The sequence below is a fragment of the Labilibaculum sp. K2S genome (assembly GCF_030372765.1).
Lineage (GTDB): Bacteria > Bacteroidota > Bacteroidia > Bacteroidales > Marinifilaceae > Labilibaculum.
This window is the reverse complement of record NZ_JAUCMW010000022.1, coordinates 35,310-77,947: the sequence shown is the minus strand read 5'-3', so window position 1 is coordinate 77,947 and position 42,638 is coordinate 35,310. Positions and strand designations below refer to the sequence as shown.

Annotated in this window: 34 protein-coding genes; 21 read left to right on the top strand and 13 right to left on the bottom strand. The window is 36.0% G+C overall.

The window, feature by feature from the left end; all coding sequences use genetic code 11:
* The first annotated feature begins 313 nt into the window (after positions 1–313).
* From rpsO to QUH73_RS17985, 6 genes are all read left to right on the top strand, one after another.
* A complete protein-coding gene (rpsO, locus tag QUH73_RS18010) occupies positions 314–583 on the top strand; it encodes a 30S ribosomal protein S15 (RefSeq protein WP_101263426.1) in 270 nt (89 codons plus the stop codon).
* A gap of 102 nt (positions 584–685) precedes the next feature.
* Positions 686–2,818 (top strand): polyribonucleotide nucleotidyltransferase, encoded by a 2,133-nt coding sequence (pnp, locus tag QUH73_RS18005; RefSeq protein ID WP_289531827.1) that lies wholly within the window; start codon positions 686–688, stop codon positions 2,816–2,818.
* Between the two features lie 101 nt (positions 2,819–2,919).
* The gene (locus QUH73_RS18000; protein ID WP_289531826.1) at positions 2,920–3,408 is read left to right on the top strand and encodes a hypothetical protein; all 489 of its coding nucleotides are present in this window, start codon (positions 2,920–2,922) and stop codon (positions 3,406–3,408) included.
* Positions 3,409–3,591: 183 nt separating this feature from the next.
* Positions 3,592–4,227: a deoxynucleoside kinase gene (locus tag QUH73_RS17995; protein ID WP_289531825.1), complete on the top strand. Its 636-nt coding sequence runs from the start codon at positions 3,592–3,594 to the stop codon at positions 4,225–4,227.
* Positions 4,228–4,341: 114 nt separating this feature from the next.
* On the top strand, positions 4,342–6,066 hold the full coding sequence (locus tag QUH73_RS17990) for a tetratricopeptide repeat protein (RefSeq protein WP_289531824.1): 1,725 nt from the start codon (positions 4,342–4,344) through the stop codon (positions 6,064–6,066).
* Positions 6,067–6,206: 140 nt separating this feature from the next.
* Entirely contained in the window at positions 6,207–7,019 is an 813-nt protein-coding gene (locus tag QUH73_RS17985) for a hypothetical protein (RefSeq protein WP_289531823.1), read from the top strand.
* A 2-nt stretch (positions 7,020–7,021) separates the two neighbouring features.
* Here QUH73_RS17985 and QUH73_RS17980 read toward each other — a convergent pair whose 3' ends face one another.
* Positions 7,022–7,561: an RNA methyltransferase gene (locus QUH73_RS17980; protein WP_289531822.1), complete on the bottom strand. Its 540-nt coding sequence runs from the start codon at positions 7,559–7,561 to the stop codon at positions 7,022–7,024.
* Between the two features lie 102 nt (positions 7,562–7,663).
* Positions 7,664–8,953, bottom strand: a complete 1,290-nt coding sequence (locus tag QUH73_RS17975; RefSeq protein ID WP_289531821.1) for an arginine deiminase — start codon at positions 8,951–8,953, stop codon at positions 7,664–7,666.
* Between the two features lie 444 nt (positions 8,954–9,397).
* Here QUH73_RS17975 and QUH73_RS17970 point away from each other — a divergent pair, with 444 nt between their 5' ends.
* From QUH73_RS17970 to QUH73_RS17960, 3 genes are all read left to right on the top strand, one after another.
* On the top strand, positions 9,398–10,099 hold the full coding sequence (locus tag QUH73_RS17970) for a DUF4294 domain-containing protein (RefSeq protein WP_289531820.1): 702 nt from the start codon (positions 9,398–9,400) through the stop codon (positions 10,097–10,099).
* A 355-nt stretch (positions 10,100–10,454) separates the two neighbouring features.
* Positions 10,455–10,901, top strand: coding sequence for a radical SAM-associated putative lipoprotein (locus tag QUH73_RS17965; RefSeq protein ID WP_289531819.1), 447 nt, complete (start codon positions 10,455–10,457; stop codon positions 10,899–10,901).
* On the top strand, positions 10,901–11,998 hold the full coding sequence (locus QUH73_RS17960; RefSeq protein ID WP_289531818.1) for a TIGR04133 family radical SAM/SPASM protein: 1,098 nt from the start codon (positions 10,901–10,903) through the stop codon (positions 11,996–11,998). The genes QUH73_RS17965 and QUH73_RS17960 overlap by 1 nt, the downstream gene beginning before the upstream one ends.
* A gap of 6 nt (positions 11,999–12,004) precedes the next feature.
* Here QUH73_RS17960 and QUH73_RS17955 read toward each other — a convergent pair whose 3' ends face one another.
* Positions 12,005–12,565: a hypothetical protein gene (locus QUH73_RS17955; RefSeq protein WP_289531817.1), complete on the bottom strand. Its 561-nt coding sequence runs from the start codon at positions 12,563–12,565 to the stop codon at positions 12,005–12,007.
* Between the two features lie 39 nt (positions 12,566–12,604).
* A complete protein-coding gene (gene elbB, locus QUH73_RS17950) occupies positions 12,605–13,258 on the bottom strand; it encodes an isoprenoid biosynthesis glyoxalase ElbB (RefSeq protein WP_289531816.1) in 654 nt (217 codons plus the stop codon).
* Positions 13,259–13,379: 121 nt separating this feature from the next.
* On the opposite strand from elbB, the gene thpR reads away from it, so the two are divergent.
* From thpR to gcvP, 3 genes are all read left to right on the top strand, one after another.
* On the top strand, positions 13,380–13,955 hold the full coding sequence (thpR, locus tag QUH73_RS17945; RefSeq protein ID WP_289531815.1) for an RNA 2',3'-cyclic phosphodiesterase: 576 nt from the start codon (positions 13,380–13,382) through the stop codon (positions 13,953–13,955).
* 123 nt (positions 13,956–14,078) lie between these two features.
* The gene (locus QUH73_RS17940) at positions 14,079–14,729 is read left to right on the top strand and encodes an MBL fold metallo-hydrolase (protein WP_289531814.1); all 651 of its coding nucleotides are present in this window, start codon (positions 14,079–14,081) and stop codon (positions 14,727–14,729) included.
* A gap of 260 nt (positions 14,730–14,989) precedes the next feature.
* Complete coding sequence (gene gcvP, locus QUH73_RS17935; protein WP_289531813.1) at positions 14,990–17,881, top strand: aminomethyl-transferring glycine dehydrogenase; 2,892 nt, start codon at positions 14,990–14,992, stop codon at positions 17,879–17,881.
* Between the two features lie 505 nt (positions 17,882–18,386).
* Here the strand turns inward: gcvP and QUH73_RS17930 are convergent.
* From QUH73_RS17930 to QUH73_RS17900, 7 genes are all read right to left on the bottom strand, one after another.
* Entirely contained in the window at positions 18,387–19,358 is a 972-nt protein-coding gene (locus QUH73_RS17930; RefSeq protein WP_289531812.1) for a D-alanine--D-alanine ligase, read from the bottom strand.
* A gap of 16 nt (positions 19,359–19,374) precedes the next feature.
* A complete protein-coding gene (locus QUH73_RS17925) occupies positions 19,375–20,454 on the bottom strand; it encodes an RluA family pseudouridine synthase (protein ID WP_289531811.1) in 1,080 nt (359 codons plus the stop codon).
* Between the two features lie 14 nt (positions 20,455–20,468).
* Positions 20,469–21,296 carry a PASTA domain-containing protein gene (locus tag QUH73_RS17920; RefSeq protein ID WP_289531810.1) on the bottom strand — a complete coding sequence of 276 codons (828 nt, stop codon included), beginning with the start codon at positions 21,294–21,296 and terminating at the stop codon, positions 20,469–20,471.
* Positions 21,297–21,584: 288 nt separating this feature from the next.
* The gene (rpmH, locus tag QUH73_RS17915) at positions 21,585–21,743 is read right to left on the bottom strand and encodes a 50S ribosomal protein L34 (protein ID WP_096429514.1); all 159 of its coding nucleotides are present in this window, start codon (positions 21,741–21,743) and stop codon (positions 21,585–21,587) included.
* A gap of 103 nt (positions 21,744–21,846) precedes the next feature.
* On the bottom strand, positions 21,847–22,467 hold the full coding sequence (gene rsmG / locus QUH73_RS17910; RefSeq protein WP_289531809.1) for a 16S rRNA (guanine(527)-N(7))-methyltransferase RsmG: 621 nt from the start codon (positions 22,465–22,467) through the stop codon (positions 21,847–21,849).
* 76 nt (positions 22,468–22,543) lie between these two features.
* Entirely contained in the window at positions 22,544–23,158 is a 615-nt protein-coding gene (locus QUH73_RS17905; protein ID WP_289531808.1) for an RNA polymerase sigma factor, read from the bottom strand.
* Positions 23,149–24,282 (bottom strand): glycosyltransferase, encoded by a 1,134-nt coding sequence (locus tag QUH73_RS17900; RefSeq protein ID WP_289531807.1) that lies wholly within the window; start codon positions 24,280–24,282, stop codon positions 23,149–23,151. Before QUH73_RS17900 ends, QUH73_RS17905 begins: the two co-directional genes overlap by 10 nt.
* Positions 24,283–24,528: 246 nt before the next feature.
* On the opposite strand from QUH73_RS17900, the gene tgt reads away from it, so the two are divergent.
* The 4 genes from tgt (at position 24,529) to QUH73_RS17880 (ending at position 28,924) form a co-directional block, all read left to right on the top strand.
* Positions 24,529–25,659 (top strand): tRNA guanosine(34) transglycosylase Tgt, encoded by a 1,131-nt coding sequence (gene tgt / locus QUH73_RS17895; protein ID WP_289531806.1) that lies wholly within the window; start codon positions 24,529–24,531, stop codon positions 25,657–25,659.
* Positions 25,660–25,778: 119 nt separating this feature from the next.
* On the top strand, positions 25,779–26,855 hold the full coding sequence (locus tag QUH73_RS17890; RefSeq protein WP_289531805.1) for an LptF/LptG family permease: 1,077 nt from the start codon (positions 25,779–25,781) through the stop codon (positions 26,853–26,855).
* A 203-nt stretch (positions 26,856–27,058) separates the two neighbouring features.
* Positions 27,059–28,603 (top strand): acyl-CoA carboxylase subunit beta, encoded by a 1,545-nt coding sequence (locus tag QUH73_RS17885; protein WP_289531804.1) that lies wholly within the window; start codon positions 27,059–27,061, stop codon positions 28,601–28,603.
* A gap of 12 nt (positions 28,604–28,615) precedes the next feature.
* Complete coding sequence (locus tag QUH73_RS17880; RefSeq protein ID WP_289531803.1) at positions 28,616–28,924, top strand: biotin/lipoyl-containing protein; 309 nt, start codon at positions 28,616–28,618, stop codon at positions 28,922–28,924.
* Positions 28,925–28,989: 65 nt separating this feature from the next.
* Here the strand turns inward: QUH73_RS17880 and ispE are convergent, their stop codons facing one another.
* Positions 28,990–29,805, bottom strand: coding sequence for a 4-(cytidine 5'-diphospho)-2-C-methyl-D-erythritol kinase (ispE, locus tag QUH73_RS17875; RefSeq protein ID WP_289531802.1), 816 nt, complete (start codon positions 29,803–29,805; stop codon positions 28,990–28,992).
* Positions 29,806–29,996: 191 nt separating this feature from the next.
* On the opposite strand from ispE, the gene dnaB reads away from it, so the two are divergent.
* Positions 29,997–31,529 carry a replicative DNA helicase gene (gene dnaB / locus QUH73_RS17870; protein WP_289531801.1) on the top strand — a complete coding sequence of 511 codons (1,533 nt, stop codon included), beginning with the start codon at positions 29,997–29,999 and terminating at the stop codon, positions 31,527–31,529.
* Between the two features lie 47 nt (positions 31,530–31,576).
* Positions 31,577–32,866: a hypothetical protein gene (locus QUH73_RS17865; protein WP_289531800.1), complete on the top strand. Its 1,290-nt coding sequence runs from the start codon at positions 31,577–31,579 to the stop codon at positions 32,864–32,866.
* Positions 32,867–33,323: 457 nt separating this feature from the next.
* On the opposite strand, the gene QUH73_RS17860 is transcribed toward QUH73_RS17865, so the two are convergent.
* Positions 33,324–34,025, bottom strand: coding sequence for a YjjG family noncanonical pyrimidine nucleotidase (locus tag QUH73_RS17860; protein WP_289531799.1), 702 nt, complete (start codon positions 34,023–34,025; stop codon positions 33,324–33,326).
* Between the two features lie 154 nt (positions 34,026–34,179).
* Between QUH73_RS17860 and QUH73_RS17855 the strand changes: the two genes are divergently transcribed.
* From QUH73_RS17855 to QUH73_RS17845, 3 genes are all read left to right on the top strand, one after another.
* A complete protein-coding gene (locus QUH73_RS17855; RefSeq protein ID WP_289531798.1) occupies positions 34,180–36,324 on the top strand; it encodes a PA14 domain-containing protein in 2,145 nt (714 codons plus the stop codon).
* A 210-nt stretch (positions 36,325–36,534) separates the two neighbouring features.
* Positions 36,535–40,755: a choice-of-anchor L domain-containing protein gene (locus tag QUH73_RS17850; protein ID WP_289531797.1), complete on the top strand. Its 4,221-nt coding sequence runs from the start codon at positions 36,535–36,537 to the stop codon at positions 40,753–40,755.
* A 338-nt stretch (positions 40,756–41,093) separates the two neighbouring features.
* On the top strand, positions 41,094–42,638 hold a 1,545-nt coding region (locus QUH73_RS17845; protein ID WP_289531796.1), incomplete at its 3' end, for an HYR-like domain-containing protein.

Genomic DNA, 42,638 nt, shown 5'->3' with positions numbered 1-42,638 from the left:
GATGGTACTGCCGGTGGTGGGAGAGTAGGTCGATGCCAACTTTTAAAAGAGTCTTGTTCCACAATGGAATGAGACTCTTTTTTTATGCGGTAAATTCTCATTTGCTTACAGATTAGGTGAGGTGAATAATTATGGAAGTACTGTAAGTAATAGCCAATCGGCTCGTAATGGAAGTAATTTGCAATAATTCAGTATTTTGAATAGATGTTTTTATTGCTATATCTTGCTTTGTAGAAAATATTGCTTAATTTTGCGAACTGGTTGTATAAAGCAATCAGTTATAATAAGTTTTAAATTTTCAAATAAAAGAATTATGTATTTATCAGCAGAGAAAAAGCAAGAGCTTTTCGAGAAGTACGGGAAGTCTAACAAAGATACTGGGACTGCAGAATCACAAGTAGCTTTGTTTTCATACCGTATCAGTCACTTGACTGAGCATTTAAAGAAAAACAGAAAAGATTACAGTACCCAACGTGCACTGCAATTGCTAGTAGGTAAAAGAAGAAATTTTCTAGATTACTTAAAAGCAAAAGATATTGAAAGATACAGAGCTATTATCAAAGCTTTAAATATTCGTAAATAATATCATATTAAAGCAATCCCGAGCAATCGGGATTGCTTTTTATAATATATAGCGACATCTTGTTGCTTATCCTAAAAAGAGTTTGAAATAAACTACACAAAGATGAAAGTGATTGAAAAAATAATTGAATTAGGTGATGGAAGGTCCATCACAATTGAAACAGGGAAGTTAGCAAAACAAGCTGATGGAGCTGTTGTAGTTAAAATGGGTAAGACCATGTTGTTGGCTACTGTTGTGTCTGCAAAAGATGCAAAAGCTGATGTCGATTTTATGCCTTTGTCGGTAGAATATAAGGAAAAATTTAGTGCATTGGGTAGATTCCCTGGAGGTTTCATGAAGCGTGAAGGCAGACCTTCAGATTATGAAATTCTTGTTTGTCGTCTTGTGGATCGTGCTCTACGTCCATTATTTCCTGCAGATTACCATGCAGAAACTTTTGTTTCCATTAACCTTATTTCGGTTGATGCAGATGATATGCCTGACGCTCTTGCAGGTTTAGCTGCATCTGCAGCGATTGCGGTATCTGATGTTCCATTTTCAGAACCAATTTCTGAAGTTCGTGTTGCCCGAATCGATGGTAAAATGATGATTAATCCATCTCGTACAGAATTAGCAACTGCTGATCTTGATATGATTATTGCTGCTACCATGGATAACATCATGATGGTTGAAGGTGAAATGTCTGAAATTTCTGAAGCTGAAATGCTGGAAGCTATCAAATTCGGTCATGAAGCTATTAAAGCTCAATGTCAGGTTCAAATTGAATTGGCAGAATTAACAGGTAAAACTGTTAAAAGAGAATATTGTCACGAAACTAATGATGAAGAACTTCGTCAGTTAGTCGTGGATAAAACATATGCTAAGGTATTAGCAGTGGCAAGATTACAAAACCCAAATAAGCACGAACGTTCTGATGCATTTGGTGCAATAAAAGAAGAGTTTATTGCTGAATATTCTGAGGGTAAAGAGGCTTCAGAGATTAATAAGTCTTTGATTGGTCGTTACTATCACGATGTTGAAAAAGATGCTGTTAGAGAAATGGTTTTAGAAGATCGTATACGTTTAGACGGTCGTAAAACTGACGAAATCCGTCCAATTTGGTCTGAAATTGATTATTTGCCAGGTGCTCACGGTTCAGCAGTATTTACCAGAGGTGAAACTCAATCATTGACTTCAGTTACTTTAGGGACTAAGTTGGATGAGAAAATGGTGGATGATGTATTGTACAGAGGAAAAGAGAAATTTGTTCTTCATTATAATTTCCCTTCATTTTCAACTGGAGATGCCCGTCCATCGCGTGGTATTAGCCGTAGAGAAGTAGGTCACGGAAATCTTGCTTTTAGAGCTTTAAAAGGAATGATTCCCAGCGATTCTCCATATGCTATTCGTGTTGTTTCTGATATTTTAGAATCGAATGGTTCTTCTTCAATGGCTACTGTATGTGCAGGAACATTGGCGTTGATGGATGCAGGCATTAAGATTAAAAATCCAGTGTCAGGTATTGCAATGGGATTGATCTCAACTAAGGGGGCTGAGAAATATGCAGTATTATCTGACATTTTAGGAGATGAAGATCATTTAGGTGATATGGACTTTAAAGTAACTGGTACTAAAGATGGTATTACAGCTACTCAAATGGATATTAAAGTGGATGGACTTCCTTACGAAGTTTTAGCTCAAGCATTAGATCAGGCACGTTTGGGTCGTCTTCATATTCTTGGAAAAATTAAGGAAACCATTAGTGAACCAAGAGAAGATTTGAAACCTCATGCTCCGCGTATTGTATCTATTGAAATACCAAAAGATATGATTGGTGCAGTAATCGGACCAGGTGGAAAGATCATTCAGGAAATTCAGGAATCAACAGGTGCTGTTCTTGTTATTGAAGAAATCGACAATAAAGGTGTTGTTGATATTTCTGCTAATAATAAAGAAGCAATTGATGCGGCTTTAGCTCGTATTAAGGGTATTGTAGCCATTCCTGAAGTTGGAGAAATCTACAAAGGAAAAGTAAAATCAATTGTAGCATTTGGTGCTTTTGTTGAAGTTCTTCCAGGAAAAGATGGTTTGCTTCATATTTCTGAAATAGAACACAGAAGACTAAACACAGTTGATGAAGTTTTGAAAGAAGGTCAGATTATTGAGGTGAAACTTATTGAAGTTGACGCTAAGTCGGGTAAACTGAAACTTTCCAGAAAAGCCTTGTTGCCTAAGCCAGAGAAAGAAGACAAATAGTAAATCAAATATATGATTAGAAATCCCGGATTTATTCCGGGATTTTTTTTGTTATTGGTTGAATTCCTAACTTTAAAACTTCTAAAAACAGAATTGGCTTTATGGATGAAAATTGGGTGAGCAAAATTTCAAATGAAATTGATGAACAAATTGATCTTTATATATCAGTACGTGATTATCGATTTTATCAAATTGAAAAGCTGAAAAGAATAGCAAAGCATTTAAATAATGATGAGAGTTGTTTAGAATGTAAATATGCCCGAAAAGAATTGGAAACTATCGTACTGGAGTTGGATCGGTTAATTAATAAGTCAGGTGTAAATAGAAGCGAATATGAGAAAAAAGTTGAAATCTTTTTAATGCACTTAAAAGATAAACATAAAGTATTTCAGGCCTATCATTTCACTTATACCTATTCAGCAATATACACATTACTTGGGGCTGGTTTCGGGCTTCTTTTGTCTTATGGAATATTTTATAGTTTCAACCCGTCGGTATTTTTTCTGATTTCAGGAATTGGAATGTTGGTCGGAAATGTTCTGGGGAGCAGAAAAGATAAGGTTTTATTTCGGGAAGGGAAACAGATTTAGATTGAAAAGAAACTTCTTAAATTAGAAGAATTCTGAATCTATTGATGGACTTTTTCAATTTTATTATAGTTAGGAGATGTTGTTACTATTTTATTTGCAATGGCTCTTAATTTTTTTTAAAAAAGCCTGATATTTGTGCCTCATTTTCTATTTTTATGTCTCCAAATCAGTAACTCAGTATTAATGGATTATAAATTTATCGTAATAGAAGGAAATATTGGTGCAGGTAAAACCTCACTCTCTCATAAAATTGCGGAACAATATAATGCGAAGCTAATTTTGGAGCAGTTCGCAACGAATCCGTTTTTGCCCAAATTTTATAAGGATCCGGATAAGTATTCATTTCCTTTGGAAATGTCTTTTTTAGCAGATCGATACAATCAGTTAAAGAAGGAATTAAGCGAGAGAGATTTATTTAAATCATTTACTATTGCGGATTATTACTTTATGAAATCATTGATATTTTCGAAGCAAACGCTTAAGGATGATGAGTATAGTCTGTATCGGCAATTTTTTCATATTATTTATAACTCCTTGCCAAAACCAGATTTATACGTCTATCTTCATTCAAATGTAGATAAGCTCTTAAGCAACATAAAAAGCAGAGGGAGAGAGTATGAACAAGAAATTTCAGCAGACTATCTACAGAAAATTCAGGATAGTTATTTCGGGTTTTTTAAACAACAACAGGAACTAAGTTTTCTTGTTATAGATACAAACAATATCGATTTCGTTAATAATCCAGCAGATTACAGGAAAGTTTCGGATGCTATATTCGCTTTTAACTGCAAAAAGGGGGTAAATAGAATTATTCTCTGAAAGCCTTGTTGTATCAAATAAAATTATCGAATCGATTTAATTTGCATAAATTTTCTTAAATTTGTTTCTGAACTAGATTATAATGTTTAAAGTTAAAATAATTAAGTAGTTATTATGAAAAGATCAAAGGTTATTTCCCTGGCTTCTTTGCTGTTATCAGTTGCAGTTCTTACGAGTTGTGCAGGATTGAGCAAAATGAAGAAAGAAGCAAGTAACATCAAGTATCAAGTGACTCCTGAAGTTTTGGAAGCTCATGCAGATATGGTTGATGTAAAAATCACTGTTAATATTCCTGCAAAGTATTTCAACAAGAATGTTGTTTTAGTTGCAACTCCGGTTTTAAAATTTGAATCAGGAGAGAAAGCTTTCCCTTCAAAAACTTTGCAAGGTGAAAAAGTTCAAGGAAACAATACAGTTGTTCCTTACGAAACAGGTAAAACAATCACCTATACAGGAAAAATCCCTTACGAACAAGCGATGAGAATTTCTGATCTTGAAGTAAGAATGGTTGGAAGTAAAGGTGATAAGTCTCAGGAATTTGATCCGTATAAAGTTGCTGATGGTGTTATCGCTACTGCTACTTTGGTTCAAAATGCTCCACGTAGTATTGTTGGAAAAGATGCTTTCCAAAGAATTATTCCAGAAAGTAAAGAAGCAGAACTTCATTACTTGATTAACAGCTCTGAAGTTCGTTGGTCAGAAATGAAATCTGAAGATATTGCTGCTCTTAAAGCATATTTAGATGCTGCTAAGATGGATGAGAATAAAGAATACAAAGGTGTGGAAGTTGCGGCTTATGCATCTCCTGACGGAAAGCAGGATTTTAATGAGAAATTAGCTACTAAACGTGAAGGTTCTTCTTCTAAGTACATTAAAAAAGAAATGAAGAAAGCTAAAATGAGTGAATATGCTGCTGAAGAATTCTTTAAAAGCAAAGTAACTCCTGAAGATTGGGCTGGATTCCAGGAATTAATGAAAGCTTCAAACATTCAAGATAAAGAGTTGATTTTACGTGTTCTTTCAATGTATTCAGATCCTGAAGTACGTGAAAAAGAAATTAGAAACATTTCTGCTGCTTTTGATGAAGTGAAGAAAGAAGTACTTCCTAAATTGAGAAGAGCTAAATTCACCGTTAATGTTGACCTGATTGGAAAAACTGATGCTGAATTAAAATCTCTTGCTTTAAATAACCCTTCTGAATTAAATGCTGAAGAATTGTTATTTGCTGCTACTTTAGTAGAATCTGCTGATGATAAATTAGCCGTTTATGAATCTGCTAAAAAACAATTCTCTAACGATTGGAGAGGTTATAACGATGCTGGTATGATCTTATTCGGAATGAATAAAGTATCTGAAGCGAAATCTAACTTTGAAAAAGCTGATCAACTATCTGCAAACAATCCTGTTGTTAAAAACAACTTAGGTGCTGTTGAGTTAGTTAACGGTAATGTAAGCGAAGCTGAAGTTCTTTTCGGAGCTGCAACCGGAGCTGGAAACGAAGTAAATTACAACTTAGGTATTGTTGCAGTTAAAAAAGCACAATACGATACAGCTGTGAAGCAATTTGGTGAGTGTACTGCTGCTAATGCTGCATTGGCTAACATTCTTGTTGGAAAATACAACGTTGCTTTAGACAAGCTAAATGCTAACACCAGTGATGATGCTATTGTTTATTATTTGAAAGCTGTTGTTGGTGCAAGAACTGATAACAACAATCTTGTTTTCACAAACCTTGAAACAGCTGTTGCTAAAGATGCTTCTTTAAAAGCTACTGCAAAAACCGACATGGAATTTGTTAAAGTTTTCGAAGATGCTAAATTCAAAGCTATCGTTGAATAATTCGTTATTCACTAAAATATTTAAAAGCGACCCATTTATGGGTCGCTTTTTTTATTCTTGTAAAGTAATTTGTTCAGTAGATTTTTTATCTTCGTCTTCTCACTATTATCAGTGGAATAATGAATTAATTTGATTGTAGAATGGAAATCCAATTCCCATATAAGGTAGTAAACAATTTTCAAGGCTATGTTTTCTTTTCGGAAATGCATCACCAAACAAAGAATTGTTTTGAGGAGCAAATTGTTCTGAATTTTGCAAACACTAAGGTGATTGAATCCAATTTGTTTGCCATTTTGGGAAGTGTTATTGCCGGTTTGGAGCGCAGGAAGAATAAAGTTCGACTTGTGAACATGCAGGAGCCCATTCAAAACTTATTTAATTCTAAGAAGCTGATTAATGGTTCTGCCCGAAAATATTTATGGAAGTGTTTTGTGAAATGCCAGCAGTTTGCTTCGGTAGATGAAGAGGCTTTAGCTGATTATCTGGAAAAGAGGATCTTTCCTGAGCGACCTGAAGTGAAATTAAATAAGCAGCTGAAAATGGCTGTTCAATTGTGTGTGGCTGAAGTTTATCGGAATGCTTTCGCACATAGCAACTGCAAAGAAGTTTTTATTGCACACTACTATTCTGTTTATAATAAGAAGCTTTTAATAAGCATTGTAAGTCAGGGGCGACCATTTAGTTTACTCGTAAATAAAACTCTTAATAAAAGGCTAAATGGTGTAGGAGCCATCGAGTGGGCTGTTGAGAACGGGCATACCACAGAAAAAGAGAATCACAAAGGAATTGGATTGTACACTATTCGTCAGTTTATAAAGCAAAATCAAGGCAAAATTCAAATTATATCGGGCGATGGAGTTTGGAAACAGGTGAAGCACCGAAGCTTTTCAAAATTACATGAAAAAGAATTCCCGGGATCGGTTATTACCTTAGAATTTAATCTTCAGGAGTAAGCTTACTTTTTCTGATAGTTTAGTTTTGAGAAAAGATCCCAAAGCACGATTCCACAGCTTACCGATACATTAAAAGAGTGCTTGGTACCGAACTGAGGTATTTCTATACAACCTTCAGAAAGACTTACAATATTCTGTTGAACACCTTTTACTTCATTTCCAAAAACCAAGGCATATTTCTTCGCGGAATTCATTGTGAAATTTTCTAAAGAAGTGCTGTTTTCTGCTTGTTCAACAGAGTAAACATCAAATCCATTGGTTTTTAATTTTTCAACGGCATCTTCCGTTTTTTCGAAATATTCCCAATGAACAGAATCTTCTGCTCCTAAAGCAGTTTTGTGCAACTCGCGGTGAGGTGGTGTGGCAGTAATTCCACAAAGATATACAGCTTCAACCAAAAGTGCATCCGATGTTCTGAAAACAGAACCAATGTTATTTAAGCTTCTTACATTATCCAAAACAATGATGATGGGAGTTTTTTCAGATTCTTTAAACTCATCGATACTTTTTCTGTTTAGCTCGCTGTTTTTTAGTTTTCTCATTGCTTTTATTGGAATATATATAAGGTCAATAATAGAATTGGCTACAAAAATATAAAAAAAGGAATCCTTTTGGGATTCCTTTCGTTTATTTTGTTGGTATTATTACCAGTTAACAGGTTTGCGGCGAACAGGCATCGTCATGCAGCGTGCACCGCCGCCACCACGTGGCAATTCCGATCCCTCAAGGGTAATTACATATTTATCGTAATCCGAAAGTTCAACTTTATGACGAATAATGTCTTTAGCACGAAGAATTTCGAATCCGTTTTTATTCATTGCATCCATGGTATGGATATTTCGTCCGTAACCAATCACTTTTCCCGGACCAACGGCAAAAAAGTTAGCTCCGCTGTGCCATTGCTCCCTTTCCTGATTCCAAGGATCTCCGTTTCCGCCACAATAAATAGGTTTCAAATCCATTCCAAGTTTTTTCAGAGCCTGAAGAAGATTGTTCTCACGGGTGATAGAAATCACTTTTCCATTTTCAATGGCAATGTGAACAGTTTGGTATTTGTTTGGACGGATAATTAAGGGTTCGTAAACCATACATTTATCAACATCTAAAAGGGTAAATACCATATCCAAATGAATGAAAGATTCCGGATGACTTGGCAACTCCTGTATTAATAAATGGCGTTGTGTTTTGTCTTTTTGGCAAAGTAACTGAGCCAGAATAAAGTCAATACCCTGAGTTGAAGTACGGGTTCCGTTACCAATAATCATGATATCTTCACGGGCAATTAATACATCGCCTCCTTCAATGGTACAATTCGGATCCATTTCAGGATTATCAATAGGATTTACCGTTTTTGTTTTAAATCCAGGAGTATAATCAAAAATCGCCTGCATAATCAAAGATTCTCTATCGCGAACCGAACTGGCCATTTTACCAATCAGAACCTCATCCAGAACCGACATTGAAGCATCTCTGGTAAAGAAGAAATTGTGCAATGGCCGCATCGCATATCGTTCCTTACTTAGAAATTTAGTCAGGTTGTCCCTTTTTAGAGGAACACCTTCAATTAATAGAGAAGCAAGATCTAAAGGGGTTTGTTCCAGCAGGAAATCTTTTATACAGTAGGTGTTTCCTTTAACACTTATCTGAGGTTCCATTGCAGAAATTTTGTCAATAACATTCTCTTTGGCTTTGTCATCTGCAAGAACATCAGCCAGTAAATCTTTAACCTGATAGGTTTCAGCAATTTCAGAAAGAACACCGCTTAATTGTTTGTATTCATCTTTTGCAACCGATAGGTTTAAAATATCACTGTAAAGAGCTCTCTCGGCATTTTCGGGAGTCATGTTTTCAACTTCCGAACCAGGAGTATGAAGGATTACACCTTCCAATTCTCCAATTTCCGAGCTCACATTTAATTCTACATACTTTGTCATACCTCTCAATTAAAGTACCGTTTGTTTTAGTTGTTTGCGTCTAAAAATTTATGTTTTTAGATTTGCAAATGAAAGAAAAATTTGGGGCATAGAAAAGAATTGCGTTAAGTAAATTTCAATTTTCCATATCCGTGTCTGAAATCGTTAAAATCATGATCAATACGAAGAGTTCGAATCTGTAAGTTACTTATCGTGCTATGTTAAGTAGTGTTAGCGTTGAGACCTAAGTGTCGACTCATTTAAATTATTGGTTTTTTGGCGTTTCCTAATTTCCCCTGCACAATTGTTTCGGGGAAGTCAGGTCAGGCTTTTCGCTATTACTCCTCGCTATTCCTTTCCACTTCGTTTCAAGCAATGCTGTGGGGTAGCCGCTGCAATCCTTAACGCATCGCTTTGGTTCGAATTGGGTTTAATCTTATTTGTGTTTTCTCAAAATTTAATAATTTGTCAAAGTCTGGAAATACACTTAAAGATAGGAAAGATTATCTTTGGTTAGGAATTTTCGTTATGGTCAGATGGTTTACAACAGGCTTGATTATCTTATTTGCTTTTGCTGCTTCGGCATCAGCAAAGGAGTTGTGCAGTATTCGCTCATTTTCACAACAAGACACGATCATCTTTCTCGATTCCAATTTGCATGTTAATCTCGACGAGGTTAAAATTGTACGCTGCAAAAAAAAGAGAAGAAAGCATTATCAAAATACCAGACAATACTGGCGGATGGTTCGAAATATTCGGATTGTTTATCCTTATGCCGAGGCCGCCAATGAAACTATTGGAAGGCTTACCAAAGATTTAGAAGGAATTGAAAGCAAAAAACAACGCCGTAAACTCATCCGAAAAGAATACAATGGTTTGATGAAAGATTACAAAAAACCTCTGATGAAACTGAAGATTTCGCAAGGCAAATTGATGATGAAATTGATTGATCGGGAAACCGGAAATACCAGCTACAATCATTTAAAGGAGTTGAAAGGATCGTTTGCAGCAATATTCTGGCAATCGGTGGCTGCGATGTTTGGCTCATCGCTAAAAGCAGAATACGATCCTTTGGGCGACGATTGGATGATTGAAGAAATACTCGACAGAATGAAACGCGGCGAATTGCCACCTCCGGGGAAATTACCAATGAGGAGAATCAATTAAAATTGAAAACCTTCTGAAAGCCCCGTGAAGAGCGCTTACTTTTGCGAAGGGAGGGTCACAGGTGCGAAGGGCGGGTCACAGAGAAGAAGGGAGGCTTACTTTTGCGAAGGGAGGCTCACAGGTGCGAAGATTTGGATAATTCTTACGAAGGGAGGGTCACAGGCACGAAGGAAGGCCTACTTTATGCGAAGGGAGCCTCACAGAGACGAAGGGCCAATAGAATGGGCGTTTTTGTGTCGATTAATGTGTTTGTTTCTTGTAATTTGGAGTGTCGACATGAGTTGATAATCATGTTTTTGTTTATTAGAAGCAACCTTTAGTATGGTTCTGCATCAGATAATTAAAACTTAATGTTATGAGAAAAAAAGTATTGAAGAAGTACAACAAATTAATTGCGGTCCTTTTATCCATTATGGGCATAGGTGGTACAATTTCTTTTACCGGATGTGATGGTGGAGGAAATGGTGCTGTTGAGTATGGAACACCTCATGCAACCTTCAAAATTTACGGAACAGTAACTTCTGAAAGTGAGGTGGCGATACCGAATATTAAAGTGAAAATGCAATACGATTCAACTTACACCGATGAAAAGGGAGAGTATGCATTACAGGTTGTTGAATTTCCTCAGGATCAAAATTTCACAGTTCGGTACGAAGATATTGATGGCAGTGATAATGGCAGTTACCTTTTAAAAGACAGCATTGTAGAATTTAAAGACCCTCAGTTCGTAAACAGTACGGGGTCGTGGGACAGTGGAGAAACAGCAAAGGAAGTGAATGTTGAACTATCAGAGGACAAATAATGAATTCGAAACTCTCGTTACGCAAAAAAATAGCTCTTGAACTTTTTAGAAAATACCGGGACAATGCAAAAAAGCTGCATCAACTCAATTATATATTTTGGGAATGTACCTTGCGTTGCAATTTGAATTGTTTGCATTGTGGCAGCGATTGCAAAAAAGAAGCTGCAGTAAAGGACATGCCTGTTTCTGATTTTATTGGAGCTATTGATGATGTATCCGGCATTGTTGAGCCAAATAAAACCATGATTGTTTTAACAGGTGGAGAACCATTGTTGCGAAATGATTTGGAAATTTGTGGAAAACAATTGTATGAGAGGGGATTTCCGTGGGGAATGGTTTCCAATGGATTTCATCTTAGCTCTAAAAGACTGCAATCTCTTTTGCAAGCTGGTTTGCGTGCCGTTACCATTAGTTTGGATGGATTGGAGAATTCGCACAATTGGTTGAGAGGGAATCCAAAAAGTTTTGAAAATGCAGTAAATGCCATTGGGCTTTTATCCGAAACAGATGACCTTAAATTTGATGTGGTTACCTGTGTGAATCAAAAGAATTTTAATGAATTAAACCAGCTCAAGGAACTGCTTTTATCCAAAGGCGTTAAAGAATGGCGGCTATTCACCGTTTTTCCGATAGGAAGGGCAAAGGAACATAGCGAATTGCAATTGAATCCGGTACAATTTAAACACCTGTTCGATTTTATTGCAAGGGAAAGAAAAAAAGGGGATATCAAATTGAATTACGGTTGTGAGGGGTTTTTAGGAAACTACGAAGGTGAGGTGCGTGATAACTTGTTTTTCTGCCGGGCGGGTGTTAATGTAGCCTCTGTTCTGATAGACGGTTCCATTTCGGCATGTCCAAATCTTCGGGATAACTTTTCGCAGGGGAATATCTATAAAAATAGTTTTAAGGAGATTTGGGAGAATGAATATTCAATTTATAGAGACAGAACTTGGATGAAGACAGGCGAATGTTCCGATTGCAGTTCGTTTAAATATTGCGAAGGGAATGGAATGCACTTGCGTGATGAAAAAACCGGAAAATTGTTATTCTGTCATCTAAATAGAATAAAAGAAGGCGAAGAAGCCTGTAAAGAGTAACTGTTTTTAACGTTTAGTGCTTAGATATTCCTCCATTCTGCGATCAAACATCTGGTTTTTCTCTAAGTAATCAGCAAACTTAGTTTGGCCGGATTCGTTAATGAACTTCTTTAAATCGTTAAAGGCCTGTTCTTTTTTTTCTTCGATATTCATTCGGTACAGGTTCATGTATTGCTCAGCCTTTTTTTCCCACTTATAGTTTTTAATGATTATTTTTTTGAGTAGGAAAGAAATTAACAGGCTTGAAACAAGTAAAATAAAGCTGGAGATTTCAGGAAAAAGAAGTACAGGTATTATCATTAGAAAAACCGGTAAAAAGGAGGCAATGCAAAATATCCCTATAATCAAGTTGTTGTAGTATTCCGAAAAATGAATCAATTTCTTTTTTTGCGTTGAGTAAAAAACCAGCCAGTTGACAAATAGATTCAGAGCAATACTATACAGAAGTATTGCGGCCTCATGTGCAGAATTGAGGGAGAAGAAAATAGCAACAAAGAGTACTAAATTAGAAAGGATAAAAGGATAGATGTGATTTTCGGCTGGATCTTTGGTGTTTCTGTTTTTCATAGAAGGAAATGTGATGTTGGCTAAAAGCCAACATCCAATTTATAATGCCATAATTGTTTTCACTACATTATCTGCTTCATCGCCAATTTGAGCGATTGTTGAATTAAGCATATAGCAAGGAGTTGTCACAATTTTATTCTCTTTATCAAATACAATTTCACCGTGAGTTGTTGCAACATGAGTGGCTCCCATTTTAGAAATTGCTTCAGTTGCCTCTTCATCTTGTCCAATGGTAACTTCAACATCTCCCAGAACTTTTGCAATAAGGGCAGGAGCGATGCAAAGGGCTCCGATTGGTTTTTTTGCTTTGTGCATCGCCTTTAAGGCGGCTTCTACATCAGGATTTACCTGACAGTCGGCACCTGAAAAAGCAAATGTGCACAGATTTTTTGCAACTCCAAAGCCACCGGGAAAAAGAATGGCATCAAACTCATCGGCCGAGAACTCCTTTAAATCTTTGATATTCCCTCGAGCAATTCGAGCAGCCTCAACCAATACATTTCTTGTTTCGGGCATTTCTTCTCCTGTAATATGGTTAATTACATGGTATTGATCGACGTTGGGAGCAAAAACCTGATAGCTTCCTCCGTTTTTTGAAATGGAATATAAGGCTAAGGTTGCTTCATGAATTTCAGAACCATCATAGACACCTGATCCTGCTAGAACAACTGCAAATTTTTTTTTTGAATTCATTTTGTGATACGTTATTTTACGGTTTATGATGTTTGTTTTAAATAAACGAATATCTGTTCTTTATATTTTATTGGGGAATTAGCCTGAACTAATTCCATTTGTATTAATACAAATTAAAAGAATGAAGACGAAACGTATATTTGTTGCAATAAAGATAGATAATACAGATCAAATTAATGAGCTTTTTCGTCAAGTTGGATTTGATTTAAATGAAGAAAGAATAAAATGGGTCAATAAAAACGGACTTCACATTACACTTCTTTTTCTGGGAGAGACCGGTGTGGAGGAAATAACCATGATTACTAATAAATTGAAGACGATTGGAGCTAATCTTAATGCCTTTCGGTTGAATTTAAAATCGCTGGGTGCTTTTCCTTCAATCGAGCATCCAAGAATCTTATGGACTGGCATTAATTCGACTTCAGGCTTATATAAACTGCAGGAGAACATTCGAATTCACCTTGAAAAAAGTAAAGTGCGTGAGGATTATAAATATACACCTCACCTGACCATTGGCCGAATTAAAGGAGGAGTTGAAAATCCGGAAAGGATAAAAGAATGCTTACTGAAATGGAAAGATTGGCAGGATAGTGAGTTGCTAATTACTGAATTTGTTTTGATGGAAAGTCTTTTAACACAACAAGGACCTGTTTATAAGGTTTTGGAAATTTTTAGCTTGAAAAATCAGAATGTGTGAGTTGTTTTTCATTTGTAAAGTGTTGAAATAAATAATTACAAACGGCTTTTAAATTTTCCTTTCATCAGTATTTTTTAAATTAATGATTAAATGTAAATTTGGGCTACTTAAAAATATTCGAATATGATTACGATAGAAACATTGGTGTTTAATCACTGGCAGGAAAACACATACATATTATATGATGAAACCGGGGAAGCGGTCTTGATTGACTGTGGTGCTTTTTTTAAAGACGAAGGCAGAAAGCTGATTGATTTTGTTGAAAAGAAAGGGCTGAAACTGGTAAAGCAGTTGAATACGCATTTGCATATCGATCATGTTTTGGGCAATCAATTTATGAAAGATCAGTTTGGCTTGCTTACCGAAGCTCATAAAGATGATGAATTTTTGTTGGCTGAAGCTCCTAATTACGGAGTTCGATTAGGATTGGAAAATGTGGTGGAGCCACCTCCTATTGGTAAGCTGATTCAGGAAGGTGACATTATTAAATTTGGAAATTCGGAGTTGAAAGTTATTCATGTTCCCGGACATTCTCCTGGTCATGTAGTGTTTTATAACGAGGAACAAAAATTCTTAATCGCAGGTGATGTTTTATTTCGCGAAAGTATTGGGCGAACAGATTTACCTTACGGAAATTACGAGCAATTAATTGAAGGAATCAAAACCAAGCTTTTGGTTCTTGACGATGAAGTTTGTGTTTATCCAGGGCATGGTCCGGCAACTTCTATAGGACACGAGAGATCTAAGAATTTGTTTTTAAAAGGATTGAGTTAAATCAATTAAAATATTCTAAACCTCATTTTAACATGGGGTTTTTTTGTATCCAAAACAGGCTTAACAGCAAGCTGTAAATGTGATAAAAATCATATTTGTATCAATCTGTAAAACAATCCCTTAAGAGGAATTGTTGTTGAATATGAGAATATTGAATAACAGGGACTAAATTCAGGGTTTTACCTCTTAGTAAATTTAAATCTTTTACTACTTTTACGTACACAAATATTTTATAAACAACACCTAATTTAAACAACAATATGGCAACTGAAAAGTTTGTTTCCCGTCACATTGGACCTCGTAACGGCGATATTAAAACAATGTTGGAAACTGTTGGTGCTTCTTCTTTGGAAGCCCTGATTGATGAAACAATCCCTTCAGATATTCGTTTGGAAAAAGCATTAAACCTTCCAAAAGCATTATCAGAATACGAATATTTTTCGAAGATTAAAGGAATTGCTGCTAAAAACAAAGTATTCCGAACATTCATTGGACAAGGGTATTACGATACCATTACTCCAGCGGCTATCCAGCGAAATGTACTGGAGAATCCAGGATGGTATACTCCTTATACACCTTATCAGGCAGAAGTATCACAAGGTAGATTGGAAGCTTTACTGAACTTTCAGACCATGATTTTGGATTTAACTAAAATGGAATTGGCTAATAGTTCCCTTTTAGATGAAGCAACAGCTGTGGGAGAGTCGATGTATATGATGCAGGCTTTGCGTTCCCGCGCTAAGAAAAAGGCTGATGCAAATCAGTTTTTTGTTGATAAGAATGTTTTTGCTCATACTCTGGACGTATTAACTACCCGTGCAACTCCTTTGGGAATTGAGTTGGTTGTTGGTGATTTCAAAACCTTTGAATTTACTGATCAGGTTTTTGGCGCCATTGTTCCATATCCGGCTTCAAACGGAAGTGTTGAAGATTATTCAGGTTTTGTTGAGCGTGCTCATCAGGCTGAAGCATTGGTTGCTGTAGCTGCTGATTTAATGAGTTTGGTGCTGTTAACACCTCCAGGCGAGTGGGGTGCTGATATTGTTGTTGGTACATCTCAACGTTTTGGTGTTCCAATGGGATATGGCGGACCTCATGCAGCATATATGGCTTGTCGTGAAGCTTACAAAAGAAGCATTCCCGGTCGTATTATTGGGGTAACTAAAGATGCACAGGGAAACAATGCCTTGCGTTTGGCTTTGCAAACCCGGGAACAGCATATTAAGCGCGAAAAAGCAACTTCAAATATCTGTACAGCACAAGCCTTATTAGCTACAATGGCTGGTTTCTATGGTGTATATCATGGTCAGGAAGGTTTGAAGAGAATTGCAATGCACATTCATTCTGCTGCAGGTATTTTATCTGAAGGATTAAAATCCTTGGGTTATCAACAAACTGTTGACAACTTCTTTGATACTTTGCAGGTTGTGATTCCTGCCGGAGTTTCTGTTGAGGAAATCCGTAAAGTGGCTTTAGAAGCTGAATTCAATTTCTTCTATATTAACGATACAACAATTGGTATTTCAATTGATGAGAAAATTAGTGCAGAGGAATTGAGTACGATACTTAGTATTTTTGCGAAAGCAAAGGGTGAAAATGAAGTTGTTGTTGCTGGCATCGAAGAAAAAATTTATTTCGATTCAAAATATGCAAGAACAAGTGAATTTCTAAGTCTGGATGTATTTAAACGTTACCGTTCCGAAACAGCTTTAATGCGTTACATCAAAAGTTTGGAAAAGAAAGATATTGGATTGAATACATCTATGATTTCTTTGGGATCGTGTACAATGAAGCTGAATGCTGCAGTGGAAATGCTTCCAATTAGCTGGCCGGAGATTGGTGGAATTCATCCATTCGTTCCTGTTGATCAGGCTCTTGGTTACAAGGAAATTATTGAAGATCTTGAAAAATGGCTTTCGGTTATTACCGGATTTGCAGGTTGTACCTTACAACCAAATTCAGGTGCCGCTGGTGAGTATACCGGCTTAATGGTGATTCGCGAATATCATATCTCAAGAGGTGAAGGTCACAGAAATGTTGTTTTAATTCCTTCATCGGCTCACGGAACAAATCCTGCTTCGGTAACTATGGCAGGAATGAAAGTTGTGATTGTAAACTGCGATGAAAACGGAAACGTAGAATTTGAGGACTTAAAAGCCAAAGCCGAAAAGCATAAAGATGATTTGTGTGCTTACATGATCACCTATCCATCTACTCATGGTGTGTTCGAAACAGGTATTAAGGCTATGATGAATCTGATTCATGAAAACGGAGGACAGGTTTACATGGATGGAGCGAATATGAATGCTCAGGTAGGTTTAACAAATCCGGGTACAATTGGAGCTGATGTTTGCCACTTGAATCTTCATAAAACATTTGCAATTCCTCACGGTGGTGGAGGACCTGGTGTTGGTCCAATTTGTGTGGCTGAACATTTGGTGCAATTTTTACCTTCTCACAAATTTGTGAAAACCGGTGGTAAAAATGCAATTACTGCAGTAGCGGCAGCTCCATTCGGGTCGGCAAGTGTATTGCCAATTACCTATGGTTACATTGCCATGTTAGGTGCAGAAGGTTTGGAGCAAGTTACAAAAATGGCAATTTTGAATGCGAACTATTTGGCTTCATCTTTTGAAAAGTTGGGCTTCAAAATTTTATATAAAGGAGCAAAAGGCCGCGTTGGTCATGAAATGATTTTTGACTGTCGCGAGTTCCATAAGTCAGTAGGAATCACCGATACCGACATCGCTAAGCGATTAATGGATTATGGATTTCATGCTCCAACACTATCTTTCCCTGTTCATGGTACATTAATGGTTGAACCAACCGAAAGTGAGCCATTGGAAGAGATGGATCGTTTCATTGAAGCATTGGCGAAAATCAATGAGGAAATGAAAGAGATTGAAGATGGTGTTGCCGATGTTTCTGATAATGTATTGAAAAATGCACCTCACACACATATGGTATTAACTGCTGATGAGTGGAATCATACATACAATCGTAAAAAAGCAGCTTATCCGTTAAGTTGGGTTGCTGATAATAAATTTTGGCCTTCAGTAGCTCGTGTTGATGATGCTTTTGGTGATAGAAACCTGATGTGCACATGTGCACCATTAGAAGTTTATATGGAAGAGCATATTGATGTTGACTAGCTAGTCAATCAGATAAATATTTAAAAATCCGGTGAGTTAATTCTCATCGGATTTTTTCATATGATTATAATTTTTTTTTTTAGTTGCCATATGGAACTTACCAAGCAGGAATAATCATTCCCATGTGTGTCAAAATCACTTTGGCATGGACGTTTCATATAAATGAAAACGAAATTTGGCGCACAAAAAAGGAGGCTGCCCCGGCCTCCTTTTTGTTCTATTACTAACCCTAAAATTTAACTATGAAAATAATGAATTGAATAAATTCATTAAATCTATATCTGTTTACGTTAGGGTTTTGAAAAAGTTTTGGATAGTAAGAACTTAGAGTTTAAATTTAGTCTGATTGATTTTCATAAAAACGACTCTTTTCCTTTTGTTACAAGTCTTTCCTTAATGCGAAAAAAAATGAAAAAAAAAGACAATTCCCTCTTCATTTAGTTAGGTATTGTAATTGTCAATAGTTCAGGTGTTTAAATTAACTTAAAATGTGTGGTGATGCAATTTAAAATTCATTTTCAATCACCATACTCAAAATGTCTTTTAATTCTTTATTCATTGCTTTTACCTGCTTAGGAATAAAACTATTTGCAGTCATTCCAGGAACAGTATTGGCTTCCAAAATGAAAATTTCATTTTTTCGAAGCATATAATCAACCCGAACAATTCCTTTGCACTTTAAGGCGTCGTAAATTTCGGAAGATAAATTCTGTATTTGAAGTGTTAGCTCTTCCGAAATTCTCGCTGGTGTAATTTCATCAGCCATAGTAGGATCGTATTTGGCTTCGTAATCGAAGAACTCCTTTTTAGGCAATACCTCTGTTATGGGAAATACAAGGGATTCATTTTTCGTTTTTACTAAACCACAGGTGAATTCCAATCCGTCAATGAATTCTTCGATGATAACTTCTTTTCCTTCGCCAAAAGCTTTGGCGATAGCATCATCCAGTTCATCAACTTTTTTAACTTTTGTGATGCCAAAACTTGAACCATCTGCATTTGGTTTCACAAAACAAGGCATGCCCAGATTTTCATTTATTGCTTGGGTTGAATAGTCTTGGTCTATTTTAAGAAGAATAGACTTGGCAACTTTAAAGCCCAGCGATTTTAGGTAAGAATTACAAGCATGCTTATTAAAACTAAGCGAACTGCTAAAAACATCGCAGGTTGAATGGGGAACAGCAAGTAATTTTAAATATCCTTGCAAAATTCCATTTTCCCCTGGAGTTCCATGAATTCCAATATACGCGAAATCAAACTTTACCTTACCATCATCAGTACTAAAACTAAAATCATTTTTATCGATGGGGTAATATCGATTGTCGATTTTTACATTCCAATCTGTTCCTTTAAGTATAACTAAGTAAGGAGTGTATTTCTCAGTATCCAGGCTTGAGAAAATATGATTTGAAGTTTGCAGGGAGATTTCAAATTCAGCAGAATCTCCACCTGCAATTACAGCGATTGTTCTTTTCATTGGGCATCTTATAGTTTTATTGTTCTTCTTCTTCTTCCTCTATAGGTCTGTTAGAGGTGTAATCTCGCCATTTCTGGATTAAAGTGGCCATATCATCAGGTATCTCCGAATCGAATGAGATATATTCTCCGGTTACCGGATGATTGAAGCCTAATGTTTTAGCATGTAGGGCTTGGCGTGGACAAATTTTAAAGCAGTTCTGAACAAATTGTTTGTACTTGGTAAAGGTGGTTCCTTTTCTGATATCATCTCCTCCATATTCAGCATCGTTGAATAGGGGATGACCAATACTTTTGAAGTGGGCACGGATTTGGTGAGTTCTTCCGGTTTCTAAAATACATTCTACCAAATTTACATAGCCAAGTCTTTCCAAAACTCTGTAATGGGTTACAGCATGCTTTCCATATTCACCATCAGGGAAAACATCCATAACTTTTCTGTTTTTAAGATTTCTTCCAACATGACCGGTTATTGTTCCTTCGTCGTTTTCAAGATTGCCCCAAACCAATGCCCTGTATTTACGGTCACTGGTTTTATTAAAAAACTGTAAGCCCAGTTTGGTTTTAGCATCTTCGGTTTTGGCAATTACCAATATCCCGGATGTGTTTTTATCGATACGGTGAACTAAACCCGGACGAGGATCTTTTGCATTAAATAAGGGGAGGTTTTGCAAATGAAAAGCCAAAGCATTAACCAATGTTCCCGAATAATGCCCGTAGGAAGGATGCACAACCATTCCCGGCTCTTTATTAATGATTAAAAAAGCATCATCTTCATAAACAATATTTAAAGGAATATCCTGAGGAATAATTTCAATTTCTCTTGGCGGATAACTCAATACAACGGTGATTACATCCTTTGGTTTCACCTTGTAGTTACTCTTAACAGGTACATCGTTTACCAAAATGTTTCCATTGTCAGCGGCATCTTGAATTTTATTTCTCGATGAATTTAACATTCTGTCAACTAAGAACTTGTCGATTCTAAGTGGGTTTTGTCCAGGATCGGCTTCAAAACGAAAATGTTCGTATTGTTCCTGGTTTGCATCCAGATCTCCGTCAACATTGAAATTATCTAATGGTTCTTTTTCAGTCATTTTTTTAAGTTGTTTTAGTAAAGCATGTTGCTTAAACTTCGTTGCAACAGAGAATCAGCATGTTGTAGTTTTGCCGAATCCCGTGTTAGCCAGATATCAATTTTAGAACCAGGTTGAATCCTTTGATCGTTATTAAAAGAAGGATATTGTTTCCATACTTTGGATTGAATAGAATCAAAATGGTTGGTAATTGATTGATCGAATTGTATTCTTCCCAAATTCATATTGGATAGAATGATTTTTTCTTTTGCCTGAGAGTTTGTTTTTCCAATTAAGTTTGGAGCAATAGTTCCATTGTTATCTCCTTTTCCCAGAACCAAGTCTATACTTGCGCCTTTATCAACCATACTGCCGGCATGTATTGTATCGCCATTGTATTTCGGAAATAGTACGAGGTTAAAAAATTGATTTTCGGCATATTCTAATTTTCCAATTTGAAACCCATTGGTTATTAATAATTCATAGGCTTGCCGGAATGAATTATCGACCAAATTAGGGAAACGAACCTGTTCAGGCTTGTAGGCATTAATGGTTAAGAATAGACTTCTCTTTCTTTTTACAACTGCACCAGCTAAAGGTCTTTGGTCAAGAACAGTGCCTGGAGCAAATTTTGGGTTGTATATGGAATCGTAGATAGAGAAAACCAATTGCTCAGTTTCCAGTTTATTTCCGGCGTCCTCAATACTCATACCATACAAATCCGGAACTTCAAGTTCTTCTCCGTGATGGGTGTACCATCTTAAACTAATTAGGGTGATCCAAATTAGAACTATTGTAATTAATAAAGCGATTCCAATCTGTATTAGAAATAGCTTACTCTTGAAGAAATTTACTGATCTCATCCTCATTATGGGCTTTAGTATTCTTTATAAACAACTACTTACAAAAGAAAATATTACTTGAATTACTTTTTTTTTGCTTTCTACAAAAATAGCAGAGATTTTTTAGATTATAGAAAAAAATGAAGCAAACCAGAACTAATTATTTGATTTGAGATTAATCCATAAAAAAAGAGCTCCCTCGGAACTCCATCTTCATCAATAATAGAATATTGTCTATTCTATAAAATACAAAAAAGTAAAGAATATAGAATTCCTTACTTTCTGTATATCGTCAACTTAATTTAAAAATTAAGCCTTGTGTTTGTGTTCACTGGAAACAGATAGTTTTTTTCTGCCTTTGGCTCTTCTGCGAGATAATACAGCTCTGCCGTTTGCTGAAGCCATTCTCTCTCTGAATCCGTGCTTGTTTCTTCTCTTTCTATTTGAAGGTTGAAATGTTCTTTTCATCGCGAAAAATTTTTATCGAATAAAGTTATTATATGCGTTGATTTCGGATTGCAAAAATAGGGTTTTTTTTAATGTAACAAAAAGATCAGCCCTTTTATTTTCACTAAATATCAAGATGTACTACTTTTTTTGTCTCAAAGAACTCTTCCGAGAAATAATTTGAGCACTCGTAAACACTGATTCTACTTCCATATTCGGAGATTTGATCCTCAAAATCACCACCCTTTAAATAAATTATTCCATTGGGTAAACTATTTTGATCTTTCACCTTACTATTTTTAAGAACCATGTTTACAAATTTTGGAAATGCTGTAACAGCTCTGCTTACAATAAAGTCAAATTTATCTTTAACCTGTTGTACGCGAATGTGTTCTGCTTTTACATTATCAAGGTTTAGTGCATTCGCAACTTCAGTTACAACTTTTATCTTTTTCCCGATCGAGTCGATTAAATAAAAATTGCATTTAGGAAATAGAATGGCCAGAGGAATTCCAGGAAAACCACCACCTGTTCCAACATCCATTATCTTTGTGCCGGGAGTAAATTGAAGCACCTTGGCTATTGCTAACGAATGCAAAACGTGATGTTCGTATAGTGAATCCATATCTTTTCTGGAGATAACATTAATTTGCTCATTCCAAAAAGTGTATAATTCTTTTAATCTGAGGAATTTTTGTTCTTGCTCTTCAGTTAAATTGGGAAAGTATTTTTTGATGATTTCCATGCCAAATGTAAATTTAAACTTGGCAAATATAGGCTAAATTTTGAAGATGCGAATGAAAAAGAAGTTAGGCTTTTGCTTAGTCTTTTTTCTTATCAATCTTTATCTCAGTATCTTTTAGAGTGTTAAAAAGTAATTCCCGAGCTCTAAATAATTGTGCTTTTACAGTACCAATAGGCAGATTTAATTCTTTTGCAATTTCCTCATAGGAGAATTCTTCAAAATAACGCAACTCAATTAACCTTCGGTAGCGTTCTTTTAAACGACCGACCTCACTGCGCATTATTTTGGCTTTTTGGTCTCTAATAAATTCTTGTTCCGGATTTAGTGTGTTGGATTCCAGCGATATACTTCTCTCGTTTTCAGAATCGTCTTTCCCATCAATAGAAATAGTATTGCCTTTCTTTTTCCGGAGAAAATCAATGCAGTTATTGGACGCAATTTTAAACAGCCAAGTGCTGAATGCATATTTTGGAGAATACTGTTGAATATTTTTGAATGCTTTCCCAAATGCTTCAAATGTTAAATCTTCTGCATCATTTTTGTTGTTCACCATTTTCAACAACATGAAGAAGATAGCATCTTTGTATCTTTTAAAAAGTTCTTCGTATGCCTTTTGAGTACCATTAATAGCAGATAAAACAAGCCTGTAGTCGTATTGAGCTTTTTCCGAGAGGTTAGGATTTATTTCCATTGGTTGCTTTTACTGAAAATGAAATTTGTAAACAAAAAATATATTTTTGAAAATAACACAAAAATCTCATATAAGTACGAAGATAAAAATAAATTTTCTTCCTTCAAATGTCTGGTACTTATTTTAAACAAGCTCCCAATCAGGATTATTCTTGTTAAATATATAATTGCGACGAAAAAGTATAAGTGTGTGAAGAGTAATGCGTAAATACTGATACTATAAAAAATCATTTTGCTTATTGGTTCTAAGTCAATAAGTAAACGAATTTTAAAGGGAAGGTATTTTCGGCATTTGTAATAATGCCTGTTGATTCTGATCCATTGGTCAAAAGCACAAACCGAAGACAGATTAATTTTGGTTTCAGGTTGAAGACACACAGATGCTCCGGAAAGTTTACCAAGTTGAAAAACCATTAGGTGATCATATCCAGCCTCAAAGTGGGAATGCTTCACAAAACCTTTGTTTGCAAAGAAATCGGATTTTTTGTATCCTAGGTTATCACCATTTCCGGAATGAGCATTTCCTGAAGAAGCAAAACTTGCACTTTTAATATTTTTTGAGAGTAAATCGAATTTCAGAAAATTGTAAAAAAAGCCTTTTTTGTTCTCAAAATTAGCATAGCCTATGTGTACTCCTTTATCCCATGAGTTTACGAATTTTTGCAACCATTTGCTGCTTGAAGGCTTGCTTCGGATATTGGTGAAAACTATTTTTTCATTTTTAGCAGCTTTAATTCCAATGCTTAATGCCAGCTTTTTGTTATGATGAAATTTGTCGTCCAAAGGTATTTTTGTAGAGCGAAGATGAGGGTATCTGTTTTGAAACTCTGTAATTATTGTCTCGGTTTCATCTTCACTACCATCATTAACCAAAATTAGCTCAAAGTTGGGATACTCCTGTTCCAGAAAAAGGGAAAGATTTTCTTGTAAATAACACTCTTCATTTTTCACGCATATAACAATGGAAACAGGTTCTGTTTTTATATCGTGCTTGTTTTTTTTCTCTTTTTTGAATAATTGGATATAACGAAGTTGATATAATATCTGTATGAAAAAAGAAATTAAGAGAACAATGAGAATAGCCCATTGATTAAAAGAAGTCGGTAGAGTAATTATTGTTTCCAAATTCAGGCTTGTTTATGTGCCTCAAAAATAAGAGATTCTTATCGATAAAAAAATTTTGATATGCAGATTGATTTATGTTAGTAAGAATGACTAGTCTATGTGTCTGATATTCTTACTTTAGGAATCATCAGTTTGCCTTCGGACAAGGTAAGTGATTCAGAAATAAGATTAATTAGTATCTTTGCTGCCTGATTTTTTTACGAATTGGTTGAGATACCTGATTGTAAGTAAATATAAATAGTTCATATGGATTTTAAATTACTGAATACAGATCCTAAGTCTTCGGCGAGGACAGGGGAGTTAACTACAGATCATGGGAAAATTCAAACGCCCATTTTTATGCCGGTAGGGACACTTGGTTCTGTAAAAGGTGTGCATCAGAGAGAGTTAAGAGATGATATTAATGCCGAAATTATTTTAGGTAATACCTATCATTTGTATTTGCGTCCAGGTTTGGATGTGTTGGAGAAGGCGGGTGGCTTGCATAAGTTTAATGGTTGGGATCGACCTATTTTAACAGATAGTGGTGGATTTCAGGTGTTTTCTTTGGCTGAAAACAGGAAGTTATCCGAGGAAGGTGCAATGTTCCGTTCACATATTGATGGGTCGAAGCATTTCTTTACACCAGAAAATGTAATGGATACTCAAAGAACGATTGGAGCCGATATTATTATGGCATTTGATGAATGTCCCCCGGGAACGTCAACCTACGAGTATGCAAAAACTTCACTTGAGCTTACACAGAGATGGTTAGAGCGTTGTGTGAAACGATTTGATGAGACTGAGCCTAAGTATGGTTACTCACAAACTTTATTTCCTATAATACAAGGTTGTGTTTATAACGATTTACGGATTAAATCAGCAGAACATGCAGCATCTTTAAATCGTGAAGGATATGCCATTGGTGGTTTAGCAGTTGGTGAGCCCGTGGAAGATATGTATTCAATGATTGAGGTTGTAAATAAGGTTTTACCTGAAGACAAACCGAGATATTTAATGGGGGTCGGAACTCCGGTTAATATACTGGAAGCTATTTCGAGAGGTGTTGATATGTTTGATTGTGTAATGCCTACCAGAAATGGACGAAATGGCATGATTTTCACAAGCGAAGGAATTATTAATATCAAGAACAAGAAATGGTATGATGATTTTTCACCAATTGATCCTAACGGAACATCATATGTGGATTTGGCCTATTCAAAAGCTTACGTTCGACATTTGATTCATTCGGGAGAGTTATTGGGTTCTCAGATTTGCAGTATTCACAATCTGGCATTCTATCTGTGGTTGGTGCGCGAAGCAAGAGAACATATTAATGCAGGAACTTTTACCTCATGGAAAGATATCATGGTTAAGAAATTAGCTACTCGCTTATAACTGTTAAAAAAGCTTACAATAGATCCACCTCGATTGGTAATTGAAGAATAAATTATACTTTTATCCCGAAATTTGTTATTCTGCAATTTTCGGGAAATAAGGAATTTAAAATTCAGGTTTTGAAGAAATTAGATTTATACATTATCCGAAAGTTTTTGGGAACTTTCTTTTTCGCTATTGTTCTGATAATAAGTATTTCGGTTATTTTCGATTTTTCGGAACATATCGATGAATACATCGATAAAGAAGCTCCCCTCAGGGCAATCATCTTCGATTATTATCTAAATTTCATTCCATATTTCGCCAATCTTTTTAGTGCGTTGTTTACTTTTATTGCAGTAATTTACTTTACCTCTAAAATGGCTTATGATACTGAAATAATTGCCATTTTAAGTAGTGGGGTAAGCTTTCGCAGATTGATGTATCCTTACTTTATTTCAGCACTAATTATTGGAATATTTTCGTTTCTTCTAAGTAATTATATAATTCCTCCAGCCAATCAAAAAAGGCTGAATTTTACCGCAACTTATATCAATAAGCAATTCCGAAACAACGAACGTAATATTCACAGGCAAATCGAACCGGGTATTTTTATTTACATGATTAATTACGAGGTTGCAAGTAATACCGGCTACAAGTTTGCGCTGGAGAAATTTGAAGGAAAGGAGTTGGTTTCTAAATTAACATCCAGATCGATTCGGTGGAATAAAGAGAAAAATAAATGGACCATAAATGACTATTTTATTCGAAACATAGACGGGGATAAAGAATCATTTGAACAAGGACGGACAATTGATACTACTTTTAATTTTGGACCGGAAGAATTTGGTTCGAAAAGAAATATTGTTGAGGCAATGAATTTGCCGCAATTGAACGCATACATTGAACAACAATCCATGCGGGGCGACAGCAATATTGAAGCTTATAAGATTGAGAAATACAAGCGGATGGCGAATCCATTTTCGACATTTATTCTTACGCTTATTGGTGTATCACTTGCATCACGCAAAATTCGCGGAGGAATGGGTTTGCATTTAGGGATTGGACTACTGTTAAGTTTCTCGTTTATACTTTTTATGCAGATATCTATTGTATTTGCAACAAATGGAAGTATGAATCCCGTACTTGCTGTTTGGTTGCCTAATATCGTTTTTTCATTCATAGCGGTTTATTTGTATCGAATCGCACCCAAATAGAAAAAATCCAAATAGTTTTTTTGTGAACTGATTTGATTATCAAGCGAAAGAGATTATTTTATATGTAGCTAAATATGAGGTGGAGTTGAGTAGAGTTTTTTTCTACCCTAAAATTTAGTAATGTTGTATCTTGGAATTTCACGAACTGATGAAATTCAACATATATATGAAAATATATATTTTCTAAACTAAATGTACAAATTATGTCATTGAAACGAAACATTCTTGATCTTAGAAAGAGAAAAGAAAAAGTGCTTCAAGGTGGCGGTGAAAAAGCCATTCAGAAGCAAGTTGCGATGGGGAAATTGACTGCCAGAGAAAGAGTAACATCTATTTTAGATGAAGATTCTTTTCATGAATACGATATGTTTGTTGAGCACGAAGCTCGCGACTTTGGTATGGAAAAGAAAGAACTTCATGGTGATGGAGTTATCATTGGAACCGGTACTATTTATGGTGAGCCAGTGTGTGTGTTTGCACAGGATTTTACCGTAGCCGGAGGTTCTCTAGGTCTGATGCATGCACGTAAAATTACGAAAATCATGGATCATGCATTAAAAATGCGTGTGCCATTGATCGGTATTAATGATTCGGGGGGAGCCCGTATTCAGGAAGGTGTTAATTCACTGGCAGGATATGGTGAAATCTTTTTCCGAAACACTCTTGCATCTGGAGTAATTCCTCAATTGTCAATAATTCTTGGTCCTTGTGCCGGTGGAGCTGTTTATTCTCCTGCACTTACGGATTTTGTGTTTGTGGTAGAGAACATTTCTAAAATGTTCATTACTGGTCCTGAGGTAATAAAAACAGTTTTGGGTGAGGAAATCACTATGGAAGAACTGGGTGGAGCTAAAGTTCATAGCGAAATTACTGGTAATGCTCATTTTTATGCTCTTAGCGAATACGAATGCTTCGAACAAATTAAGAAGCTGTTAACTTTCATACCATGGAACAATACTAAAAAAGCTAAGGCATTTCCTCCTAAGCCGCCAAGACCAGAATACAAAATTGAAGAAATTGTTCCTTCTGATCCTACTCAACCATACGATATCCGTAACGTTATCAAATCTATTGTTGATGATTCTGATTTCTTCGAGAGTATGGAGAATTTTGCACGAAACATTGTAATTGGTTTCGGTAGAATGAATGGTGAAACTGTTGGTTTTGTAGCTAATCAGCCATTAGTGTTGGCAGGTGTATTGGATTGTGATTCTTCTGATAAAGCGGCACGTTTTATTCGTTACTGTGATTCGTTTAATATTCCTATTGTTACCCTTGAAGATATGCCGGGTTATTTACCAGGTGTTGATCAGGAACATATGGGTGTTATTCGTCACGGAGCTAAGATTCTTTACGCTTATAGTGAAGCTACCGTACCTAAAATTACAGTTATTGTTCGAAAAGCATACGGTGGAGGTTATATTGCTATGAACTCCCGCCATATGAAGGCCGATTTCATGTTTGCATGGCCAAATGCGGAAATTGCAGTAATGGGACCAGATGGAGCAGCTAATATTATCTTTAAAAAGGAGATTATGGCAGCGGCAGATCCTGAAGCTATGAGAAAAGAAAAAGTAGCTGAATACAGAGAGAAGTTTGCTAATCCTTATGTTGCAGCAGCCAAAGGTTATATTGATACAGTTATTGAGCCACAAGAAACACGTAATATGTTGTTACATTCGATTGAGGTTTCCAGTAACAAAGTTGATAGCAGACCTGCGAAAAAACACGGTATTCCTCCATTCTAAAAAGTATTCGACATGGAAAATTTAAAAGAATTCAACGTTGATGGGACTGTTTATACAACAGAACTAACCAAAAAGTTTGAGAATAGAAAGCCTTGGGTTAGACCTAATCCTAAGCATATTAATTCATTCATTCCGGGTACAATTGTTGAGATTTTAGTTAAAGAAGGGCAGGAAGTAAAAGAAGGTGAAAACCTTATGATTCTTGAAGCTATGAAGATGAAGAATCAGATTAAAATGCCTTTTGATGGTAAAATTGCCAAGATTTATGTGGCTGAAGGAGAAAAGGTTCCCAACAGATTATTAATGATGGAAATTGAGTAATCTTTCTGAATTGAAATAACAATGAGCCTGTTCGTTATGAGCAGGCTCATTCTATTTTAAGGTTTTTATAATCTGCTTTTCCAGCAAAAATGTTTATACCATATTTCGGGGCACTCAGGTTCATCTTTAAAAATCCCGAATAATGAAGATCCACTGCCTGACATTGAAGCATAAACTGCGCCCATGCTGTATAAATCTTTTTTAATATTTTCTAATTGGGGATAATTAGGGAATATGCTGTTTTCAAAATCATTAACAATTAAGTCTTTCCAGTTTTGGATGGGTTCTGTAATAAGTTTTTTTAATGATTTAACAGGTTGCGAAGGTTTAACTTTCGAATAAGCTTCGGGTGTGCTTATGTGGACATTTGGTTTTACCAGAAGTATATAATATCCGGAAAGGTCAACAAGTGCTTCTGAGAAAACATCTCCTTTTCCTTCTGCGAAAACAGGTTTGTTAGCAATAAAAAAAGGACAGTCGCTGCCAAGCTGCCCTGCCAGATTTTTCATCTCGTCAAATGAAAGTCCTAGTTTATATTTCTCATTTAGCATTTTAATCATGAAGGCGGCATCTGAAGATCCTCCCCCTAATCCTGCACCAAATGGAATGTTTTTATGCAGATGAATATTGGTTGAGGGGATATTGTATTTCCTGTAAAGCAAGTCAAACGCTTTGCAGACAATGTTATCCTTATCGTCAATTTTTATCGGAATGCCTGATGAACTAAGGTTATAGATTGTTTCATTGTTCGAATCGGCAATTTCCAAACCATCCGTAAGAGGGATTGGATAAAATACAGTTTCGATGTTGTGAAATCCGTCAGATCTTTTTTCAACGATATTTAATCCGATATTGATTTTAGCATTTGGGAAGCGAAGCACAAGTAATAAGTTTTATGATTGAATGGTAAAAATACTTGATTTATAAGAGCAAAAAAAATCAATTTGTAGTATTTTTATTTTCTATCTTTGACTCTGCATTCTATATTTTTTTCAGAACTTTTTTTAATCTTGGAAAAACGTTTAGTGTGCTGATTTTAAGGGAAAAGTAAACTGTTAGAATTTAATATTTTATGGCTGGGGCAAATAAATATAACAATCAACCGAAGAATAAAGTAGATCTTGATTATGGGAAAGTTCCTCCGCAGGCTTTAGAGCTTGAGGAAGCTGTTTTGGGAGCATTAATGCTTGAAAAAGATGCAATGATTTCGGTTGGGGACATTTTAAATGCTGATTCCTTTTATAAGGATGCACACCAAAAAATATATAAAGCCATACTGTCGCTTTCAATCAACGAGGAACCTGTTGATATCTTAACGGTTACTGAAGAGTTGAAACGACATGGGAATTTGGATGCTGTGGGTGGGCCTTTTTACATCACCCAACTTACAAATAGGGTTGCATCGGCTGCTCACATCGAATTTCATGCACGAATTATTGCTCAAAAATTTATTCAGCGCGAATTAATTCGGGTTTCATCTGAAATTCAGTCGCAGGCTTTTGATGAGAGTGTTGACGTTGCTGATTTACTGGATAGGGCACAACAAGATGTTTTTGAGATTGCAGAAGGAAATATCAAAAAAGAATCCTCGCATATTCGTCCACTGGCTGATGAGGTAATCAACCAAATTGTGGAAGCAGGAAAACGAACCGACGGTTTAAGTGGTGTTCCTTCCGGCTTTACTGCTTTGGATCGAATTACATCGGGATGGCAAAAATCCGATTTGGTGATTATTGCGGCTCGTCCATCTATGGGAAAAACAGCATTTGTTTTGTCGATGGCCCGAAATATGGCGGTTGATCACAAAGCACCAATAGCTATTTTCTCACTCGAGATGGGTGGTGATCAGCTGGTGAAACGTTTGATTTCAAGTGAAACAGAATTAGGTTCTGAGAAGTTGAGAAGCGGTCGTTTGGAAGATTTTGAATGGGAACAATTGCATGTTAAAATTAAAGATCTTATTGAAGCACCAATATATGTGGATGACACACCTGGTTTGTCAATTTATGAGTTGCGGTCTAAATGTCGCCGTTTAAAGGCGAAACATGATATTAGTTGTATTGTGATTGACTATTTGCAGTTGATGACAGCTGGTTCTGATATGCGTGGCAACCGTGAGCAGGAGGTGAGTTTAATATCGCGGCAATTAAAGATCATCGCAAAGGAATTAAATGTTCCGGTAATTGCTCTTTCTCAGTTGAATCGTGGTGTTGAACAAAGAACAGGTGATGCAAAAAAACCAATGCTTTCCGATTTACGTGAATCTGGTGCGATTGAGCAGGATGCCGATATGGTGTTGTTTATTCACCGCCCGGAAAGATATGGTATAACTGAGGATGCTGAAGGAAATTCATTAATTGGTATTGCCGATATTATTATTGCGAAACACCGTAATGGTGCTGTAGGTGAAATACAGCTTCGTTTCCGCAATCAGTTGGCACGATTTACCGATTTGGAAGGTGAATCATTAAACCCATTCGCTACGCCGGGTTTGGAGGATGTGAAAACATTCAGTTCCAGCATGAATCAGGAATCTTCTGGTTTTGATGATTTTAGTGCAGGATTTGGTGGGGGAAGTGATTTTGATGATGCTGCACCATTTTAATGACCTTATGAAACGTCTTCTCAAATAGAATTTATTATTTTGTTTTTATGATAGAGGATAGATTGTTCCTGAAAATATTTTTTCGAAAAATAGTTCTTTTACTGTTTTTCGCCTTACCTGCATACGCATCCTTTTCTGCAAGTTTATTAATTCAGATGGATGATACTCAGAAGAATCATCTTAAAGCCTATGGTATTGCTTTTTGGACTCTCGAAAAGGATTATGAGATTCATTGGCTGTTGAATTATCGCGGAGGATCTTTTTTGCTTCCTTTTCAGAAAGAAATTCAGGATGAGTGTCAGATTCGCGGTGTCAGTTTTTCTGTTCTCAGCGATGTTTCAGCTCAGCAAATATTGAATGAAATATCAAGCGATGAACTTAATATGGATGCCGTTAAGCTGGAAAAACCACCTTTGATTGCAGTTTATTCGCCGAAAGGAAAGAAACCTTGGGATGATGCAGTTACCCTGGCACTTAGTTATGCCGAAATTCCTTACGATATTATTTATGATGATGAGGTGATGACCGGAAAGTTGTCGAAATATGATTGGCTGCATTTGCATCATGAAGATTTTACAGGGCAGTTTGGGAAATTTTACACCTCATATCGAAATATGAAATGGTATAAAGATGAGGTACAGTCCAATATGGAGATGGCTAACCGATATGGTTTTTCGAAAGTTTCCGATTTAAAAAAAGCAATATCTGTTAAAATAAGAAATTTTGTTGAGGCCGGGGGATTTTTATTTGCAATGTGTTCTGCCACCGATACTTTTGATATAGCACTGGCATCAGGAGAACATGATATTTGTGATGCTGTGTTCGATGGAGATCCTATGGAACCAGATGTTCAGTCTCATCTGGATTTTTCAAAGACATTTGCCTTTCAGAATTTTACGCTTGAAAAAAATCCTAATGTATATGAGTTTTCGGATATTGACGTGACTTTAACAAGAAAGTTAAGGCAGGAGGAAGACTATTTTTCCTTGTTCGAGTTTTCTGCTAAATGGGATCCTGTACCAACTATGTTGTGTCAAAATCACAAGAATTTGATAAAAGGATTTATGGGACAAACCACAGCTTTTAAATTGGATTTGATTAAGCCAAGTGTGCTTGTGATGGGAGAAAATAAAGCAGCTGGTGAAGCACGATACATTCATGGAAATTTAGGAAAGGGAACCTGGACATTTTATGGAGGACATGATCCCGAAGATTACCAGCATTTAGTTGGAGATCCGCCTACCGATCTTAATTTGAAAAAGAATTCGGCTGGTTATCGCCTAATACTGAATAATGTTTTGTTTCCGGCAGCCAAAAAGAAAAAGAGAAAAACGTAAGGAGGGTCGAAAAATCTTGAAGAGTTTAGAAGAGTCTTGAAAAGTCATATAGTACAAAAGTCAAATGGTTTTGGCTCATGTTCCTTATTATTTTTTGTCCTTGTTTTTTATCCTTTAAACTTTTCACACGATTTAGGGCAAAAAAAAGGCTGCGTCCCCTAAACGCAGCCTTCGTATTTCAACATCGGTTATATACCAGTTTCAATATATTATTAACCATTTGTAATCTATTAACCTTAGTAACTTCACTAACCCTTTAAAAGTATTTATGAATGTCACGGTACAAACTGATGTTGGCAACAAAACTTGTTTGCATATCAAGTTTTGCTGATTACCTCTGCAAATATAAATGATATTTACTTACTATTGATCTGTAAATTGGGATTTTTTATTGTGAATTGTTGAAGAACATTAAAATTTGATTGCAGATTGTAATATAAATATGTTGGTTAGCATGTTATAGTATCCTTTTGATTTCAGATAAATCATTAATCTCGAATGTTGGATCATCTTTGTGATTGATTTTGTGTGGGTTAAAGTATATTTGATCCATTTCTACTTTTTTTGCACCGGCAATGTCGGTAGAAAGATCATCCCCGATCATTATGCTGTTTTTTGCAAATGCACCAGTCCTGTTAAATGCATATTCAAATATTTGTTGGGTTGGTTTATTGGCTCCTGCATCTTCCGAAGTTATTACTTCTGTGAAATAACTGTCTAGTTTTGAGTTTTTTAGTTTCTTAGTCTGAACTTCAATAAAACCATTGGTAATAATATACAATTGGTATCCTTTGTTTTTTAAATATTCAAGAATTTGATGCGCATTTGGGAAGGTAGCCGTTTGTAAAGGACTAATTTCGATAAAATCATTTGCAATTTCTTTTGCCAAATCAAGATCATCAAGTCCTGCTTCTTTTAATGTCAGGTAAAATCTTCGGTACATCAAATCCTCTTTTTTTATTCTGTTTTGATAATAGGCGTTCCACAATTTGCCGTTATGATATTCGTAGCGTGATTTAAAAAACAAAAAGCTTCCAAAGCTTGATTGTAATTGGTAATCTCTAAAGAGCAGATTTAGGCTTGCCTCGGAATTTTTATTGAAATCCCAAAGGGTGCGGTCTAGGTCGAAAAAAATATATTTGTATTTGGGATTAATCATGCAAAATTTATTTTAAGAACTTACTTTGATTGTTAGAATTTAAATATAATTAAACAAAAATGATAATTTTGCGTATGCCCTATAAATTAAAGGATAATTAATTATTTTTGGTTTTGACTATTTGTGTTCCAGATACTTCTTTAAATTTTAGCGTATGCAAGATTCTACTCATAAAACACTTATAAGATTTTCATTTTTATTTTTTATTTTTTCATTCTCAATTGCTATTGTTTGTGGACAAGAAGTAACGTTGGCAGAATACCAGTTTAAAACTAATAATGATATGTCCGCTGAGGCTGGTGCTATTGGTACTCCAAATCTTAGTAAGGGTAATAATGTAGGGTTTTCTGGTTCTTATGGGAATTTATTGTCTTCTCTTTATACTAATGTTGATGGTCAGAGGGTTGATTTAAGTATTTCAACTGTTGGTTATAAGGATATTAAGATTGAGTGGGAAGGTGGATTTTGGTATGGGAGTACCAATAATACTCATCAATGGTTACTTTCAGCAGATAGTGGTGCCGGCTATGGAGGAACCTTGTTCACACAAAATTGTCATTATAATCAATGGGAACAAGTATCATATGCTTTGAGTAGTGAATTTGATAACAATTCCAGTGTGAAAATTAGGATTACTTCTAATGTTAGTAATAACAGGTATGTGTATCTGGATAATTTTAAAATTAAGGGTACGCTATTGGCTCCAGATACAGAAGATCCTGTTTTTCAAAATCCTCAAGGCGATATTACAGTAAATGCATCGGGAGATTTGTGTGGGGAGATTGTTGATTATCTATTTCCTCAAGCTACTGATAATTTTCCTGCTTTTTCAGGAACTCTTTCTGGATACACCTATTTAGGAGAACTGTATAATCATACTTATTACTATTCAAATACTAGTGAAAAAGCCACTACAGCAATGCAAAATGCCATTAATAGCGGAGGGCATTTAGTTACAATTACCAGTCAAGCCGAGAATGATTTTATAGATAGTAAAGTTGGAGAGATATGGATTGGTTTAACTGATGCTACGAATGAAGGAACATTTGTTTGGTGTAATGGAGAGGCTGTTAACTATACGAACTGGAACAGTGGAGAACCTAATAATTCTGGAAATGAGGATTACACTCAAATGTATAATTCTGGTACGTGGAATGATATTCCAGATGCTTATTGGAAGCGTTATGTTGTTGAATTTGAAGGTGCGTTAGTCACCCAGACGGGTGGTTTGCCATCTGGTTCTTTGTTTCCAGTAGGTACTACGGTTAATACATTTCTTGCAACCGATAATTCTGGGAATACCTCAACGCATAGTTTTACTGTAACTGTTGTTGATGTTACTTCTCCAAAAATATCGCAATTGCAGGCAGATTATTATGATGGGAAAAATTTCGATACGTTTAAGGAAACTTTACCTGTTGATGAAATAAATTATTCATGGGGATCTGGTGCACCAGAATCTTCGCTGGTAGGAAATGATAATTTTTCAATTCGCTTTCAAGGCAATATTCAGGCTGTTCAGGCAGGAACCTATACATTTTATACTACTTCTGATGATGGAGTACGTTTATGGGCTGCAGGGCTGCAGGTTGTTAATAATTGGACAAATCATAGTCCTACTGTTAATTCAGGTACGATATCTTTATCTGCAGGACAAATTGTTCCAATCGTGCTCGAGTTTTATGAGCAAGGTGGAGGAGCAGTTATTAAATTGGAATGGCAGGGGCCAGGTGTTTCTCGACAATTTGTAAAAAGTAATAGTGCTGGGACTTGTCAGGATATTACATTGGATCTTAGTGCAACCGGGGGCTCCTATAATTTAACCGTAGATGAGGTTGATTCCGGCTATTCAGATGAATGTGGTATAGCTTCCAGAAGTTTGAGTAAAAGTATTTTTACTTGTGATGATGCTGGAAGCAATTCAGTAACTTTTACGGTGGTCGATGTAAATGGTAATTCTTCCGAATGTGTAATAGACGTTATTGTAACTGGTGGACCGGATATTAGCTTGTCTGTTGTTGGCGATACGAAGTGTATTGGTGATGGTGCGCAACTTACTATACAAGGAAGCGAAAGTGGTGTTGTGTATTCCGCTTATAAAGGAGGAGTCCAAATTGGGAGTTCTGTTACAGGTAATGGTGCTGATATTAGTATTAATATACCTACATTAGGTTTTTCTGTTGGCAATAATTTGATCAACATTAAAGCAGTGAGTGCTGTATGTGAAGCGAACCTTACAAATACGGCGATTATTGTAATTTATCAAAGTCCAAATTCAGTGGGGATTTATCATGAGTAAATTGATAGGGGGAATTTGGTTTTTACTAAAGATTAAACAAAATTTCTTTTTCATCGTACTAGCATTAATTAAGAATAATTAATTATTTTTGAGCTCTCTAACAGTGATATATCTATATTTAACAATTTTAAATATATGCATTTTAGAAAATATTTCTACATAAAAATTTCGTTACTTCTATTTGTCTTTTTTGCAATAAACTCACCTTTGTTGGCGCAAATTATTATGTCTCGGAGTGGGACTGTATCGCAAACTGTAGTTGGGGGAGAGTTATTTTACGATAGTGGAGGAGCTTATTCTAATTACAGTAGAAGAGAATCTGGAGTTGTTACTTTTAGTTCCGCACCAGGTACTGCTATTCGCGTTGTTTTTGCTGATTTTAAGGTTGAAGATAGCAATAATTGTAATAATGATGCTTTAAGTGCATATGATGGAAATAATACTGGTTCTACTCAGATTGGTACTTATTGTGGATATAACCTGCCTTCGATAATCACTTCCAGTGGGAATTCAATTACATTTTATTTTTATTCCGATAATAGATGGTCGACTAATTCAGGTTGGGTAGCCGAAATTCTGGTTATCGATGAAAGTGAGGCATTTTGTATACCATCTGTGTCTAACTACCAATGGGGAAATAATGAATATATTAGTAACGTGCTTATTGGTGATATTAATAATAATAGTGGTTCTGATGGGTACAGCGATTATACAAACTCTCAGTCGACCGATGTTAAAATTGGGACTGATAATTTGTTGACGGTCACCAATGGTCGTTATGATAATGATACATATGGGGTTTGGGTGGATTGGAATCAAGATGGCGATTTTGAAGATGCAGGAGAGACCATTGCATCGGAAAGTGGTGATGATGTTTTTACCGTAATAGTTACTCCGCCTTTTGGTGCCGTGGTTGGAACTACAACAATGCGAATAAGAGTTAATTATTTGGATACAGCTACACCATGCGAGAATACAACTTGGGGAGAATTGGAAGACTACACCTTGAATGTAATTGCGAGTGGAGCCAGCCCGGTTGCAATATGTAAAAGTTACACAGTTCAGCTTGATGCCTCTGGAAATGCAAATGTAACTCCAGCAAATATAAATAATGGAAGTAATGATGTTGAGACAGCTAGTGCCGATTTACTATTGAGCTTGGATAAAAGTACTTTTGATTGTTCGAACTTAGGTGTTAATACGGTAACCCTTACTGTTGAAGATGAAGATGGGAATCAATCAAATTGCACTGCGAATGTTACAATTGAAGATAATCTAGCTCCATCTTTATTGAATTTAATTGCAGAATATTATAATGGAGTAGCTTTTGATGAACTGAAGTACTCAGAATCTGTGACAGAGATTAATACTAATTGGGGTAATGGCTCTCCAAATACAGCTCTTCTTGGAAATGATAATTTTTCAATTCGATATAGTGGAAGTTTTGTTGTTCCTGAAACTGGAGATTATACTTTTTATACAAATTCAGATGATGGAGTACGTTTAGTTATTGATGGTTCGAATGTTATTAATAACTGGACAAATCATGGGCCAACCGTTAATAGTGGTACTAAGAATTTATCCAAAGGAGAACATACAATCACTCTGGAATATTTTGAAAATGGAGGGGGAGCAGTTATTGAACTAGAATGGGAGTCCGCTGATGCAGAAATAGCACGTGAGGTGTTCTCCAAATCATCTATTACTGATAATACAACTGTCGAAATTACATTGGTACTTAATGAATCGGGTGCTGCCACTCTAAATGCAATAGATGTAGATCCGGGTTTTATTGATGCCTGTGGGGTGACGTCTAGAAGTCTGAGTAAATCAAGTTTCTCAAGTGCAGATATTGGAGTTAATACTGTAGTGCTTACAGTTGAAGATGCTGGTGGAAATTCTACAAGCTTTAATGTAAAAGTGACTGTTCAGGCTTTTATACCTGAGGTTAGTCTGTCCGTTGATGTAAATTCAATCAATGAGAATGGTGGAAAGGCCTTCCTTACAGCCACATTAAGTGGAGTTGCTTCTACTGATGTTTTGGTTGACCTCGCTATGTCTGGTGTTGCTTCAGCTTCAGATTATTCAATATCTAAACCTCAGATTAAAATACTGAAGGGGAATTTAACTGGCAGTGTAACGTTAAGTTCTGTTGATGATGCAGACGTTGAAGGGAATGAAAGTTTGAATGTTAGTATTTCTAATGTTACGGGAGGAACTGAAAATGGGACTCAGATGGTGATGATTACTATTGTTGATGATGATCTGCCCTCGACAGATCCCATACAGGTTGACCGACAAAGTCCTGAAAATGGTTATTCTCCTAATGAGTTAGTTCAGAATGTTTTAGTGAATGGTTGTTTGGTTGCAGATAATGTAACATACGGAGGGGATGTAAATCGAGGAATAGGATATTTTAATGCAGGAACTTCAGATTTTCCTCTTTCATCCGGAATTATACTTTCAACAGGAAATGTTCAGTCTGCTGAAGGTCCAAATAATAGTACCGGTGTAAGTTCAAATATTGGAGGTGCAACCGTTGATGCAGATGTTACCAGATTGACTGGCAGCCCAAATGATGTTCAGATTTTGGAATTTGATTTTATTCCAGCTGGTGATAAGCTTGAGTTCAGGTATATATTTGCTTCTGAGGAATATCCTGAATATGCCTGCGGATCATACAATGATGTTTTTGGATTTATTATAAGTGGACCGGGAATTTCAGGACCATTTTTAAATGGAGGAAAGAATATTGCCTTACTTCCAGGGAGTTCGAATTTTGTATCAATTAACAATGTTAATAATAGTGGTTGTGGTGATCCAGCTTATTATGTAGATGGTGCGGGAGGATTTGCAACCCAGTTTGATGGACGGACTACTGTGTTGACTGCTAATGCTGATGTTCTTCCTTGTCAAACCTATCATATCCGATTGATAATTGCAGATGTTGCGGATGATAAATATAATTCTGCAGTATTTCTTGAGGCTGAAAGTTTTAAATCTAACGAAGTTGTGATTCAAAATGGAATAGGCATTGAGAATGATGTTGATATTATGTATGAAGGTTGTAGTAATAGTTATATCAAATTTGTTCGGTTAGAAAATTTAGATGGAGAAATGAAATTTGATTTAAATATTTCAGGAACTGCCGAAAATGGTGTTGATTATATTTATGTAGATCAGTTGGGAAATCAGATTGGAGATGGTAAGTTGCCAAGTTCGGTTACTATACCTGCAGGAATTGCTGAGGTCGTTTATTACTACAAAGCATTATCTGATACGGGAATTGAAGGCGATGAAGAGTTGCGTCTCTCTTTTCTAAAAAGTTGTCCCTGTTCAGCACCGGATTACTATGAAAAGGTTGTGACTATTATTGATGTACCCGAAATACAAGCTTCTCCAACGAGTTTGGTTTCTTGTATGGGTGCTACGCCTGTTGCTACAATAACAGTTGATTTGAAAAATGGTTTGAATCCGGCAGATTATCAATATAGCTTAGATGGAGGAGCTTTTCAGGATGACAATGTTTTTACACTAAATAATCCGCCGGTAGGAACTGTTTATACAGTCACGGTTCAAGATAGATTTGCTTGTAGTTCTGAAGATTTTGATGTGACTATTCCATCAGTAACTCCTATCGCCGCGGAAGCCGGACCATCTAAACAAATTTGCGAAGGCGCAACTGTTCAGTTAAACGGTAGTGGAGGTATCTATTACGAATGGTCTTGTTCTCCTGCATCTGGATTAACGTATTTGAGTAATGTAAATTCTTCAAATCCTACTGTAGCTGATGATATTCCGTTTGGGGTCTATACTTATACGCTAACAGTTAAAGAGTCTAATTCGGCAACAGCTTCCTGTATTGATACAGATTCTATGATTCTTACGGTGAATGAAAATTCACATTTTACAATAGCTTCAGATAAAACAGACTATTGTAGTGGAGAGGTGATTGGATTGTCTTCAACTATTTTAAATGGAGGTGGTGGTGATTCTTATTCCTGGATTCCTGTTGCAGGTATTGCCAGCCCAACTTCGGCGAATACAACTGCAATTTATAATACTGCGGTTTTAAGTGCTAAAGATTTTTCATTAACAGTTACAAAATCGAATGGTTGTAAAAATACGGAGCATATATCTGGGGTATTAGTAAATCCACATCCCGTTGTGTCTCTTAACGCATCAAGCAATCTTTGTTCAGATGGGAGTAATGGTTTATTAAATGTAGATGTATCTGGAGGAACACCTTTTGGTTCTAGTCCGCTTTATAATTATTCGTGGAGTCATGATGGAAGCTTGAATTCATCCAACGCAACAGGACTTAATTCAGGTAATTATTCTGTTACAGTAACTGATTCTAAATCATGCACCGAAGTTGGAAGTTACATTATTGGGGCTGAACCTGCCCCTAAGGGAATATATCACGAATAGATATTAATATTGCGATGTTATTTAAATTGCAAATAAATAGTGTGAGGTAGATATTGGATTAAGAATGGTGTAGAACCTAATTTTTATAAAATTAGATTAGCGGTGTTAAAACCTTGATTAATGAAAGATATTTTTAGGTTAAACAAAAATAAACTGCATAAAACAATGCTTAAATCTGTGTTTTGCAGCTTGTTGTTGAAAAATTAAACAAATAATAAGCTGTTTATTATAAATAAAACACAACACTTTTTAACAATTGCCGTATCAGTGATTAGTTATAAGAAAAAAATGATTTATTTTGTCTCCCTATATATAAATTCCACTTTAAAACAGAACGCTTGACGAAACTTTTACACATAAAAATTTTCATACTGGTTATTCTGATTACTTTGGCAAAAGTTGATCTTTATGCTCAGACAGTATTATCTTCTACGGAAGATGTGTGTGCTGGTGAGTTGAATCAATATAAAGTTGAAGGAAATGCTGGATCTACAATTTATTGGTCTGTTGAAGGAGGTGTTGTTTATAAAGGTGGCTCTCCTGTTATTGATCAGGATTTGGTGACACCTGGGTTTCAGTATAGTGAGATGATCGTTTCTGGTGAAAGTTTAATCGGAATATTGTGGAATGTTACTGCAGGAGATTATCTGGTTAGAGCGTATGAAGAAACAGCTAGTTCGTGTGTTTCTGCTAATATGGATCTGACTGTTACCGTAAGTAATTTACCGGATCAAAGTCTTACACTTAATAATCCTTCTGTTTGTCCTGGAGGAACAGCTACAATAACTCTTACTAACAGTGAATCTGGAGTCAATTATCAATTACGTTTAGATAGTGATGATAGTAATGTCGGAGTTGCTGTTGCAGGTACCGGCGGGAATATTACATTTGATGTTAATCCGGTAGTAACTACTGTATATAATGTATACGCAGAAAATTTAGTTTCTACATGTGGAGTAGAGCTTGATAGTAAAAGTACAGTAACAGTAGAGGATTTAATTGACCCTGTCGCAGTATGTCAGAATATTACAATACAACTAGATGCTTCTGGTAATGCAAGTATAACTCCTGCTCAAATTGATAATGGGAGTACCGATAATTGTACTGCAGTTGCTTCTTTAACTTTATCTTTAGATGTTACAGACTTCACATGTGCTGATTTAGGTGCAAATACAGTTGTTTTAACTGTAACTGATGAATCTTCTAATGTTGGAACATGTAATGCAACAGTAACGGTTGAAGATGTTATAGATCCAGTAGCTGATGCAGCAAGTTTATCAGATGTTACTGCTCAGTGTGAAGTAACAAGTTTAATAGCACCAACAGCGACAGATAACTGTGACGGGGTATTAACAGGAACACATTCAGAAACGTTCCCGATTACAGCATCAAAAACTGTAGTTTGGACTTATACAGACGGATCAGGAAATACCAGTACACAGACTCAAAATGTAGTGATTAACGATACTACTAAGCCTGTAGCTGATGCAGTAAGTTTATCAGATGTGACAGCCCAGTGTGAAGTAACAAGTTTAACAGCACCAACAGCAACCGATAACTGTGACGGGGTATTAACAGGAACTCATACAACAACACTGCCAATTACTTCTTCAACCATAGTAACCTGGACTTATACCGACGGATCAGGAAATACCAGTACACAGACTCAAAATGTAGTGATTAACGATACTACTAAGCCTGTAGCTGATGCAGCAAGTTTATCAGATGTTACAGCCCAGTGTGAAGTAACAAGTTTAACAGCACCAACAGCGACAGATAACTGTGACGGTGCAATCAGCGGAACACATTCAGAAACGTTTCCAATTACAGCATCAAAAACTGTAGTTTGGACTTATACAGACGGATCAGGAAATACCAGTACG

Bases quoted from the DNA above. Each gene is read 5' to 3' on its own strand.
- rpsO (WP_101263426.1), top strand. From the start codon at position 314: ATGTATTTATCAGCAGAGAAAAAGCAAGAGCTTTTCGAGAAGTACGGG.
- pnp (WP_289531827.1), top strand. From the start codon at position 686: ATGAAAGTGATTGAAAAAATAATTGAATTAGGTGATGGAAGGTCCATC.
- QUH73_RS18000 (WP_289531826.1), top strand. From the start codon at position 2,920: ATGGATGAAAATTGGGTGAGCAAAATTTCAAATGAAATTGATGAACAA.
- QUH73_RS17995 (WP_289531825.1), top strand. From the start codon at position 3,592: ATGGATTATAAATTTATCGTAATAGAAGGAAATATTGGTGCAGGTAAA.
- QUH73_RS17990 (WP_289531824.1), top strand. From the start codon at position 4,342: ATGAAAAGATCAAAGGTTATTTCCCTGGCTTCTTTGCTGTTATCAGTT.
- QUH73_RS17985 (WP_289531823.1), top strand. From the start codon at position 6,207: ATGGAAATCCAATTCCCATATAAGGTAGTAAACAATTTTCAAGGCTAT.
- QUH73_RS17980 (WP_289531822.1), bottom strand. From the start codon at position 7,561: ATGAGAAAACTAAAAAACAGCGAGCTAAACAGAAAAAGTATCGATGAG.
- QUH73_RS17975 (WP_289531821.1), bottom strand. From the start codon at position 8,953: ATGACAAAGTATGTAGAATTAAATGTGAGCTCGGAAATTGGAGAATTG.
- QUH73_RS17965 (WP_289531819.1), top strand. From the start codon at position 10,455: ATGAGAAAAAAAGTATTGAAGAAGTACAACAAATTAATTGCGGTCCTT.
- QUH73_RS17960 (WP_289531818.1), top strand. From the start codon at position 10,901: ATGAATTCGAAACTCTCGTTACGCAAAAAAATAGCTCTTGAACTTTTT.
- QUH73_RS17955 (WP_289531817.1), bottom strand. From the start codon at position 12,565: ATGAAAAACAGAAACACCAAAGATCCAGCCGAAAATCACATCTATCCT.
- elbB (WP_289531816.1), bottom strand. From the start codon at position 13,258: ATGAATTCAAAAAAAAAATTTGCAGTTGTTCTAGCAGGATCAGGTGTC.
- thpR (WP_289531815.1), top strand. From the start codon at position 13,380: ATGAAGACGAAACGTATATTTGTTGCAATAAAGATAGATAATACAGAT.
- QUH73_RS17940 (WP_289531814.1), top strand. From the start codon at position 14,079: ATGATTACGATAGAAACATTGGTGTTTAATCACTGGCAGGAAAACACA.
- gcvP (WP_289531813.1), top strand. From the start codon at position 14,990: ATGGCAACTGAAAAGTTTGTTTCCCGTCACATTGGACCTCGTAACGGC.
- QUH73_RS17930 (WP_289531812.1), bottom strand. From the start codon at position 19,358: ATGAAAAGAACAATCGCTGTAATTGCAGGTGGAGATTCTGCTGAATTT.
- QUH73_RS17925 (WP_289531811.1), bottom strand. From the start codon at position 20,454: ATGACTGAAAAAGAACCATTAGATAATTTCAATGTTGACGGAGATCTG.
- QUH73_RS17920 (WP_289531810.1), bottom strand. From the start codon at position 21,296: ATGAGATCAGTAAATTTCTTCAAGAGTAAGCTATTTCTAATACAGATT.
- rpmH (WP_096429514.1), bottom strand. From the start codon at position 21,743: ATGAAAAGAACATTTCAACCTTCAAATAGAAAGAGAAGAAACAAGCAC.
- rsmG (WP_289531809.1), bottom strand. From the start codon at position 22,467: ATGGAAATCATCAAAAAATACTTTCCCAATTTAACTGAAGAGCAAGAA.
- QUH73_RS17905 (WP_289531808.1), bottom strand. From the start codon at position 23,158: ATGGAAATAAATCCTAACCTCTCGGAAAAAGCTCAATACGACTACAGG.
- tgt (WP_289531806.1), top strand. From the start codon at position 24,529: ATGGATTTTAAATTACTGAATACAGATCCTAAGTCTTCGGCGAGGACA.
- QUH73_RS17885 (WP_289531804.1), top strand. From the start codon at position 27,059: ATGTCATTGAAACGAAACATTCTTGATCTTAGAAAGAGAAAAGAAAAA.
- QUH73_RS17880 (WP_289531803.1), top strand. From the start codon at position 28,616: ATGGAAAATTTAAAAGAATTCAACGTTGATGGGACTGTTTATACAACA.
- dnaB (WP_289531801.1), top strand. From the start codon at position 29,997: ATGGCTGGGGCAAATAAATATAACAATCAACCGAAGAATAAAGTAGAT.
- QUH73_RS17865 (WP_289531800.1), top strand. From the start codon at position 31,577: ATGATAGAGGATAGATTGTTCCTGAAAATATTTTTTCGAAAAATAGTT.
- QUH73_RS17860 (WP_289531799.1), bottom strand. From the start codon at position 34,025: ATGATTAATCCCAAATACAAATATATTTTTTTCGACCTAGACCGCACC.
- QUH73_RS17855 (WP_289531798.1), top strand. From the start codon at position 34,180: ATGCAAGATTCTACTCATAAAACACTTATAAGATTTTCATTTTTATTT.